Here is a 56,854-nt window from a genome sequence, read left to right on the forward strand (position 1 = left end):
CATAGTCGCTGACCCCGATGCCCTCGCAGAAGTGCCCATCGTGCGAGCTGCAGCAGCCGACGGAATCGACCTCGAGTGCGAGGAGACGCTGAGTATCGTCTGGAACGCACACGTCATGGCGACCGGCAAGCAACTCCCGGACGACGCATTCACCATCCGCTACCCGGAGCTGGACCCCACCTGGGACTTCGACTTCGACGACCACAGCGAAATGACTCGCCACCTGCCACGCTTGGCAGCTCTCTACCTGGAGTAAGCGGCGAATCGCGATCACGAGGCACCCAGCGGAGGCGAGACTTCCCGGCGATCACTGTCTGTCACGCCCTGAGGGCGAGAATCGGTCTCCGCTGACGAATACGCGGCACCTCAACATGCGAGCCCACCAGTCTCAGCCCCCGACAGCCGGGGCAGTCGAGCTCACAGTGGCGGAGGTTCGGCGACTCCTGGCAGCTTGTCGTGCCCGGCCCTCGCACCTGGCCGGACACCGAGGACGACACCACGCGCTGAGCTGGTCGAACTGGCGCCGCCGACGCCAAGCAGTCGCCCGCCGCTGTCACTACCTACGGCGTTGTCGCACGATCGAGGGGCGGTCTCCGTGAGACCGCCCCCGCACGATCGAAGTCCCGCTACACTCCAGCCGCCCAGCGAAACCCGCAGGTCAGACAGCAAAGTCCTGCTGGAGTACTAGTACTCCATTCTGGTTTCGTCATCCACCCGGCGGATTCGTCGGGGGTTCGTCGGTAGCGGCTGCGTCGGGCTGTTGCCTGGTGCCGGTGCCAGGAGGCCCAGTGCCTCACCTGATGCCGAGTTATAGTCACAAGGTCGCGAAAAACGATGTTCCGCGGGCCCACCCGCCGGACATCGCTCGTACATCGATGCAGATGGTTCTGATCGGTGAGCGTCTCCTTGCCGAGATCGGACGTCCCGTCCGCTTTTGGCGCTGACCATCGCCGGCGCGTGTCGGCGCGACGGAGGAGCGCAGCATGCAGAAGACCATCGTCATTGTCGGAGCGGGACTGGGCGGGTTGACGCTCGCCCGGGTGCTTCAGGCTCACGGTGTCGCCGCGACGATTCACGAGGGTGAGGCTTCGGCGACGACCCGTGCGCAGGGCGGCCTGCTCGACATTCACGTAGAGACCGGCCAGGTCGCGCTTCGCGCAGCCGGTCTGTACGACGAGTTCCTCACTCTGGTCCGTCCGGGCGAGGACGCCAAGCGTGTGGTCGACCGCCACGGCACGATTCTGTTCGACATGCCTGCGGACCCCGGTTCGGCCCGTCCAGAGGTGGATCGTGGCGAACTCAGACGCCTGCTCATCGACTCGCTGGCGCCCGGGACGATCAGGTGGGGTCACAAGCTCGCCTCGGTCCGGCACCGTGTGGAGGGTGGCTACGACCTCACCTTCGCGGAAGGTTCCGCCACGCGCGCGGACATCGTCATCGGCGCGGACGGTGCCTGGTCGAAGGTGCGTCCGTTGCTCACCCCCGCCAAGCCTCTCTACAGCGGAACCTGCTTCATCGAGATCGCTCTCGCCCCGGGCGGCCAGGGCTGTCGGGCGAGCGTGGCCGCGATCGGCGGCGGCACGCTGATGGCGGTCGCGCCGGGCAAAGGCATCATCGTCCATCGCTACGCCGACGGGCATGTGCGCGGATACGTGGCGCTGAACAAGCCCGAGGGGTGGATGAGGTCGATCGACTTCGGCGACCCGTCCGCGGGCCTGCGTCAACTTGCCGACGAGTTCGATGGCTGGTCGCCGCTGCTTACCGCCTTCGTGACGCAGAGCGACGCGGAACCGTGGCTCCGACCCATCTATGCCCTGCCCGTGGGCCTCACATGGGACAGGGTGCCCGGCGTGACGCTCGTCGGCGACGCCGCGCATCTGATGTCGCCCTTCGCCGGCGAGGGTGCGAACCTTGCCATGTACGACGGCGCTGACCTGGCGGGCAAGCTGGTTGAGCAACCTGACGTCGAGGTCGCGCTCACCGCCTACGAAGAGCGGCTGTTCCCGCGTAGTAGCGACGTCGCCGACCGCTCGGCGAAGAACCTGGAGATCTTCTTCGGCCGGGAAGCACCGCAGAGCGTAGCCACTCTGTTCGATCACTCCTGAAACACGTGCCCAGTTCTTGAACTGCCGGGGTTGAGGGAGGACGTCGCCGTCGAGGGCGCGGCCGACCATCGACACGTGCATGTCGAGCTGTGCTCAAGCAGGAACTTCGTGGCCTGCGAGTGCACGCCGACGATCGTGCCCGCCCCCGATGCCGGACAGCATCAGCCCCCTCGTCCTGTCCCTGATCCCCGGGCTCATCACGTTCGCCGCCGGGTGAAAGGCGAAGCACCCGCCGCGCCCCAGCTCGCGGAGGTGAGCGGGAGGCACTGACAGCGGGCAGCTGCGCCCCCCTCGTCGACTCGGGAGCGACGAGGGGGCGCAGATCGGAGTAGCGTTCCGATTGCCGAGGTCAGAACGAGGAGACCAGTATGCCCCTCAGCAGTGACGAGCACATCGGCACACGCGTCCGTATCGCCCGGAATGCAGCCGGACTGACCCAGGTTGAACTAGCGGATTCCCTCGACCGGTCAGAGGATTGGGTCGCTGGCGTCGAGAACGGCCGTAGGGCACTTGACCGATTTTCTGTCACCCGGCCGCCCAGGGCATGGGGGACAGGATCGCCGAGGTGGCCGCGTGACGGCCCGGGTGCCCGCCGTGGGCGTCCATCGGAACCCGGCGCGGTCGGGCAGGCCGTCACGGGCACTCTGGTGGCTTCCGGGCTGTGCGACAGGCTCCTCGTCGTCGGCCGGACCACCGGGCAGGCCGCGGCCCTGGCGGACGACCTCGACGACATGCGGGCCGCGCTCGGCTCCCCGGTGCGGCCGGCCCCGGCCGTGGTGGAGGAACTGCGTGCGTGCGCCGCCGTGGTGGTCGCCGTGCGGGCCGCGTTCAGGAACACGAGGACCAAGCGACGTCCGCATGGGCGGGGCGCGCCGTGCTCATCTCCGGCGAGACCGGCACCGCCACGGCCCACACCGCCCTGCAACCGAACGCACCGACCGCCGAACTCGCCGACCCGGTCAAGCCGGACGGCCCCTTCCGCTCGCTGCCCACCGCGATGAACAAGCCCCTGCTGTCCATCGGCGGCGGAGTGCCCGTCCACCGCGACGGTCAGCTCATCGGCGCCCTCGGGCTCGGCGGCGGAGCTTCCGAGCAGAACCACGGCTTCGCCCGGACCGCGCTCCAGGCCCTCTGACCGGCCTCCGCTCGCACCGGCCGGCGTCGATCAGCACTGACCGGCAAGAAAAGTACCGACAGCACCACCGAAAGGCCCCTCATGACTGCCATCCCGAACGTGACACTCAACAACGGTGTGGTCATGCCGCAGCTCGGCTTCGGCGTCTTCCAGGTCCCCGACGAGGAGACCACCGCCGCCGTCGCCAGCGCCCTCGAGGCCGGTTACCGCAGTATCGACACCGCTGCGGTCTACGGCAACGAGGGAGGCGTCGGCAGAGCCCTCAACGCCTCCGGCCTTCCCCGCGAGGAACTCTTCGTCACGACCAAGCTGTGGAACGACGACCAGGGCAAGGGCAAGGCCCCGGCCGCCTTCGACGCCTCCCTGGACAAGCTCGGCCTCGACTACGTCGACCTCTACCTGATCCACTGGCCCACCCCGGCCCGTGACCTGTACGTGGAGACCTACAACGTGCTGGAGGGGATCCTGGCGAGCGGACGCGCCCGCGCCATCGGCGTCTCCAACTTCCGGGTTCCCGACCTGCGGCGGCTCCAGGAGAACACCGGCGTCACCCCGGCCGTCAACCAGATCGAGCTCCACCCCGCGCTCCAGCAGGACGAGCTGCGCGCCTTCCACGCCGAGCACGGCATCGCCACCGAGGCGTGGAGCCCGCTGGCCCAGGGTGCCGTCCTCAGGGACGAGCCGATCGTGAAGATCGCGGGGTCGCACGGCGTGTCCCCGGCGCAGGTGGTGCTGCGCTGGCACCTGCAGAGCGGCAACATCGTGATCCCCAAGTCCGTCACCCCCGAGCGCATCCGGCAGAACCTCGACGTCTTCGGCTTCGAGCTGAGCGACACCGACATGTCCGCCATCGCGGGCTCGGACCGCGGTCTGCGCACCGGCCCGGACCCCGACACCCTCAACTGACCACCGCCCCGACTGCCCGTCCTGCCCCTCGCATCACAGGGGCGGGTACTCGGGGCACCTGCCGCACACCGGCCTTGGCTCACATCGGTATCGATTTACCTACAGCCTCACACCCTCGACAAGGAGGAACCATCGTGCAGATCGACCTTTCCGGCCGCACCGCCCTGGTCACCGGCTCCACCCAGGGCATCGGACACGCCATTGCAGTCGGCCTCGCCCGCGCCGGGGCCCGGGTCGCCGTCAACGGCCGGGGCACGGAGCGCGTCACGGCCGCGGTGGACCGGGTGCGTGCCGACTCCGGCAACGACGACGTCATCGCCGCCGTGGGCGACCTGGCGACCGAGGCGGGTGCCGCGGCCGTACTGGAGGCCGTTCCGACAGTCGACATCCTGGTCAACAATCTGGGCATTTTCGGCACTGCCGCCCCGCTGGAGATCGACGACGCGGAGTGGCGCCGCTACTTCGAGGTGAACGTTCTCTCCGCCGTCCGGCTGATCCGCGCCTATCTGCCCGGCATGACGGAACGGGGCTGGGGCCGCGTCCTCAACCTCGCCAGCGACTCGGCCGTGGTCGTCCCCGCCGAGATGATCCACTACGGCATGACCAAGACCGCGCTGCTCGCCGTCAGCCGCGGCTTCGCCAAGGAGGCGGCCGGCACGGGCGTGACCGTCAACTCCGTCATTGCCGGCCCGACGCACACCGGTGGCGTCGAGGACTTCGTCCGTGAGCTGGTCGGCAACAAGCTGCCCTGGGACGAGGCGCAGCGCGAGTTCATGATCGAACATCGCCCGCAGTCCCTGATCCAGCGCCTCATCGAGCCCGAGGAGATCGCCCACATGGTCGTCTATCTCTCCTCGTCCTACGCGTCCGCGACCACCGGCGGCGCCCTGCGCGTCGACGGTGGTTACGTCGACTCGATCCTGCCCTGAGCAGCCCGGCAGCCGCCGGCTTCTGGTCCCACTCGTGGACGGTCGCCTCAACAAGATGGTCGACGACTACACCGCTGACGCGAACAAGCGCTCCATCGAGGACAGCCTCAAGCGGCTGAACACCGACCGGCTCGACGTCGTCTGGGTGCACGACACCGCCCAGGACTTCCACGGTGACCGATGGCTCGCCCGGGCCGAGACGGCCCGCACCGGTGCCTTCCGGGTCCTGGACGAGCTGCGCGATCAGGGTGTGATCAAGGCCTGGGGCTTGGGCGTCAGCCGTGTTGAGCCCGTCGAGCTCGCCCTCGCCTTGGACGAGCCGCGCCCCGACGGCTTCCTGCCGGCCGGCCGCTACACCCTGCTGGACCATCGCCAGGCCCTCCAGCGGCTGCTGCCCGCGGCGCAGGAACAGGGCGTCGACATGGTCGTCGGCGGCCCTTACAGCTCCGGAGTCCTGGCCGGCGGCACCCACTTCGAGTACCAGGAGGCCCCGGCGCACATCCTGGAAACCGTCCGGCGCATCCGGGAACTGACCGACCGGCACGGGGTGTCCATCAAGGCCGCCGTGCTCCAGTTCGCGCTCGCCCACCCGGCCGCAGCCGCCGCGATTCCCGCGCCACCCGCCCCTCTCGCACAGCCGAAGACCTCGGCGCCCTGCGCGAGGAGATCCCCGCCGCCTTCTGGCACGACCTGCGCGCTGCCGGCCTGCTCACCCCGGCGCCCCCGCTCCCCGCTGGCGTCTGACCGCCCCCGTACCCCCTCCCCGCATCCCCCACGTGAAGAAGCCGCCATGGCCTCCACTTCCGTGAGCCGCGTCGTCCAGGCCTCCCCCGAGCAGGTCTGGGAACTGATCGGCGGCTTCCACTCCCTGCCCGACTGGCTGCCGTACATCCCGAAGACCGGCCGGTGAAGAGGGTCTTGGCCTCCTCGTCACTCACGCCTTCGGGGAACGAAGCGTCCACTCCACTGGATCTCGGCGGCCTCCGGCCTGCCGGGCACGGAGAAGACACGGAGATCTACCGTGACGGGCTGGAGGCCGTGGCCACGGCCCTCGCGACGCCATGGCCGAGGTCACCAGGACCGGGTCCTGATGGCGGATGGCCTGTGACCGGACACCGCAGCAGGCCCCGCAGCGAGAGGCCCGGCTGGTCGCCTGGCCAGCCGGGCCCCTCGCTGTTCTGCCTGTGCCACTGACCTCGGCTCGTCGTCGCCACCTGGAGGACCAGCACTGCAACGCCGCCTGCTGCTGCGGCGCTGTCGGGTGCCCAGGCGGCGAGCGCCCGGGCAGCGGCCCGGAGGCTCAGAGCAGGGAGAGTTCCGTGGTGAGCTTTTCCAGGGGCTGCCAGGTCAAGCCGACAAGCGCCGCGTGCTTCCATGCGATCCGCCCTCCGGGGGCGATGAGGAACACCGAGCGCCTCAGGCCGACGCCGGGGGCGGCGACGCCGAAGAGCTTGGCCACGGTGCGGTCCGGATCGCTGAGCAGGGGCATGCGGAGGTTGTTCGTGCGGGCGAACTCCTCGTGACTGTCGACGTCCTGCGGGCTGATGGCCCAGACCTCGGCACCCAGTTCGGTGAACTGCTCCAGCCCGCTCGAGTAGGAGCACAACTGCTTGGTGCAGACACCTGAGTTGTCCTGCGGGTAGAAGGCGAGGACCAGGGGGCGCGCGCGTTCGATGTCGAGCCTGTAGGTCCCCCGGGCGAAGCCACCACCGCGCAGCACGCCTCCGGAGAGGACGAACTCCGGCGCCGTACTCCCTGTTTCTATCGAGCCTGCCATTGTGTCTCCTTGTATGCCGTCTGTGCTGGGTGAGCCGGTGCGAACGCCGTGCCGTTCATCGGGTGGCCGTCGCAGCCTGCCGGATCAGACCGGTCACGGTGTCCGGGCGGGTCAGCATGACGGCGTGGGGCGCGTTGACCTCGGTGGTGTGCGCGTGAGCCCGCTTGGCCATGAAGCGCTGGGTGGCCGGGGGCAGAGCGTGGTCCTGGCGCGTGACCAGGTACCAGGAGGGAATGTCTCGCCAGGCGGCGTTCGTCGCGGTCTCCTCGAGGGCCGCGGCGCTGATCGGCCGTTGCACGGCGGCGAGGCTGTTGGCCTTGCGTGCGGACAGGGACGCGGCGAACACGTCACGGTACTTGTCGGGCTTGATGGAGAGGTCCACGCCGCTCACGCCGTTGCCCATGTCGAAGGGAACGGGGTTCAGCGCGTCCGGTGTGGCGTGCGAGCCGGGATTCTTGGCGACCAGCGCGCCGAGTGACTCGCCCTTGTCCGGCGTGAAGGCCGCGACGTAGACGAGTGCCTTCACATGGGGCTCCTCCGTGGCAGCCTCCCCGATGACCGCGCCGCCGTAGGAGTGCCCGACCAGGACGACCGGACCCCCGATGCTTTCGATCCGGCTCTTCACATAGGCCGCGTCCGAGGCGAGCCCGCGCAGGGGGTTGGCGATCGCCTGTACGGGATATCCCTGGGCCTGCAACCGGTCGATCACCGGGCTCCAACTGGAGGAGTCGGCCCAGGCGCCGTGTACGAGCAGGACGGTCGGCTTCGGCGCCGAGTGCGAGGCGGCAGCTGCGGCCGTGACGGTCTTCCCGTCATCCGAAGGGCTGCTGGCGAGAGCGGGGACTGCGACGGCGGCCAGGGCTGCCGCACCGGCGACCGCGAGTACGGCGCGACGGGTACGGCGTACGGGCTGGGTGTGACGTCGGGACATGGTGTGCCTTCTCTGCTGGTGGCATGAGGAGACCCGGAGGGCTCCATGGGTAGATGGAACGTTCTATCTACTTTGCTGACCGTACTGCTTGCTTTGGTCTTCGTCAATCGACGACTGGATCACTGGAAGCTGCGTGGCGAGAGGAGTTGGCCGGCCGTGAGTCATCTGTACCCGAGAGGCAGAGGGTGTGGCCGCCTCGCCGTCCTGCTGAAGAACGGTCGTTCCGGTAGAGTGGTGTCATGACCCCGCCCCAAGCCCCCGCGACAGCGTCTCCGGCCCGAGCCCGGCTCCTGGAGACGGCCTCCGCCATCTTCTACGCCGACGGCATCCGTCACGTCGGCGTGGACCGCATCATCGCTGAGGCCCAGGTCACCCGGGTCACCTTCTACCGCCATTTCCCCAGCAAGGAAGATCTCGTGCTCGCCCATGTCGAGCAACGCGACCAGCAGATCAGGTCGGTGGTGACGGAGGCGTTTCGGACGAGTACCGACCCCGAGGCCCTGCTGCTGATGATGATGGCGGGCATCGGGGCGGAGATCTGCGGGCCGGGCTTCCGTGGCTGCCCGTTCATCAACGCCGCCGCCGAGTACCCGGACCCCGGGCATCCGGTCCGGCGGGCGGTCCAGGCCCACCGGACCTGGTTCCGGCAGACGGTCCTGAACCTCGTGACCGCTGCGGGCTGCACCGACAGCGAGCACACCACCGCGGTGCTCGTGCTTCTGCGGGATGGTGCGATGGCTGGGGGAGACCTGGACGATCCGCAATCGGTGCGTGAGCACTTGATGCGGACTGTCTCTACCGTTCTCGAGGACGGGCGGAAAGCCCGGTAGAGAGGGCCGTGCCGCCCGGCCGGTCCCTACATCACCCTCCCGTCCACCCCAACCGACAGGTCGGAAAATGCAGCAGCCACAGAACGAACTCGGCGCTTTCCTGCGCGCGAACCGTGCCCGCACCGAACCGTCCGACGTGGGTCTGCTCGCAGGTGGTGGCAGCCGGCGAGTCAAGGGCCTGCGGCGGGAAGAGGTGGCTGTGCTCGCCGGCGTGAGCGTCGACTACTACGCCCGCCTGGAACAAGGGCGCGAGCGCCACCCGTCACCGCAGGTGGTCGACGCGGTGGGCCGGGCGATGCACCTGACACCGGACGCGCGGACCCATCTCTTCCGGCTGGCGGGCCTTCACCCCGCACTCACCTCGGCCGCGGACCGCGATCTGGTTCACCCCTCCCTGCTGCACCTGCTGGACGCCTTTCCCGCAGCAGCCGCCTACGTGCTGAGCCCCGCCTTCGACGTACTCGCGAAGAACGCCATCGCCACCGCGCTCCTCGCACCCTTCGAGGGCACCTCGAACATGGTCCGGGTGCTGTTCCAGCACCCCCGTGCACGAGAGGTCTTCGTCGAGTGGCCCGTCGTGGCGCGCGCCACGGTGCACGCGCTGCGGCTGCACGCGGGACGGTTCCCCGACGACCCCGGCATCAGCTGCCTCGTGGCGGAGATGTCGCAGGAATCGCCGGACTTCCGGGGGCTGTGGCAGGAGAACGAGGTCGAGAGCATGACCCGCGCGTACAAGGTCTTCGTGCTGCCCGGCGTCGGTCGCATCGAGCTGACGTACCAGACCTTCGACGTCCACGACGCTCCAGGACAGCAGCTTCTGGTCGGCGTTCCCGAGCCCGGCAGTGCGAGCGCCGCGGCGGTCACGTCCCTCGTGGCGCCGGCCGAGCGCGGCGCGACGACCATCGTGTGATGCCCTGCCGAGGCTGCGACGCGGGGGTGAGGGAGCTACACGCCACCTCCGATCCACGCGGAACCGCCCCGTTCGCGGCTCCCGGATAGGTTCGTTCCATGATCACCACTTCCGCTCGGCTGCTTCGGTTGGTGTCCTTGTTGTCGAGGAGGCCCACCTGGTCCAACGCGGAACTCGCGCGGCAACTGGACGTCACCGAGCGCACGGTGCGCCGGGACGTCGACAAGCTGCGTGAGCTCGGTTACGGCGTGGAGTCCGTACCGGGGCCGGGTGGCGGCTATCGTTTCGGTGCGGGCAACCGCATGCCGCCGCTGAACCTGGACGACGACGAGGTCTTCGCCGTGGCCGTGGCGCTCAGGGAAGCCGCACACGGGTCGGCACTGGGTGCCGACCCGGCAGCCCTGTCGGCACTGCTGAAGCTGCGGCAGATCCTCCCCACCCGGATGGCGAGGCGGCTGGCGGGCCTCGACGCCACCGTCGAACACACCCCGCGCTGCGAGACCCCCCGGGCGTCCGCCGACGTGCTGTTGCTCCTGGCCTCCGTCTGCCGGGCCTCCGAGCGCACCACACTCACCTACCGCGACATGCACGGCACCACCACGGTCCGGTGCGTCGATCCGCACCGCCTCGTGTACACCGGCGCACACTGGTACTTCGTGGCCCGCGACGTCGGACGATCGGCCTGGCGGACGTTCCGTGCGGACCGGGTCGTGGAGGTCGAGTCCACCGGGGAAGTGGTCGAGGTGCTGGACGCCCCGGACGCCGCTCAGCTGGTCTCCGACACCATCACCCGCACCGGATATCCCTTTTTCGCCCGGGTCCGGCTTCCGCTGTCCTACGACGACGCCCGGCGCCTGGTGGCACCCATCGTCGCCACCCATGAACCGGACGGGCCGGACGCGACGGTCATCAGCATCGGCGGGTCCGACCCCGACCAGCTCGCCGGTTACCTCCTCAGCCTGCGCACGCCGCTGGAGGTGCTGTCACCCGACACCGTTCGCGAGGCGCTCCTCGCCCGGCTCGACGTCCTGTACCGCGGCAATCGCGCGGGTCGGCAGGAAGCCGACGAGCAGAAGTGACGGTCGGAGCGGCGGTGACGAGGAGAGCCGTGGTGACGATCAGGCGGGTCCCAAGCAGCGACCGGTGAAAGACCAGGACCGTACGTGTCCGGATCTGCTCCTAGCCTGGATGCGAGGCAACAGCGCCGAGCGGGTTACCGCTCGGGACCGGCCTTTCCCGCAGTCCCACTTCTTACCTGTTCATGGGAGCGCATCATGTCAGCCACCCCCCGCCTGCTGGTCTACGGAGCCACCGGTTACACCGGGAAGCTTGTCGCGGAGCACGCCAAGGAGTCGGAACTCGACGTCGTCGTGGCCGGCCGCAACCAGGAGCGCGTCAAGGCACTCGGTGAGGAACTCGGCGTCGACAGCCGCGCTTTCACGGTCGACGACCCCGCACTCGTGCGCGACGCGCTCGACGGCATCACCGTGGTCCTGAACGTGGCCGGCCCCTTCCACCGCACCGCGGGCCCGCTGATGGACGCCTGCATCGACAAAGGTGTGCACTACCTCGACACCACCGCCGAGTACGACGTGTTCGCCGCCGCGCGCTCCCGGCACGCCGAGGCCGCGACCGCCGGCGTGATGGTCATGTCCGGCGCCGGCTGGGACGTCGTGCCCAGCGACTGCGTGGCCGCCCACGTCGCGGCACGCGTCACCGAGCCCGTCAGTCTGCGCCTGGCGCTCAAGCTCCTCAGCGCGACCCCCGAGGAGTCGGAGGGCCTGAACCTCTTCTCCCGCGGGTCGATCGTCAGCGCCACCGAGGGCATTGGTGACCTGGGCGTGCTGGTCCGCAAGGACGGGGACATCGTCGCGCTGCCGGAGCCCAAGGCAGCCTCGTTCGACTTCGGTGACGACGGTCCGGAGGAATGCGTATCCGTGTCCATGGGCGACCTGATCACCAGTCACTACGCCACAGGCGTCCCCTCGATCGAGGTGTACGTGCAGGTCGGCCGGCCGCTCCCCATCGACCTGGACCTCTCGACGCTGCCCGACGGCCCTACCGCCCAGGAGCGGCAGGTGGGACGCAGCAAGGTGGTAGCCGAGGTCACCGGCCGGGACGGCAGCGTGACCCGGGCCCTGATCGACACACCGACCGGCTACCGGTTCACCCAGCTCTCCTCCGTGGAGATCGCCCGCCGCGTACTGAACGGCTCCTTCACTCCCGGCTTCCAGTCGCCTTCCTCCGCCTACGGCCCCGAACTGGCCCTCGCCGTCGGTGACTCGCAGATCAAGGACCTGTAGGGGGACGCGCGGGCGGGCCGGCCCACCCGCGGATTCCGAGTGGAACATGGGTGTATGGCACCCAGGAAGACAGGTCCTTCCTGGCTGGTCGCCGCGCGAACAGACTGAGGGTGTTCGCCCGCCGGGGCGAGCGAACCCCCCTGTCGAAAGGCCACTGCCATGCCTGCTTCCACCTCCTCGATCTCCAGCGCCCGACAGATCGAGAACCTCATCGCCCGCTACTCGCACCTCGTCGACGAGGGCAACTTCGCGGAGTTCGGCGCACTCTTCGAGAACGCGGAGTTCGTGTCGGGCGAGGTGAGCCTCCGCGGCGGGAAGGCCATCGAGGACCTGATCAGCTCGATGCTGGTCGTGCACGACGACGGGACCCTGCGCACCCGGCACATCACGACGAACATCCTCATCGAGGTGAACGAGGACGACGACAGCGCCGAAGCACGGTCGTACTACAACATCCTCCAGGCAGTGCCCGGCCTCCTGCCCCTGCAGATGGTGGCGGGCGGGCGCTACCGCGACCGCTTCGAACGGCGTCAGGGGACGTGGTCCTTCGCCCGACGGGAGGTCACCATCGACTTCACCGGCGACACCCGCTACCACCTCAAGACCCCGCAGGACGCCTGAAACGCACCGAAGGACCGGCTCGCGTCGGGCACGCCGACGTCTGGTGCGCCGAGCCGGGAAGGAGCGCGGATGCGCATGCACGTGCCCTCCATGGTGCCCACGGACTCGGCACGAACCCGTGGGTACACCGGGGAGCCACGGGAGAACTCCCTGGGGGAGTTCCTGCGGGCCCGCAGGTCCCGGCTGGCTCCCGCGGACGTCGGCCTGGGCACCGGTGGTCGCAGCCGCCGGGTGGATGGACTGCGCCGGCAGGAGGTGGCGGTCCTGGCACACGTCAGCGCCGACTACTACAGCCGACTGGAGCAAGGCCGCGAGCGACACCCTTCGCCCCGGATCGCCGAATCCCTCGCCCGGACCCTTCGTCTGACCCCCGACGCGCGAAGCCACCTGTTCCGTCTCGCCGGACTCAACCCGAACCTGCGTCCCGACACCGCCCGCGGACAGGTGCACCCGGAACTACTGCACCTCCTGGACGCCTCTCACCAGGCAGCGGCCTACGTACTGAGCCCCAGCTTCGACCTCCTGGCAGCCAACGTGCACGCCCGACTACTGCTGTCCCCCTTCGCCGGCGCCGACGAGGCCGGCACCGATCAGAACCTGCTCCGGATCCTCTTCACACACCCCGAGGCGCGGACCTACTTCACCGAATGGCCTGTGGCCGCCGCCGGCTCCCTGCACACGCTGCGCCTCAATGCCGTCCGGCTGCCCCAGGACACCGACATCGCGGACCTCGTCACCGGCCTGTCCGCCGAGTCGGCCGACTTCGCAAGACGCTGGGAGAACGGCGCAGCGATCGGCCTGGACCACGCGTACAGAAGGGTGGCGCACCCGGCAGCCGGACACATCGAGCTCTCGTACCGCGTCCATGGCATGGCGGCCGTCCCGGGGCAGCACCTGCTGGTCGGAGCTCCCGCCCCGGGAAGTCGCAGTGCCGAGGCCTTCACCTACCTCGCGGCCATGGGCGGACAGCAGCCATGACAACCACGGCCCTTACCCGTCTTCCGCCGTACAGGTGGCAGAGAAAGAGTTCATCATGAACACACGTGCACACATCGGAGTCACCGGACTCGCGGTGATGGGCCGACATCTGGCCCGCAACTTCGCCCGCCACGGCTACACGGTCGCCGTCCACAACCGGACCGCGTCGCGTACCAAGGCCCTCATGGAAGAGTTCGGTCACGAGGGCACTTTCGTGCCGGCCGAAACCGCCCGGGATTTCGTCGATGCCCTGCAGCGTCCCCGCCGCCTCATGATCATGGTGCAGGCGGGGGCGGCCACGGACGCGGTCATCGACGAATTCGCCCCGCTGCTGGAGTCCGGGGACATGATCATCGACGGTGGGAACGCCCACTTCGCCGACACCAGGCGTCGTGGGACGGCTCTGCAGGCACGCGGTATCCACTTCGTCGGAGCAGGTGTCTCAGGCGGTGAGGAGGGCGCGCTGAACGGGCCGTCCATCATGGTGGGCGGTTCGAAGGAGGCCTACGCCGTCCTGGGCCCCATGTTCGAGACCATCAGCGCCCATATCCACGGGGAGGCCTGCAGCACGCACATCGGGTCCGACGGCGCCGGTCATTTCGTGAAGATGGTCCACAACGGCATCGAGTACGCCGACATGCAGCTCATCGCCGAAGCCTACGACCTGCTCCGCCAAGTGGCCCAGTACAGTCCGGCCGAGATCGCCGAGATCTTCCGCACCTGGAACGAGGGGCGACTGAACTCCTATCTGATCGAGATCACCGCCGAGGTGCTCTCCCACACGGATGCCGACACCGGCAGGCCCTTCGTCGACGTGGTCGCCGATGCCGCCGGACAGAAGGGCACCGGCCGCTGGACCGTACAGACCGCTCTCGACCTCGCCTCCCCCGTCACCACCATCGCTCAGGCGACCTTCGCACGCGCAGCCTCCGGGCAGTCCGCCCTGCGTACCGCCTACCGTCCGCTGCCCGGCGGCATGCACATACCGAAGAGTCGCTCCGAGGCAGAACGCTTCACGTCACAGGTCGAGCAGGCGCTGTACGCCTCCAAGGTCATCGCGTACGACCAGGGCTTCACGATGATCCGGGAGGCCGCGCTCGCCTACGGCTGGGACATCGACTTCGGAGCGGTGGCCGGCATCTGGCGAGGCGGCTGCATCATCCGCGCCGCCTTCCTCGACCGCATCCGCACGGCGCACAAGACCGCCCCCGACCTCGTCAGCCTGCTGGCCGAGCCCGGATTCGCCGAGGAGATCACCGCCGCCCAGGTCCCCTGGCGCGAGGTCGTCGCCTCCGCTGCCCGACGTGGTGTCCCCGTTCCCGCGTTCGCCGCGGCACTGTCGTACTACGACACACTGCGGGCCGACCGGCTGCCCGCCGCGCTGCTGCAGGGCCAGCGGGACTATTTCGGCGCTCACACCTACCGGCGTATCGACCGGCAGGGCGCCTTCCACACGCACTGGGCGCATCCCGACCGCCCTGAAACAGACGTCTGATCCGGACCGTCACGTCCACGGTCACCGGCGGTCTGCCTGGGTGCGGCACACCCACCCTCGCACAACCTCCCTCTTGGGGGCCCTGTCGGCGAGTGTGGAGTCCACACCACCGCGGACCATCGTCCGCATCCGCAGTTCTGCGACTCCGAGAACCCAGAAGGAAGCACCATGTCACTCACCTCGTACCGCACCCTCGGCCGCTCCGGGCTCCGCGTGAGCCCTCTCGCCTTCGGCGCCATGAACTTCGACGACGGCAGCTGGGGCTCCGGCCCCGAAACCTCGTTCGGGCTGCTGGACCACTACCTCGACGCCGGCGGCAACTTCGTGGACACCGCCAACATGTACAACGGCGGCGCCTCCGAAGAGACCCTGGGCCGCTACTTCGCCGAGCGTCCCGGCCGCCGTGACCGCGTCGTCCTGGCGACGAAGTTCGGCGGCAGCATGGCGGCCGACGATCCCAACTCCGGCGGCGCCGGCCGCAAGGCGATCCGCGCCCAACTGGACTCGTCTCTGCGCCGGTTGAACACCGACTACATCGACCTGTACTGGATGCACCAGTGGGACCGGCACACTCCCGTCGAGGAGACCCTTTCCACCCTCACCGATCTGGTTCGCGCGGGCAAGATCCACGCCATCGGCCTGTCCAACGCGCCCGCCTGGTGGGTCGCCGAGGCCGCCACCACCGCCCGGCTGCGGGAATGGGAGCCCGTCGCCGCACTCCAGGTCGAGTACTCCCTGCTCGCCCGCAGCGTCGAGGGCGAGACCTTCGGAGCCGCCCGCCGCTTCGGACTCGGTATCACGCCGTGGAGTCCGCTGGCCAGTGGTGTCCTGTCCGGCAAGTACTCGCGCGCCGCCACCGAGGTGGCCGGTTCCGGGCGCACCGCGTATGCCGCCTCCTACCTGAGCGAACCGACCTTCGTTCTTCTCGACGCCCTGCGGGAGATCGCCGACGGCCTCGGTACGACGGTGGCAGCGGTGGCGCTCGCCTGGGTGCGGCAGCGCTCCGAGGTGACGTCCACCTTGGTCGGCGCCCGGACACAGGAGCAGCTGGCCGCCAATCTCGCCTCGCTCGACGTCACGCTCACCGACCCGCAGATCACCGAACTGAACAGCCTCACGGCACCCACCCTCGACTACCCGCACAGCATGATCGAGTCCATGGTCGGCTTCCAGCAGGGCGACACCACGGTCAACGGCCTGTCCGCCAAGGCGTTCGTCCGCTGACCGCCGCCTACAGCACTGCGTGACGAGAACGGAACACACCATGGCCGAGACACTCGAGATCACCACCTTGCGCCCGGCGCCGGGCCTCGCCGCCGACGACTTCGTCAAGGCGAACGCGGACATCGACGCCTACCTGAAGCGACAGCCGGGCTTCCTGTGGCGACGCATCGTCGAGACCGACGACGGACGCGTCATCGACATCGTCGCCTACGACAGCCTGCCGCACGCCCGCTCCGGCGCGGCCGGTATCACCGGCGAAATGGCGGACTCTCCCGTCCACGCAACGATCGATCACGACAGTGTGGACTGGCAGCTCACCACCGCGCTGCACCACGTCACATGACGGAGAGACCAGCATGCCGTTCGCCGACGAACTCATCAGCCGCCACACCGTGCACAACCTCACGCACGCCATCAGGGCCGCCGCTCCGGACGCCGGCCTCACGGCACTCCACGCGGCAGCACGGCAGGTCGGCGCGCTGCCCCTCAGACAGCGCGCCGACCTGCTGCGCGACGCACTGCTGACGGACCTGCCGGGCGATTACGCCACACTCGCCCGGACCGTACGGACAGCCCGCGACAACGCACCTCAGTTCACCGGATGGCTGATCTGGCCGGTCACCAGCGCGGTCGCCACCCGCGCAGTCCAGGAGGACGAGTCCTCCTCCTTCGACGACGCCATGGCGCTCCTCGCCGACCTCACGGGGCGGCTCTCCTCCGAGTTCGCGATCAGGACACTGCTGCGACACGACCTAGACCGGGCGCTCAACACCATCGTGGGCGGCTGGACCGGATCGGCGGACCCCGACGTGCGCCGGCTCGCCTCCGAAGGCACCCGTCCCTACCTGCCCTGGGCGGTACGGGTGCCGCAGATCCTGACCCGTCCCGGAGTGACCGTCCCCGTCCTGGACGCCCTCTACCGGGACGAGAGCGAATACGTACGCCGCTCGGTCGCCAACCACCTCAACGACCTCAGCCGCGACCACCCCGAGATCGTCGTCGACACGGCGCGCCGCTGGCTGGACAGCCCGGACGCCACCACGGAACGCCTGGTACGGCACGGGCTGCGCACGCTCGTCAAGCGCGGCCACCTCGGTGCACTGGAACTGCTCGGCTTCGCTCCCGCGGTCCTGGACGTGGTCGGGCCCCGACTGGACCGGGACATCGTCCCTCTTGGCGGGAGCGTCCAGCTCACAGCCTCGATCCGCAACGTAGGTGCTGCTGCGGCGCGGCTGACGATCGACTACATCGTGCATCACCGCAAGGCCAACGGAACCCGGACCGGCAAGACCTTCAAACTCGCCACCCGAACCCTCGCACCGGGCGAACAGACGGAGGTGATGCGGGAGCACTCGTTCCGGCCGATCACGACACGCCGCTACTACCCCGGGCGGCACGCGATCTCCCTTCAGATCAACGGAGTCGAGTCCGACCGGTCCGAATTCGAGCTGGCCCCCACGGACACACCGTGACGTGCGTCATGGGAGGGAAGCGGGGGTGGTCTCCGGGCCCCCGCAGGCGATCACCGTCCATGTTCCCTCGCATCGGTCACGTGTGTCACCCGTCTGCCGACAGACCGCATCACCACACCGACAAACCAGGACCGGATTCGTCCGCATCTGCCTCTAGCGTCGTCAATGACACCGACCATCTCCCTGGAGGGACACCTAATGAACGAGACGCCGACACACGACGAGAAGGCCGGCCTCATCGAGGCCGAGGACAAGGCACTGCAGGTCCGAGCCCAGTACGAGCAGATCGAGCAGCGCGTACTGGGCCGGACCTGGACACTGCCGGAACTCGCGCTCGGCTTCACGAACGACGCAGCCTACATCGGGCGCCTGGTGCTGGCCGCCGAGCGTACCTGGGGCATCGACGGTGACGTGGACGCCGAACTGCGGCACAAGCTGGCTGAGTGTTTGTGGTGGGTCTTCGTGCTCGCTGATCGACTCGACGTCGACATGCCGGAAGCCTACGAGGCCACCCTGGATCGCATCGGTGACGGCCTGCGACGGACCCTGCAGGGCATGCCCGTGAGCTGACACGCGGCTGTCGGTCTCGCGGAATGACCACGCCCGTGCGTAGTGACAGCGGCAGGTACTGTCGCCGTGCTTCGAGGCAATGAAGTCGGCGGCCCACCGCGGGTTCCCGATCCGGTCAGGAGCCGGTGTCCGGGGTCGGCTCCACGAGGAAATCCTGCACCGCGTGGACAACGCTCGCCTTGCTCGGCCTTCCCGCGGCGGCGAACGCCCGCGACAGCCTCGCGTCGCATCCGTGCAGGTGCGGGACCTCGTTGCCTTGTCCGCATGCAGCGCTAGGTGTTGTGCGTCGGAACAGCGACCGAAGCGGGGCGTGTCGTGTTCGATGGCCTCCGACCGTCGCCGGCGAGCCGGGACCTGGTGTCTATGACGACCCGTCGCCGGCGTTCTGACCGCTGGACTCAGTTCCTTTTTCGGGCGATGCGCACGCCGATGCGCTTGCCCCAGAGTCGTTCATCTCGCTTTCACTGACATCCTCTGCGCCCTCATTTGTTACTGCAGACCTGCGGATACAAGATCGAGACGACTTCTCGGCATTCTTCAAGACGAGGGGCGATGCCCGTGCGATCACCGGCGTGGCACAGGTAGCCCCCGAGCGTTCCACTGCCAGTCTTCCGGGCGGGCAGCGGAGTCGAGCCGAATGACTCACTGAGTAGACGCGGCGTTGGTCAGGATGCCGACCCCCTGGAACTCTGACAGCACGGGGAACTCCTCGTCGGAAGCGCTCCTGATGGAGCCCCTCATGCCTGCGCCCGGAGCCCTCACCTCCCACCTTGTCGCAGCGGGCACACGGACGTGCGCGCGCCGAAGGCGACGTTCCTTTCGGTGCGAGGCTCGGGCCGTCGCGTGCCCGTGCTCCCGTCGTAGCGTTGGCCAACTGTCCGGCAGATGAGGGTGAGGGGCCGGACGAGGGGTGGTTCACTGCCATCGCGTCTTGCCGACCCGTCCCCTGCCCTCCCTGCAGAGCCGCTTGGCGGCAGACGGATCCGCCCGGTGCCGGCCGGCGAGGGCTGCCAAGAACTGCTGCGGCGCGGTCTTGCGCACAGTGACGGCCGACAGCCGGGGGCCGTCGTTCTGGTTGATGGTTTCGGGACGGTCCGGCAGTGCCGTCCTTCGAAGCCAGTGGCTCACCCCAGTGGGCGGGGCAGCGGGTGGCGTTCGCCGCCGCCCCGCCCCCTGGGGTGACTCTCTGCCGAAGACGGTGGGCCGACCTGAGTGCAGCACACCCGCTGTCAGGTCAGCCGGCGGGCTGGCTTCGAGAGCGTCGGGCGCTGAGACCGAAGAGGGCAACGAGCACGGCGGCGGTACCTAGGCCGGCTGCTGTCCAGAAGGCGCCCGCCAGGCCCGGGAGGAAGGCGCCGGGCTCGCCGCCGCTCGTGTGGACCGCGACGATGACGGCGATGCCGAGGGAGCCGCCCACCTGCTGAACCATCTGCAGGAACCCGGACATCGATCCGCTGTGCCGGGCGGGCACTCCCTCCATGATCAGCATTGTCCCCGGAGTGAACACGAGGGCGACGCCGAGGCTGTGGAGCACTAGGGGGGCCACGACCCCGCCGAGATAGGTGCTGGAGGCGTCCAGGCCGGCGAACCAGACGAAGCTGACGGTGACCAGCGCCGTGCCGAGGACGAGCAACCGACCGGCTCCGACCCGCCGTACGAATGCGGGCACGAACTGCGTGACGATCAGGACGGTTCCTGTCAGGGGCAGGAAGGCCAGGCCGGCGACCAAGGCGCTCATGCCCAATTCCCGTTGGTGGAACTGCACCAGCGTGAACAGCAGAGAGAAGTGGACCCCCACGGTGAGCCCCATCGCGCCCAGTGCCGTCGCGCGCTTGCGATGACGGACCAGGGAGAGGTCGAGCAGCGGGAGTCCGACGCGCCGCTCGACGGCGACGAACGTGGTGAGCAGGACGAGAGCGAGGATGAAGGTGACCGCGGTTCCCGCGGTGGCCCAGCCCGTCTCCGCGGCGTGCACGAAGCCGTAGACGAGGGCCAGCGACCCGAGGGTCGCGGTGATCGCTCCCGCCACGTCCACCCGGCCTCCGGTCGGCCGGTCCTCCTTGACGAGCCATTGGACGACGAGAACGACGACGGCGCCGATGGGCAGGTTGATCAACAGGCCCCACCGCCAGGAGAAGAAGGCGGTCAGCGCGCCACCGAGGATCAGACCGAAGGACGAGCCCACTGCTGAGGCGGCGGTGAACAGGGCCATGTTCCGGCTGCGGGCGTGCTCGTCGCGGGCGATGGCGGTGATCAGGGACAGGATGCTCGGTGCCGCGATGGCCGCTCCGACTCCCTGCGCCACCCGGGCGACGACCATGATCGTCGCGTCGGGGGCGAGGCCGGCGGCCAGTGACGCGAGGGCGAACAACACCGTTCCGATGGTGAAGACCCTGACCCGGCCCAGAACGTCGCCGAGTCTGCCGCCGAGCAGCATGAGTCCGCCGAAGGCCAGCGCGTAGGCGTTGGGCACCCAGGAGAGGCCGGCGGGGGAGAAGCCAAGGTCCTGTTGCAGCTGGGGGAGTGCGACGGTCACCACCTGCGCGTCGAGTTGCAGCATGAGCTGTGTGGCCAGGATGGCGACCGTGGCCAGGGCGACGAAGCGCGGCACGGTCACGGTGGGCACCCTGCGGTGTTCCGTCGGGGCCGGAGATGTATCGGCATCGCTGCCGGTGTGGACGGACATGCCACCTCATAGGGGGATGGGTTGATGAAAAGGCGGAGGAGGCCGCACGTACGAGTAGCTGGCACCCGCGCCAGGGGCGAGGGGTCGCGTCTCGCTCGGCACGGCCGTGCAGCCGAAGCGGAACCGTTATTGTAACTAAGGTTGATACATTTTATCAATGGCCGACGGCGGACCGGACGTCGACCGTGGGGGGTCCCGCGTGCACCCCCGGTCGCAGGGCGGATGCGTCGCGGCGTGCGGTGGCGGAGATCGGTGTGGTCGCGGTTCCCGGAGGCGCGTCTGGCCCGGCGGTGTCGCGCGCGCTGACGGAACACATCGAGTGGGAGCGCAGCCCCCGGCCCTATCGAGGCCGAGGGCTTCCGCGAATCCCAGGGGCGAGACCCCGAGGAGGCTGAGCGCGCCGGGAACGCCTGGCGGCCCACGACCCCCTCGGCAGTACGGGGGAGCCGGCAGAGATGCCTCGGCGGCTCCTCCGCCTCGCCACTGGCGAGAGTTCCTTCGTCACCGGTCGGGAACTCCACGTGGACGGTTGTATGGCCCTTGGGTGCCCAGCGCGTCGGCGGTCGTGCGACCGCCGCCTTGGTGCCTGGCGAGCCAGGGGTGATCGCGAGGCACGCGAACTCGCCCTATCGGTACGCCACGAGGGGGTGCCGGACGCCGGGCCGACGGCCACAGCTGTCGCGGCCGGGTGTCGCGACCGCGTGAACGGTCAGCGGGCCCCGGCTGATACGGAGTGGAACGCGAGCGTGTCGCGCAGGACGTCCGCCACGGTGGTGGCCGACAGCGACCGGCAGAGAGCCTCGGTCGCCTCCTGGTACACCTGGCCCAGCGCGTGCTGGATACCGAAACCTACATAGCACTCCGCATTGGGATCCGAGGCGTGCATGCCGAAGACCGGCTCCTCGGGGAGTGCCTGGTAGACGTCCAGGAGAGTGATCCTCTCCGCCGGGCGGGCGAGGTTCCAGCCGCCGTTGCGTCCGTGGGTGACCTCTACCAGTCCGCCATCTTTGAGCTGCCCGAGGCAGCGCCGGATGACGACGGGGTTGGTGTTGACGCTGGTCGCGATGCGCTGGGACGTCGCCACCTCTTTGTCGGTGCCCCGCCGGTCGTACGCCAGCCAGGTCAGGATGTGGACGGCCAGGCTCATACGACTGTTCGCGCTCACGCTGCTCGCCTCCCTCGGATGCCAGTACCGACCGGCGCTCGTGCACGCTGCGGATGATACTAAAACTCTAACAGTTACAGAAAAACCGGGCGGCGCTGAGGGAAACGAAACGTCCTGCGGGCCGGCTGCTTCCTAGACCTGGGCGAGGCCGCCATCGACGAAGAGTTCGGCACCCGTGGTGAACGAGCTCTGGTCGGAGGCGAGGAAGACGGCGGCGGAGGCCACCTCGTCCACATGCCCCACACGCCCCATGGGGATGGAGCTGGCGAAGTTTTCCTTGAGTTCGCGCTGCGCATCGGCGTCGTCGCCCGCGAAGCGCAGGAGACCGGGGGTCTCGACGGGGCCGGGGCTGATCGAGTTGACCCGAATCCTGCGTCCCGCCAGCTCGGCTGCCCAAGACCGGGCGAAGTTGCGTGCCGCCGCCTTGGTGGCGCTGTAGACGCTCATCGCTGGAATTCCCTGGGAGGCGTTGGTCGAGGAGGTGAGGATGACAGAGGCGCCCTCGGTGAGGAGCGGGAGCGCCTTCTGCACAGTGAAGAACATGCCCTTGACGTTGATGCCGAACGTTCGCTCGAACTCCTCCTCCGTCACCTCTGCGAACCCTGTGACACCGCCCACTCCTGCGTTCGCGAACAGCACATCGAGCTGTCCGCTGCGCTCCCTGATGGTCGTGAACAGGGCGTCGAGATCATCGAGCCTGGACACGTCGCTCCGCACGCCCACGGCGTCCGCGCCGATCGCTGCCACGGCGGCATCGAGCTCGGACTCGCGGCGCCCCGTGACGTAGACGGTGGCGCCTTCCCGTGCGAAACGCTGGGCCGCGCCCAGGCCGATACCAGTGGTGCCGCCCGTGACCAGGGCGATCTTTCCGTCAAGCTGTCCCATTGCCCACTCCTTGAAGAATTGCTCTGAGGCTGGCTCTGCAGGCTGCGGGGAGCCCGCCGCCTCCAGTGCAGGACGCCGAAGGCGCACCAGCCGCCCAGAGAAAATATAACAGCTTTGATTACACTTTTCTGTGGGTGTTCGGCGCGACCCGCCTCAGCGGTGTGCCGACGCCACCCGCCTCGCCGCCCTGCCGCGCCGTGGTGCCGTGTCGCGGCCTTGTGGCCGCCCGGGGACAGGCCGCAAGGCGAAGCGGGACGCGCCCAACGACGGCGGGGTCGGGCCCACCCGGCTCCCTACTCCTGTTCGCCTTGGAGGAACGGGTAGTCGGTGTACCCCTCGGCGCCGGATGTGTAGAAGAGTGCAGGGCGCGGCGCGTTCTCCGGGTGCTCGCCCTGCCAGCGCTCCACCAGGTCGGGGTTGGCGATGGCCGCTCGGCCCACGGCCACGACATCGGCGTGAGCGGCCTCGACCAGCTCCACCGCTTCCTCGCGCGTGGTGATCGAGACGGACCCGCTGTTGGCCATCAGCTTGCCACCGAAGCGCCGGCGCAACTGCTGGGCCAGGTCTCCTCCCGGCTCCTTGTGCAGGAGGGAGAGGTAGGCCAGACCCAGCGGGCGCAGTTGATCGAGCAGGTGGCCATAGGTGGCCAGGACGTCGTCCCCGTCGGTCTCCAGGACGTCCTTGATGTTGCGTTCGGGTGAGATCCGCAACCCGACCCGCCCGGCGCCGATGGCGTTCGCCACCGCCGTCACCACCTCGACGACGAAGCGGGCCCGGTTCGTCGGGGTACCGCCGTACTCGTCGGTGCGGTGGTTCGACGCTGCGGAGAGGAACTCGTGCAGCAGGTATCCGTTGGCGGCGTGGACCTCCACGCCGTCCAAACCGGCCTCGATCGCCCGGCGGGAGGCCGTCACGAAGTCCTCAAGTGCCGCTCGGGCCTCCTGGACGGTCAGGGCCTGCGGCACCGGGTAAGGTTGCTTGCCCTCCTCCGTGTGTCCCTCGCCGTTGATCGCGATCGCGCTGGGAGCCAGGATGCGCCGCCCTCCGTTGACATCGGGGTGGGTGACGCGACCGGCGTGCACGACCTGCATCACGATGCGGCCGCCTTGAGCATGCACCGCCTCGGCCACCCGCCGCCAGCCGGCCACCTGCTCGTCAGTGACGATGCCCGGCTGCCCCACGAAGGCCTGCGACTCGCGGCTGGGGTAGACGCCCTCGGTGACGATCAGGCCGAGGCTCGCTCGCTGCCGGTAGTGCTCGACCATCAGGTCACCGGGGATGCCGGAGGAGCCCGACCGCATCCGAGTCAGTGGGGCCATCGCGACACGGTTGGCCAGCCTGATGTCTCCGAGTGAAGCGGGTGTGAAGAGAGACGGTTTCGCGGATGTCGATGCCGACGTCATTGATGTGACTCCGTTTCGGATGGGTGCACGCACGGGTGGGGCCGGCTGCTGAGGTGTGGTGCGGGAGCACTCGTTCCGTTCCGTCGCCACTCGCCGCTGCTGCCGGGGGGCGCTCCGTCCCCCTCGGGTCGGCGGCGTCGAGTCCCCGTGAGCCCACTTTTCCTCTGCTGCGCAGGACGGCCGTTCCGAGCAACGCGACACTGTGTAAGCTGTATCAAGGTTCGTTACATTAACGCGCCGGTCGGCACCCCCTGTCAACTCTCAGGAGCACCCCTCATGTCCCCGCGCCCGCACCCCCTTTCGGAAGCCCCGTTGAGCGTGGGTTACGACGCCGCCACCCGTGATGACCCGGAGTTCGCTCAGCATTTCGAGCACCGCTTCACCACCATCGACGGCCTTCAGATGCACTACGTCGTCGGAGGCGACGGCCCCCGCACCATCGTGCTGCTCCACGGCTTCTCGGAGAGCTGGTACGAGTATCGGGCGATCATGCCCGACCTGCTGCCCGGCCACACGGTCATCGCCGTGGACCTGCCGGGGCTGGGGGACACCACCGGCGAGCTGCCCTCGCACGACAAGGCCACGCTCGCCCGCTACGTGCACCGCCTGCTCCTCCATCTCGGCCACCAGGAGGGGGTGCAACTGGTCGCGCACGACTTCGGCAGCGCCGTCGCTTATGCCCTTGCGGCTCAGTGGCCCGAGCAGTTCGCCGGTTTGATGATCATGGACTTCGGCCTCGTCGGCGGCTCACTCACCTTCGACCAGCTCAAGCCGCTGTCGTTCCACTTCTCCTTCTTCCAGCAGGAACCGCTCTTCGAGCAGCTCGTGGCCGGACGTGAGCGCCTGTTCCTCTCGTACTTCTATCAACTGCTCGGCGCACCGGCCCCGGAGAAGAGCCTCGCAGAGTACGCGCGGGTCTACGGCCGGCCGGGCGTGCTGCACAACGGGTCGCGCTACTACCAGGCATGGCCGCAGGACGAGGCCGACAACGGCCGCCTCATGCTCAAGCCCCTGGACATGCCCGTCCACATCATCGCCCAGGCGCAGCTCTTCGATGCGTTCCACACTGCGCTCAAGGACGCCGCTCCGCACGCGACAGGCAGCCCTGTCGAGGGAGTGGGGCACTGGCTCCTGCACGAGGCACCCGGTCGGGTGCTCGAGGAGATCAGGACCTTCTTCGACTACCAGGACTGATCGTTTCCGCCCCCACCCCGCACCACCACCATGAGGAGGAGAACGTGCTGGACCACATGGAGATTCAGGTCGCCGATCCGGAGAAGAGCGCGGCGTTCTACGACGCCGTGCTCGCACCTCTGGACGCGCCGGTCGTCGTATCGAGCACGGACAGCGTATCGGCTACGGGACCGGGCGCCCCGAGTTCTGGATCGGTCCGGTTGTCGGACCGGCATCGCCCCCACGCGAGACACACCTCGGCCTCGCGGCGCCCGGCCGTCGAGTACATCGACACGCAGCACACCAACGGCGTGTTCCCGGCCTGACTTCTCCCGTCCACCAACGACCGATTCATTCACCACGGAAGTAAAGGGAAAAGTAATGACGCAGAACGCCCAGCAGATCGACGGTCGCGACGAGACAGAGATCCGGTCGGTGATCCTTGGATATGTCGAGGCACTGGACAGCCGTGACTTCGGTCAGCTTGCGGACGCGTTCACCGACACCGCGGAACTCGAGAACACCTTCGAGAGCTACATCCCGGGCGGTGAGGCGTTCACGGGCGTGATGGCCCGGGGCGCGAACGAGATCGCAGGTGCCATCGGCGACCTCATGAGTCGGCTCGATGCCACCCAGCACTTCCTGGGCGCGATCTGGATCGAGCCCAGCGACGACGGAGTACGCACGCGAACACAGATCATCGCCCACCACCACCGCGGCACCGACTTCTACCACACCGGCGGCACGTACACGGACTCATTCGTCCGCACCGACAACGGGTGGCGCATCGACCGCCGTGTGCTGCACACCTCGTGGACCACGGGCGAGCCGAGCGTGGTCACCGGCGCCTGAACTCCTGCCGGATTGAGTCGCCGCTCCAGTGGCGAGAGGGCCGACTCCGGGCTCAGCGGTAGCTCGCTGGCCCGCTCTCCGCCAGGGACAGCGATGCCGATATGTGCTGTCTGTGCGTGAAGCAGTCGAGCCCGGCGTAGCCGGCAAAGCCGCTCGCTCCGCCCCGACATGGAAGTCGAACACTGCGCAGCGTGACGGCGAGGCCGGTCGAGGACCGTGGTCCGCCAGGTCTCGGAGGAGGAGTCAGGAACGCGGCTGGGGGTTCCTTCCGCACTCCCAGGAGCCAGTTGTCGTACCAAGTGGGCGGTGTGGCGAACGCCTAACCGCTCCTCGTACGAGCCGGAGCGAGCGGGGTCCAGCCGGACGGAAACGGGCTGCTTCGTCCGTTGTTCAGGCATCGTCGTAGCTGAGAGACGTCACTCTCATGGGTTCGAGTCCCACCCGCCCCACCACGGCCTCTTGGCGCAGGAACGTTTTCACCTGCGCCTCCGCCCGAAACGTAGCCGGGCTCTGCTTCCTCCGCGTGCGCCAGAGATCGTTAGCCGGCCCGATGCCGGCCCGAGAGGCAGTTGATCAGGACGGAAAGCGGCCGCGGCCGGCGGTCGAGGTCGCCGGCCGGGGCCGCAGTCGGTGCAGACGCCAGGGCTTGGGCGGGGTCACGAACCCCCGCACCGGCCTCTCTTCCTTCGGGTCACGCGAGGTGGGCTGCTGCGAGCGCTTCCACGCCGCCACCGGCTCCGCGTAGCGCGGGTCGATCCACTCGGACACGGTGCCTCCCTTCACGGGCAGGCTATGCCACGCCGGGCTTCGGCTTGGGCGGGATGACGATGGTGCAGTCCGGGGCGTGCTGGCACTTCACCGCCACCGACACGAGCGTCTCGTCGGGTCGGCGGTGGTGAGCCCGAAGATGTGGATGCAGTGGATGCAGGCGTAGTGCGGGATGCCGGTTCTCCTGGTCGTGGGGAGGCCCCCGCCCTCGGGGTGGTGTGAGGGCAGGGGCCGACTGCGGCGGCGTCAGTGGCTGTCGGGGGCCCTGCCGTGGCACGGCGAGCGGTTCGCGCCGCCGATCGACCACAGCCCCTCGTCGCTGGCCCGGCCCGGAGACCGAGACCCGCTCGCCCTCGTCCGGCCGATGAGCCGGTGACCCGCCCATGTGGCTCATCCGCCGGGGCCTGTCACGGCGCCGTCGGGCATACTCGGCGCTAACGTTCCGTCAGCGATGCACACAGCGCCATGAGGAGATCCGAGGACCGCATATGGCAGAGCAGCCACGTGAGCAATGGGCCACCCGCACCGGCTTCCTGCTGGCCGCCATCGGTTCGGCCGTCGGGCTCGGCAATATCTGGCGATTCCCCGCCATCGCCTACGAAAACGGTGGTGGCGCCTTCCTGCTGCCGTACCTCATCGCGCTCCTCACGGCGGGCATCCCGCTGCTGATCATGGAGTACTCCATCGGGCGGAAGTACCGGCGCTCGCCCCCCGCCGCGCTGCGCAGGATGGCCCGGCCGGCAGAGGCCATCGGATGGTGGCAGGTCGTGATCTCCTTCGTGATCGCCACCTACTACGCCGTCATCATCGCCTGGGCCGTGCGCTACGTGGGATTCTCCGTCGGCCGGCAATGGGGTGACGACCCGGAGGCGTTCCTCTTCGGTGACTTCCTGCGAGCACCGGAGTCACCGGGGTTCCTGGACGGCTATGTGTCCGGGGTGTTCTGGCCGCTCATCGCCGTGTGGGTGGTCGTGCTGGGCATCCTGGCGTTCGGTGTCAGGAGGGGCATCGAACGCGCCAACAAGATCTTCATTCCGTTGCTCTTCGTCCTGTTCGTCGCACTGGTGATCCGGGCGCTCACGCTGGACGGGGCGGCCACCGGACTCGACGCCCTCTTCACGCCGAACTGGTCGGAACTCGGCAACGGCAGCGTCTGGGTCGCCGCCTACGGGCAGATCTTCTTCTCCCTGTCCATCGGCTTCGGCATCATGGTCACGTACGCGTCGTACCTGGGCCGCCGGGCCGACCTGACGGGCTCCGCGATGGTGGCGGGCTTCGCCAACAGCTCGTTCGAGATCCTCGCGGGCATCGGGGTCTTCGCGACCCTGGGCTTTCTGGCGACCGCCTCGGGGGTCGGCGTCGAGGAAGTCGCCGGCGCGGGCATCGGCCTGGCATTCGTCGCCTTCCCCGCGGTGATCTCGGAAATGCCGCTCGGCGGTCTCTTCGGCGTGCTGTTCTTCAGCTCCCTGGTGATCGCGGGACTGTCCTCCCTGATCTCCATCGTGCAGGTGGTCGTCTCCGCCGTGCAGGACCGGACCGGAATGCGTCGTACGCCGGCGGTCCTGGGTGTCGGCGGTCTGGTCGCGCTGGTCTCCGTCCTGCTGTTCCCGACCGAGTCCGGCATCTACCTGCTCGACGCGTCCGACCACTTCATCAACCAGTACGGCATCGCACTGGCGGCCCTGATCGCGCTGATCGTGATCGTCTGGGTGCTGCGGCAGCTCCCCGGCCTCCAGCAGAACGCCGACGCCACCTCCGCCGTGCGGCTCGGCCGCTGGTGGCGTATCTGCCTCGGTGTCATCACGCCGCTGGTGCTGGGCTGGATGATGGTCGACAGCCTGCGGACCGAGTTCGATGAGAACTACGAGGGCTATTCGACCGAGTTCCTGCTCTCCGCAGGCTGGAGCGTCGCCATCGGGGCGCTGCTGGTCGGGGTGCTCCTCACCCTGATGCCGTGGCCGGCCGGCGGCGAGGACCTCGACCTGGACACGGAGTCGCCCGCAGACCGGAAGGACCGCTGATGTCCACCAGCGCCATCATCATGATGATCGTTGCCATGCTCATCGTCTGGGGCGGACTGATCACCGCCATCCTCCGGCTGAGGAAGCACCCGGAGCCCCCGGAGCCCTCGGATCAGATGCCGCCCGGCTCTCACCGGACCGAGTGAGGCGTCACTCAAATGGGTTCGCGTGATACCCGCCCCGTTCCCCGTCACCTCCGGGGGAACGGGGCGGCCGGTGGCGTCGCCGGTTCACCCGCCCCTCTCCTCGTCCACCGCGGCCGGGTCCGCGGTGTCCTCGTCGTCGCGCTCGCCCTCCGCCTGGGAGGGAGTGGTGTGCGGCGGGTCCGGGGTCTCCCGCTCGTCGTCGCGCTCGCCCTCCGCCTGGGACGGGGTCTGCTCGCTCATCGTGGGGCCTCCTCGTGCTGTCCGGTGACGTCCGGCCGGGTACCCCTCTCCGGCCGACGGCACCCGCTCAGCGCCCGATCTCCCCGGTCGGCGGCCCGCTCAGCGCCCGAGTCTGCCCAGGGCCGTCCGCAGGGCCGAGCGCACCTCCGCCGGCGGAGGCGGGCCGTCGTTCCCCGCACTGGCGGTGACCGCCGCGGCCACCGCGCGCAGCTTGGTGTTGGAGAGCTGGGAGGCCTCCCGCAGGATCTGCCACGCCTCGTCCGACGTACAGGCGTGGAGCGCCATGAGTACTCCCCGGGCCTGGTCGATGACCGGGCGGGAGGCGATCGCCCGGCGCAGTTGCTCCACCTCCTCCTGCAGGACGTGCAGCCGCTCGGCGCGCTCCGCCGCCACCACCGAGGGCGCCGGGTGGGGCTCGGGTTCCGGCTGCCGCCCGGGCGCCGGCTCCGGCCGGTGGGTGGTGGTGCGCACGGGATCGGCCGGATCCAGACCGGCCAGTTCCAGGATGCGCAGCGGCTGGCCGTGCCAGTTCGTGGCCCGCACCGGCACCGCCCGCCGGCGGCCGTGGTCGCCCAGCGCGTCCAGGAACTGCAGCCCCGCCGTGTCCATGAAGACCACACCGTCCATGTCCACTTCGACCCGCTCGATGTCCGCCGGCAGGGCGGCCATGGCCTCGGCCAGGATGTCCGCGCACCCGTGGACCAGCTCCCCCCGCGGGAAGAGCAACGCCCGGCCGGTCTCCACCTGGCCGTGAATGACCAGGGTGGCCTGCTGCCCCGCCAGACGTGGTGGTGCCGCTGGGCTCATGTCACCGCCTTGTCCGTCCTCGTCGTTCCCTGACAGACGTTCGCAACGTCACGCAGCCCCCGTCGACCGCCGGGCCCGGCCCGGGACGGGTCCCGGTCCGTAGTGGTCCGACGGTGCTGTCGGTGCACCTGCCCGCCGCGGGGCGGGCTACACCCACGTCCGGGGAGTGACCGGCCCATGGATGGGTAAAGGCGCTGAGCGCCGATCCAGGAGCGGCTTCTGCCGCACGCTCACAGCGGGGACCGCCACGTGACCGTCGTCTCGATGCGGTCGGCCCCGATGCCGCCGGTCCCGCCGGTCCCGCCGGTGGCGTGGTGGTTCCCGTCGGCCCTGCGGTCGTCCTCGCAGGACCCGTGGTGGCCCCCGTCGGTCCCGCCGTCGCCCTCGCCTGCCCTGTCGTCGCCCTCGCCGGTCCCGCGGGCGGCCGAGACGGTCAGCCGTACCTCGCCCCGGCCGCCCGGCCCGGCCCGGTGGCGGTCGCGGCGACGGCGACGCCGACCCGGGCGATCCCCGTTCGGCGACCGTCGTCAGCGCGGCGCCGGTGTGTCCTCGGTGAGCAGGTGCTGGAGGGTGCTCCGCAGACCGAGGTCGGTGCCGGTCCCGAGGACCATCTCCAGGAGGCGGGTCGGCCGGGCGCGGGCTCGGCGCTCATGCCGTACGGCCTCCCCGGTCCGTCCGCCGGCGGCTCAGTCGGACGACGCCCGGCTCAGCGACAGCGGCTCGACCTGGCCCTCCAGCATGATGCCGAGGCCCTGGACCGCGCACACGTCGGGCCGCTCCGCGATGTGCACCGGCATGCCGGTGGCCTGGCGCAGCATCTGGTCGAAGCCCGGCAGCAGCGCGCTCCCGCCGACCATCATGATCCCGCGGTCGGCGAGGTCGGCGACCAGGTCCGGCGGGCAGTCCCGCAGCACCTTGCCGATCCCGTCCAGTACGGCCGTCAGCGGCGTCTGGATGGCGTTGCGCACGGTGGCGGTGTCGACCCGCACACTGCGCGCCAGCCCGGTCGCCACGTCCCGCCCGTGGATCTCGGTGGTCGCCGGTCCCTGCGAGGTGAGGCCGTTGCCGGACAGGGCGAGCTGGAGCGGCCGTACGGACTGGCTGGGCAGTACCAGTTCGTGCTGGTGGCGCAGGAGCTGCACGATGGCGTGGTCCACCGCCTCGCCGCCGACCGGGATGCGTTCGGCGGTCACGATCGAGCCGAGGGAGAGCACCGCGACCTGTGTCGCGTGCGCGCCGCACACCATGATCATGGTCGCCTCGGGCTGCTCCACCGGCAGTCCGCAGCCGACCGCCGCGGCGATCAGCGTGTCGACGAGCTCGACCCGGCGCGCGCCGAGCCCGACCAGCGTCTCGATCGCCGCCCGCTGGGCCAGCGGATCGGCGTCGTGCGGGGTGCAGGCGGCGGCGCGCAGCCGGGGCTTGCGGCGCAGCGCGCGGCGGATCTTGTCGCCGAGCAGGTGGCGCAGCATGCGCTGGGCCATCTCGATGTCGACGACCGTGCCGCCCGACACGGGCCGCACGACGCGGATGTAGCCGGGGGTGCGGCCGGTCATCTTCTCCGCGAACTCACCGACCGCGATGAGCGCGCCGGAGCGGGTGTTGACCGCGGCGGCGGACGGCTGGTCCACGACGAGCCCGGCACCCTTCACGTACACGCGGGTCCGCGCCGCGCCCAGGTCGACGGCGAAGTGGCAGCGGCGCAGCTGCTCCAGACTGGCGGTACTGGCGGTCATGGCAGATCCTCCCGAGAGCGCGGACCGTGCGGGGCCGCCCGGTGGCCGGCCTCCTGTGCATCGTGCGCGGGGGCCGGGACGGGCGCCTTCCGGAAGGGGCCGGGCGGGGGGCCGCTGAATGGGGGGTGCGGGGGGGTCGCTCAATGGGGCGTGTGCGGTCAGCGGCTCTCGGCGGCGGAGAGCAGCGGCCGGAGGTCCGTGACGAGGTACGCGTCGCCGTCCGCCGCTCGCAGGTCCCGCCGGACCCGTTCGGCGTGCCAGTAACCGATGAACGGCAGGCCGATCGCGCGGGCGGCGGACTGTTCGGCGACACAGGAACCGACCAGCACGCACGCGCCGGGGTCCGCGTCGAGCCGGTCCAGAGCCCGGTGCAGGACGTCCGGGTCGGGCATGAGCCGGGTGAGGTCGGCGTCGCGGCCGTGGACACCGCCCGGCAGGGCGTCCAGCAGGCCCCGCCGCGCCAGGTGGGCGGTGACGGGGCCGGGAGCGCGGTCGGTCACCACGGCGGTGGGCACCTTCCGGCCGTGCAGCGCCCGGATCAGCCGGTCGGCGAGAGGAGTGGGCCGCGCGGTGCGCGCCGCCCGCGCCTCGTGCCGGTCGAGCCGGAGCCGCACGTCACCGGCGAGCCGGTGTCCGGCGAGCGCCCGGATGAAGTCGAGGGTGCCGGCCCGCCCCTCCGGCAGGGCCCGGGGCAGCGGCGACCCGGCCAGCGCCTCCTCGGGGTCGCGGTCCTCGACCAGGAGCCGGGCGATGTCCCGGAGCGCCTCGCGCTCCGCGGCGGGCCGGAACAGCCGGGCCGTCACGTCGTCGAAGGCGAGGAGGACGCAGCGGGCGCCGGCGATCAGTTCCTCGGGCGAGGCCGCCGCGCGGCGGGACGGAAGGGGCCCGGGTGCCGCCGGCCCGCCCGGTGCCGTCGTCCGGGATCCGGCGCCGGCCCGCTCGACCAGGTGGTACCAGCCCGTGGCGTCGCCCAGCGGCCGGAACAGGTCGGGGGCGAAGGCGGGGCCGTCCTGCCCCTCCTCGTCCACCTCGTCGTAGTAGAGGGAGTCCGAGAGGGCGACGATCGCCTGCGCGCCGGAGGCGTCCAGTGCCGCGCCGACCGATGCGGCGTCGGCACGGAAGACCTGCTCCGCACCGCCGTCCAGGCGGAACTCCACCTGCCAGAACTCCGCCCGCAACCGCCGGCCGTCCCCGCGCACCGGCTCTCCGGACAGTCCCTCGACGGTCGCCCGGAGCAGGCCGGTGGCCTCGACCCGCGGTGCCAGCAGTACGACGAAGCCCTCCTGGTCGTCGATGAGCTGGTACGCGTCGCCGTGCAGACCGCTGGCCGCCAGGAGATCGGTGACCAGGCGGTGCAGCGCCGAGCGGGTGCCGGTGCCCGGGGGGCCGTCGGCGAACGCGTAGCGGGCGCAGTTGCGGAAGTCGGTGTCGACGTCGCAGTCGGTGCCGCCGTCCCCGTCCCCGTCCCCGTCGCCGTCGTCGGACTCGTGGTCGTGGCCGTGGCCGAGGCCGGGTGGGTCCTCGGCGTTCTCCTTCGGGCTTCCCGCGGGGTCGCGCGGCCGGTCACGGCCGGGGTCCTGTTCCGGGTCGTGGTCCGGGGTGTCGCCCGGTGTCCGGTCCGGCGCGCTTCCTCCCCACATCCCGTCACCGTGGGACGCGCCGACGAGCGCCTGCGCCGGCCCCCCGCCCGCCGGCGGGGCGTCCTCGTCCGGCTCCCGCAGCAGCGGTGCCCACGGGTCGTCGTCGGTCGGGAAGGGGCCCTCCGGCAGTTCGTCCGGCGCGTTCACCGAACCGTCGGGGCCGTCGGTGTTCCGTGCGTCCTCGTGCTCGGACCAGCGGGTCTCGGGCGCCGGCTCGGCGTGCACCTCGCGCAGTTCCCGGCCCAGTGCCGCCAGTGCGGGGCTCCGCCCGCCGGACAGCTCGTACTCCTCGTACACCTCCAGTGCCTCCTCGCCCCGGCCCTGGCGGCGCAGCGCGATCAGGTACAGGCGCCGGAAGTCCTCCCGGTGCGGATGGGAGTGCAGCAGAGCCGCCAGGTCGGTGGCCGCCCGGTCGTACTCGCCGAGCGCGAGGTCGAGTTCGGCGCGCTTGGTGTGCAGGGCGAGGCGGAGCCGGACGAGACGGGTGCGGGCGGTCCGGGCGGCGGGCCCGGGCACGTCCGCGAGGGGCTCGGCGCCGCGCCAGAGCGCCAGCGCCGCCGTGACGCCGGTGCGGGCCTCGGCGAGCGCGCCCGCCAGCCGCGCCGCGTCGGCGCGTCGCACCAACTCGTCGCAGTGCACCACGTCCACGTGGTCGGCGCTGGTGTGCAGGGCGTACCCGTGGGCGGACGTCGCCAGTGCGCCGGGCCCCAGGACGTCCGCCAGCCGCGTCGCCAGCCGGGTCAGTTCGGCCCGCGGGTCGCGCGGCTCGTCGCCCGGGTCCCACAGCCCCCACCGCAGCTCCTCGTGCGTCACGGTGCGGCCGTGCTTGAGGAGCAGCATGGCGAGCAGCGCGCGGACCTCCGGCTGCAGGCCGGGGGAGCCGCCCGGCAGGTCCACCCGCAGCGGGCCCAGGGCGAGGTACCGCCGCCGCTCGTAGGCCTCGGCCGCCCGGGCGGGCAGCTGCGGGTCCGCGAGCAGCTCCAGGCCCCGGGCCCGCGTCGCCGACGAGGCGGACATCAGCTGGTCGCAGGCGTGCGCGTAGTGGATGCGCAGGGACCCGGGGAGCCGGTCCAGGCGACGGGAGTCGATCGGGACGGTCAGGTGCGAGGTCCCCGACACCATTTGCAGCAGGATGTCGCACAGGGCCCGCAGGTCCTCGGCGCGTCCTGCCGGGCCCGAGGTGCGCCCCGGCGCGAAGAGACTGAGCCGGGCCGTGCCGTCCGGCAGGAGGACCACCCGGGACGCCTCCAGACCGCCGTGTGTGACGCCCGCCTCGTGCAGGGCGGTGAGCCCCCGCGCCAGCTGCGCCCCCACCGACACCGTCAGCGGCGTCGGCAGCCGCCGGCCGTTCGACCGTGCGAGCGTGTTCAGGGCGATGCCGTCGAGGTGTTCCATGACCACGTACGGGACGTCGTCCTCGATGCCGCAGTCGAGGACGGCCACCACGTTCGGATGGGTGATCCCCGTCAGACGGCGCGCGTCCCGGAGGAACGCCCTGCGGGCCGTGGCGTCGGTCCTCGCGCCGTGCAGCCTGATCGTCACGGTCCGGTTCGTCCCGGTGTCCTCGGCCAGCCACATGCTCCCGGTCGGCGCGAGCCGCCGCACCGGCCGGTAGCGCGCGCCCAGTGCGGACGGGAAGGGCGACGGTGCCGGGGGCCGCTCCCGGGCGGCCAGGTGCCGGGCGCTCTCCTGGCTGATCGACGCGACCGTCTCGTTCCCGTCGGCGCGTTCGGTGCCGTCCCGCGCGGGGATCAGCGCGCGGAACTCGCCGGGCGCCCGCCCCGCCCGCTCGTCGATGAGACCGCCGGTCCGCAGCAGCAGTTCGCGGGTGCGGTTCCGGGCCGTACGGGGCAGCCCGCGCAGGAGGAGGTCGCGTACGCCGGGACGGAACGCGTACGAGCCGGGCGGCCCGGCGACCGTGGTGAGCAGGCCGCTGAGGATCACCTCGGCCAGGTGCCGGGGCTCGGGTTGCGGTTCGACGGCGGCCTGCACCAGCCGCATCACCGGCAGGTCCGGACGTCCGAGCGCCAGGTGGCCGGCCAGCCGGAAGGCCTGCGGGGACGCGCTCGCGCGAAAGCGCAGGACCAGCTCCTCGGCGGACAGGCGCGCCACATCGGTGCGGTCGTCGGCGTCGGCCGGCAGCGGGCGGTGCAGCGCGGCGGCCGAGCCGGGGTACTCCGCGCCGCCCGGGCTCGCGACCAGTGCGGCCCAGTTCGCCAGCCACTCGGGCCCCGGCTCCAGCACGGGGATGTGCACGGCCGCTTCGGGTGCCCGGGGAGCGGTGTCGTCGTACGGCGTGAAGGTGAGCGAGGCGCTGGGTGCGGCCCGGTGCGGGGCCGACAGCCGGCCGGGGACCGGCGGCAGCGCGGTGTCCCGCCACAACTGCTCGGGCAGCGGCTGGAGGACGGCCAGGGGTGTCCGGCGCGCCCAGCGGCGCAGCGTGTCGAACCACCGGGTGCCCGCCGGGCCCTCGCGCCACTGCGGTCCCATGCAGTCGCTGATCAGCAGCGTGACCGTACGGCCGTCCGCGGGCGTGTGGGCGCCGTCGCCGCGGACGGTGCCGTCGGGGCCCGCGTGGCACCGGGCGACCGTGCGGAAGACGCCCGACTGGGCGAAGGCGGCGTGCAGTTCGCGCACCAGGGGCTGCCACACGGGCATCGTGGGGCCCGTGTCGCAGACCAGGTTCAGCCGCAGCCAGCGTTCCCGTACGGGCCGCAGCACCGGCAGCCACCACTCGGGGCCGGCGCCGAGCCGGGCGATGCGGTCGGCGGTCGCGGACTCGTCCACCTCGTGGCCGACCGGCGCGTCGGCACGGCGCTTCAGCGGGCGCAGGGAGCGCTGCAGGGCCAGGGGGTGGTGCAGCATCGGCGGGGCGGGCGCCAGCAGGGCGCGGTGCGGTTCGGCCGCCGACGTCCCCGGGGCGGGGGCCGGGGAGGGCAGGCGCAGCGGGGTGCGGGGGGCTTGGGGCGCGGGGAGCGGGTCCGTCGGCCGGTCGCGTCGGGCCGGCCGGTCCTGCGGGTGCCGGCGGTCCCGGTCCGGCGTCACCCGGGGCGCGGGCGGGGCCGGACCGGGAGGTCCCGCCTCGTCCTCCGGGCCCGGCGCCCTCTCCCCGGCGGGCTCCATCTGCCCGGCCAGCCAGAGGAGTTCGGCCAGCTCCAGCGGGGTCGGGCGCCCGCCCGGGGCCGCCCGGCCGAGGAGGTCGGCCAGGCGGGGCACGGGGTCCGGTGAGCCGGGACGGTCGGCGGGCATCAGAACGCGTCGGGCTGCGGGGACCGGCCCAGGTAGGGCATGAGCTGCTCCGCCAGCTCGTCGAGCGAGTCCGCGCCCAGACCGGAGGAGCGGGCCAGGTAGATCGCGTTGAGGAGCTGGTCCGTGGCCAGTTCGCCGCTGCCCACCCGGGACAGGAACCGGTCGATCAGCCGCTGCGCGTATGCGTCGGGCCGGCCCAGGTGGGCGCGGACGATCTCGGTGAGGTGGTCGTCGTCCGGCTGCCGCAGGCGCAGCGAGACGCAGCGGCGCAGGAAGGCGGGCGGGAACTCGCGCTCGCCGTTGCTGGTGAGGACGACGAAGGGGAAGGCCTTGCAGCGGACGCGGCCCCGCTCGACCGGCACCCGCTGGTCGGTGCCGTCGATCAGCACCTCGGCCCGCCCGCCGAGGGTGTCCCGGGAGGCGCGTACGAGTTCGGGGATCTCGTACTGGCCCTCCTCCAGGACGTGCAGCAGGTCGTTCGGCAGGTCGAGGTCGCTCTTGTCGATCTCGTCGATGAGCAGGGCGCGCGGGCGGGCGTAGGGGAGGAGGGCGGTGCCGAGCGGACCGAGGCGCAGGTGGTTCTCGACGCCCGCACCGACCGCCGGGCCGTCGGGTCCGCTCGCCGCCTGGCGTGCCGCGTAGAGGCGGGAGAGCGGATCGTAGGCGTAGAGGCCGTCGTGGAGGGTGCTGCGGCTGGTGATGTTCCACCTGAGGACCGGGCCGAGCCGCAGTTCGCGGGCGACCGCGTAGGCGAGGGACGACTTCCCGGTGCCGGGCGGTCCGGTGACCAGCAGGGGGCGCCGCAGGTAGAGGGCCGCGTTGACCAGCTGCACCGTGTCCTCGGTGGCCTGGTAGGTCGCGGCGCGGTGGACGCGGTCGGGCGAGGCGGCCGGGGTGTCGCCGTCCGCGTCCGGCGGGTCGAGGACCGGACCTCCGTCGAAGGCCCGCCAGGGCGGGGGAGGGGGCAGCTTCGCGATGCCGTCGTGGGGGACCGGCGCGCCGGTGTAGACGGGCCACAGGGACATGAGGGTTCACTCCGAGCGATCGGTGCGGCGGGCGGTGCGGCGGTGGGGGGCCGGCGTCGGACGGTTCAGCCGACGGGCGAGTGCAGCAGGGCTGCGGGGTCGGCGAAGCAGCGGGGGTCGTCCCACAGGAGCTGGACGTCCCTCGCCCAGTGCCCGTCCGGGTCGTCGGCCGCGTCCGCCGTCTCGCGCAGCTCCCTGACCAGTCGGGGGAGTTCGGACGGCGGCACGCCCGCCACGGACACGGCCAGCTCGTCGAGGAAGGCCGTGCCGGAGCAGGGGGCCTCGTGTCCGGCGCCGGGGCAGCCGTCGCGCGGCCACAGCAGTACGGGGACGGGCACGTGCAGACCGACCTCGAAGTGTTCCCGCGCCGCCGCGGGCGGGGTGGCGAATCCGGCCAGCTCGACGTCGTCCCGCAGTCGTTTGCGCAGGCCGGCCGGGCGCTCGCGGGTGCCGCAGTCGACGCGGTGCAGGGTGGCGCCCGGACTGACCCCGAGCTTGCGCCACTTCTTGCGCAGCTGGTGGCGGAGGCGTCCGCTGCGGTGGCGGGTGCGGTCGGTCACCACCAGCGGGTAGGCGCAGCCGAGGGGTGTGGGGTCGTCCTCGCTGCACGCCCAGTGCGCCACCGGCTCGTTCAGCCACGCGCGCGGCAGGACGAAGGTGAGCAGTTCCTCGGCGCCGGGATCGAGCTGGGTGAACGCCTCGTCGATGCGCTCCTGCACGAAGGACCGCACCGCGCTCCGGGCCAGCCGGCGCGTGCCCACCGGGCGGCGCTGCCCGTCCCGGTAGGCGGACACCTCGACGGTGACCTGGTCGGCGCCGGCCCCGCTGTGGTCGATCTCCACGACGATGGGCGACCACGTCGCGGGGCGCGGCGGCGGTGTGTGCAGCAGTGCCTCCAGCCGGTCGGCGAACCGGGCCACGGCGCCCGGCTCCGGCACCTCCCACTGCACGTAGGCGGCGGCATCCCGCAGGGAGGCGAACCCGCCTTCCGGGGGCGGCGGCGCGAAGGCGTCCATGGCGGAGACGTACAGCCGGTCGGGGTCGCACCTCAGGCCGGTCTCCTCGGCCCGGCGCACCAGCGCGTACAGCCGCCGGCGCGCGTCCGCCCGGTGGCCGGGCGTCGGCACCAGTTCGCCGAGTTCCGGCCAGTAGCGCGCCATGACCTCGACGGGCAGCATCCGGCCGACGCGTACGTCCTTGGCGCCCGCGACCGCCGAGACCATGCCGGCGACCGTGCCGTCGGCCAGGGTCGCCGCCGCGCCGCTGAAGCCGGCCGCCAGCGGCTGCCCGTGACCCGTGAGCGCCTCCAGTTGGACCCACTCGTCGGAGATGAGCGGGCCGGGCAGGGCGCGGTAGGAGGCGAGCATGCCTTCGTCGTACCCCTTGGGGAAGCCGTAGGCGACCAGCTCGGGGAGGGGCGCGGTCCGCTCCGCGCCGGGGCGGGCGAAGACGGCGGGGCTGAGCGGCACGTCGCGGTCCAGCTCCAGTACGGCCAGGTCGCCGGGGTCGGCGGCGCCGCCCCGCCAGCCGCCGTGCACGGCGACCGTGGCGGACAGTTCGCCCAGTTCCCGGCGGCCCGGGAAGGACACCGTGACCGCCGCGCTCTCGCTCCACCGGACGACGTGGGCACAGGTGAGCAACCGGCGGGCCGAGACCAGGAATCCGGCGCCGACCTCCTTGCCGCACGCGATGCGGGCGTGCCACGCGGTACCGCTCATGACGGGACGGCGGCGTCCGGACCCAGCGGGCGCGCGGGCGGTGGCTCGGGCGACCAGGTCAGCCTCACCACCAGATGGCCCTCCGCTGCCCCCTTCGCGATGACCGCGCCGGCCTCCGCGCTCAGCTTGACCCCGAACTCCAGTTCCACCGAGTCGGGTCGGAGTGAGCCGTCCCGGAAGACCCGCAGCGCGGACGCGGCGGCGGCGCGCACGCCGTCCAGGGAGTCCTCGAACGTGCGGACCGCCCGGGCCGGTTCGTCGCCGCGCGAGACCAGCCGCGCCCCGTCCTCGTCCTCGACGCCCTCGACGACCACCCGCGCGCCGTCCTCGGTTCTGAACTCGACCAACCCGTCCATGGCGCCGCCCGCTCCCCGTGTGCCGTACGTACCTCTGCGGTGCACCATTGTGACGGACGGTACTTGGCCGCGTCCCGTGTTCCGGGTGCGCCCGTCTCGTCGTCGGCGGGACACCGCCGGGGCGCCCGTCCGCCACGCGCGGTCGACACCCCCGAACCCCCGAACCCCCGAACCCGCCTGAGGCGGCCGTGCGCCGGCACGCGGACGGCGCCGCCTCCCCGGGACCGGGTGGCGGCGCCGTCGCGTCTCCCGGACCGTCGGAGCGGCCGGCCGGCCGACGACGTGGACGAGGCCGGCGAGGATGTCCGCGAGAAGGTCCGTGATCGTGCAGCTCCGTGCGCTGTGCGAGGTGAGCGCATGAGGACGGGGCGGTGCGGTGACTACGGTCCGCGGCACGTCGCCTGCACACCGTGAGCACCGTTGGTCCCGGCAGTCACATGCGTTCTTCCGAGCGCCGCTCACCCGTTCCAGGGGACATCTGATCGTCTGTTCGGACCACTCCCAGCTCCGCCAGGTCCTGCGGCCGGAGCCGCAGGTGGTTCGCCGTCGCCTCCACCTCCTCGGGCGGCCGCTTCAGGATCGCCGCCGCCGACTCCGGCGCGATGACGGAGAAGTAGCTGTCCGGTGTCGCCCAGGTGCTGCCCGGCGCGGCCAGCGCCAGCGCCCCGCCCGAGCCGCCCTCGCCGATCACCAGCGTGGTGACCGGCGTGCGCACCGACGCCACCGCGACGAACAGGTCGGCGATGGCCGCACCCACGCCCTGCCGCTCCGCCTCCGCGTCGTTCGCCGCGCCCGGAGTGTCCACCAGGGTCAGCACCGGGACGCCCAGCCGGTCCGCGAGGCGAATCAGCCGGGCGGCGGTGCGGTACCCGGCGGGCCGGGTCGCCGTCCCCGTCTGGGCGGCGTACGCGACCGTCCGCCCCGCGTGCTCACCGAAGCCGCAGAGCATCCCGCCGGGGTCGGCGCCGCCGCAGCGGTCGCCGACGAGGGCGACCCGGTGGGTGAAGTAGGCGTCCAGGTACGCCCCGGCGCGAGGGCGCCCGGGGGCGCGGGCCCGCCGGACCGCGTCCCACCCGGACTCCGGCAGGTCCCGCGCGCCGAGCGGCTCCGGCACGGGCGCCGGGCCGTCGGACGGCGCCGTCAGCAGCCGCAGCCACCGGCCCAGCGTGCCGCGCAGTTCCCCGGCCGGTACGACGGCGTCCGCGCTGCCCGCCGCCACCTGCGCCTCGGCCGTGTACGCCGCCGGGTCGGCGTCCGGCGGCCGGACCCGGGAGCCGGCGAAGCCGACCTGGGCGCCGGGCAGCGCGAGGACCACGTCGGCGCCCGCGCCCAGGGTCGCCCAGCCGCCCCCGGCGGCCGGGTCCCGCAACACCGCGATCTGCGGCAGCCCGGCCCGGCGGGTGAGCGCCGACTGGCGGGCGATCCGCTGGAGCTGGGTCAGCGCGAGCATCCCCTCCTGCATCCGGCTGCCACCGGTGGCGACCAGCGGCACCACCGGCAGCCGGTGCTCGCGCGCGTAGGCGTACGCCGCCTCCAGCCGGTCACCGGTCCGCCGGCCCAGAGAGCCGCCGAGGAAGCCGAACTCGAAGGCCAGGAGCACGGCCTGGGCGCCCTCGACGTGCCCGGTCCCGCAGACGACGGACTCCTCCTCGCCGGTGCGTTCGGCGGCGCGGGCGCGGGCGGCGTCGTAGCCGTGCCAGCCGAGCGGGCCGTCGGGCTCCCACGGCCCCGCCGGGTGGGGCAGTTCGGTGAAGTCGTCGGTGAGCAGGGCGAGGAAGGCGCGCGCGGACAGGCGGTCAGTCATGGCTCAGCGCCCGCTTCATGATCTTCCCCATGTCGTTGCGGGGGAGGGTGTCCAGGTGCCGCAGGACGCGGGGCCGCTTGTGCGGGGCGAGCCGGGCGGCGACGTGGTCGGCCAGCGCGTCGAGGCCGGGCGGCGCGTCGGGGTCGGCGGGCACGATCCACGCCACGATCCGCTCACCGAGGTCGGGGTCGGGCTCGCCGGTGACGGCGGCCTCCCGCACCCCCGGATGTTCGAGCAGCACGTTCTCGATCTCACCGGCCCCGATCTTGTAGCCACCGCTCTTGATCAGGTCGGTGGCCTTGCGGCCGACGATGCGGACGTAGCCGTCCGGGTCGCGCACCGCCATGTCGCCGGTGCGGAAGAAGCCGTCCCCGGTGAAGGCGGCGGCGGTGGCGTCGGGGCGGTTGAGGTACCCGGTGAACAGGTTCGCCCCGCGCACCTGGATCTCGCCGACGCTCTCCCCGTCCGGCTGCGCGATCGGCGTGCCGTCGTCCTCCACCAGCCGCAGCTCCACCCCCGGCAGCGGTACGCCCACCGTCCCGGCGCGGGGCTCGCCGTCCGCCCGGACGCTGGTGTTCATCAGCGTCTCCGTCATGCCGTAGCGCTCGATCACCCGCCGGCCGGTCGCGGCGGCGATCCGCTCGTGGTCGTGCACGGGCAGCGCCGCCGACCCCGACACCAGCAGCCGGGCCCCGGCCAGCGCCCGCGCCAGCTCCGGGTCGCCGGGCAGGGCCTCGGCGATCCGGTGGTACATCGTGGGCACGCCGAACAGCATGGTCGCGCCGTCGTTCAGCTCCCGGGCCGCGCCGCCGGGGGAAAACCTGCCCAGGTGCCGCACGGACCCGCCGCGCCGCAGCGGGCCGAGGACGCCCAGCACCAGGCCGTGCACGTGGAAGAGCGGCAGCCCGTGCACCAGCACGTCGTCGCCGGTCCACCCCCACGCGTCGGCGAGCGCGTCCAGGGTCGCCGTGAGCGCGCGCCGGGGGATGACGGCGCCCTTGGGCGGCCCGGTGGTGCCGGACGTGTAGACGACGAGCGCGGGGTCGTCCTCGCCGGCCCGCTCCCCGGGGACGGGTCCGGTGGCGTGCACGTCGACGTCCAGGCGCTCCAGGCCGGCCGGCGCGGGCGGGAGGGCACTGCCCGGGGCCGCCAGGACGAGCGACGGCTCACTGTCCGACAGGATGTGCGCCAGTTCCCCGTCGCCGGACTTCGGGTTGAGCGGTACGGCGGGGACGCCGGCCAGCAGGGCGGCCACCACGGCGACGGCGGTCTCCAGCGCCGGTTCCGCCCAGACGGCGACCCGCCCGGCGGCCCGGATCCGGCCGGCCGTGCCGCCCGCCGCGGCGGCCAGCTCCGCGTACGTCAGGGTGCGCTCGCCGAAGCGCAGGGCCGGCCGGTCGGGCGCGGCGGCGGTCGCGGCCGGGAGGAGGGCCGGGAAGAGAGAGGACACGCGTCGTACTCCTTGGTCGTTGCTCGCGATTACCGGTTCCTGACGGGGCCTACCCGGAGCCGGGCACGACCAGTACCAGCCGCGCCGGCGCGGGCGCGAACGCCACCACGGCCCCTCCGTACTCCATCAGCTGCCGGAAGAAGCGCTCTCGACCGGCGTCGGGGCCGCCGCCGTGATGCGCCGTCCCGTCCGTACCGTACGGTCGCCACGGTCCGGCCGCGGGGCCGGGCCCCGGGGCGCGGAGCGGTGGCCGGACCCGGCGCCGGAGGGGGTTGTTAGCCTGCGGAGCCGTCCCGTACCCGTACACCGAGGAGCCCGTCGTGCCCCGCATAGCACTCGTCACCTGCCGTCCCGGACCACAGGTCAGCGCCGACCGCGATCTGCCGGTGCTGGTGCGGGCGCTGGAGGCGGCCGGGGCGAGGGCCTCCGCCGAGGTCTGGGACGACGACGGCGTCGACTGGGGCTCCTTCGACCTCGCCGTGATCCGCTCCACCTGGGACTACAGCTGGCGGGCGGACGAGTTCACGGCGTGGGCCGAGAAGTGCGGCGGGCTGACGCGGCTGGCCAACCCGGCGGCGGTCGTGCGCTGGAACACCGACAAGCGCTATCTCGGCGACCTCGCGGCGGCCGGTGTGCCCACCGTGCCCACCCGCTACGCGGCCCCCGGCGAGCCGGCCGTCCTGCCCGACGGCCACGAGTACGTCGTCAAACCCGCGTCGGGCGCCGGAGCCCGCTTCGCCGCCCGCTACACGCCCGACGAGCACGCCACCGCGGTACGGCAGGTGGAGCGGATGCACGCCGAGGGGCTCACGGCGATGGTGCAGCCGTACGTGCGCGGCATCGACACCGCCGGGGAGCGGGCGCTGCAGTTCTTCGGCGGGCGCCCGCTGCACGCCAGCCGCAAGGGCGCCGTCCTCACGCCCGGGACACCGTACGACGAGCGGAAGGTGGCGCATCCGGGGCTGGAGCCCTGGACGGCGACCGCGGCCGAACTCGCCGTCGCCGAGAGCGCCCTGGCCGCCGTTCCGGGCGCCCCCGAGCTGCTGTACGCCCGCGTCGACCTGGTGGACGGGGAGGACGGGCGGCCGCGGGTGATGGAGCTGGAGCTGGTGGAGCCGAACCTGTTCCTGTGGCTGCACGAGCGGTCGCTGCCGCGGGTGGTGGAGGCGGTGCTCGAAGCGGCCCGTTAGCGGTCGCCGGCCGCCGTCCGCTGGAGCAGCCCCCAGGTGAACTCCGCGACGACCTCGTACCGCCGGCCCCGCGCGTCCGGGGCGGTGAAGGCGAGCCCCCACCGGGTGGGCGCCGAGCCCTGGAGGGGACGGGCGGGCGCGAAGGCGCGGGCGGCCTCGTCGACCGTGCAGGACCAGGGGGTGAGGTCGTCCAGGGTGCGCAGCCGGGGCCCCTCGGCGCCGGGGGCCCGCACCAGCCACTCGTTCCAGACGGTGCCCCGGTCGGCGACGAGCACCTCGAAGCGCAGGTCCGGCCAGAGGGGGAGCGGCCACTGCCGGGCCTCGCACTCCAGGTCGCCGATGCGGCGGGGCACCGACGACTCCGGTGCGCCGAGGACGGAGCGGTACCGGGAGGCGGCCGAGCCGGAGCGAGGGGAGCGGAGCATCGCCTGCCAGCGCCTGTTCGCCTCCCGCATGTCCGCGAGCGAGGCGCCCAGCTCGCGGCGGGCGTCCTCGACCGGCCCCGGGTTGTGGTCGGCCATGCGACGCAGCAGGACCAGCTGGAAGTCGAGCGGGGTGAACGGGCGCACGGGCCGCTTTCCGGTGGGCATGGGGACCATCGTGGCCCACGGACCGGGCACGTATCGCGGGAGCGCACGCCCATTGCCCCGGCAAACGCAGTATGAGTAGCCTGTGTTCGCCATTCCGATCGCCTGTTGAAATCTCGAACGACATTAGGGAGGGGGCCGGACATGGGACGCCTCGTACCAGCCGTGACCCGGGCTCTCGACATACTGGAGCTCTTCCTCGACGGGGACGGCACGCTGTCCGCCCCCGACATCGTGCGCCGGCTCCAGCTGCCGCGCACCACCGTGCACGAGCTGGTCACCACGCTCTCCGCCCGCAAGTACATCGTCCCCGTGGCCGGGCAGCCCGGACGGTACCGGCTCGGTGTGCGGCCGTACCAGCTCGGCGCACGCTACGCCGAGCACCTCGACCTGGCCGCCGAGGGCCAGCAGGTCGCCCGGACCGTCGCCGAGACCTGCGACGAGACGGTGCACGTGGCGATCCTGGAGGACACCGACGTCATCTACATCGCCAAGGTCGACTCCACGCACGCCGTGCGCATGGTGTCGGCGGCCGGGCGCAGGCTGCCCGCGCACTGCACGTCCGTCGGCAAGATGCTGCTGGCCTCCCTCCCCGAGCCGGAGCTGGCCACCCGCTTCCCCGACGGCGCCGGCCTGACCGCGATGACGCCGAACAGCATCACCGACCCGGCCGCGCTGCGCGAGGCCCTGACCGGTATCCGGGAGCGCGGCATCGCCGTGGAGAGCCGCGAGTCCAACCCGGACGTGTCCTGCGTGGCCGCCCCGGTCCGCGACCGCAGCGGCCGGGTCGTCGCCGCGCTGTCGATCTCCGTGCCCATGATCCGCTGGAGCGAGGAGCGCCTCGGCGAACTGGAGCAGCTCGCCGTCAAGGGCGCCGCCGACCTGTCCGAGCGCCTCGGCCACCGGAGCGCGGCATGACGACGGCCGGCACGGCGTGCGAGGTGGCCGTCCGGGCGGAGGCGTCCCTCGGCGAGGGGCCCACCTGGGACCCGGCGACGGGCCGCCTCCTGTGGATCGACATCCTCGGCTCCCGCGTCCACACCTACGACCCGGCCACCGGCCGGCGCACGCTGCGCCGCACCGACCAGCACGTGGGCGCGGTCAAGCCCCGGGCGGGCGGCGGCCTCGTCCTCAACCTGCGCGACGGGATCGGCCTGCTCGACCCCGACGACACCTTCCGCTGGCTGCACCGGGAGGCCGTGCCCGGCTGCCGCGCCAACGACGCCGCAGTCGCCCCCGACGGCACGCTGTGGGCCGGCACCATGCGGTACGACGAGGCGCCCGGCGGCGGCACGCTGTCCCGGGTCGCCGGGGACGGCACGGTGACGCCGGTGCTGGACGACGTGGCGGTGAGCAACGGCACCGGCTGGAGCCCCGACGGCCGGCTGATGTACTACGTCGACTCCCCGACCCGCCGTGTCGACGTCTTCGACGTCGCGTCCCCCGACGGCCGGGTCTCGGGCCGCCGGCCGTTCGTCACGATCGAGGAGGGCGCCGGTTTCCCGGACGGCCTGTGCGTCGACGCCGAGGGCTGTGTGTGGGTGGCGCTGTGGGACGGCGGGGCGGTACGCCGCTACACGCCGTCCGGCGACCTGGACCGGGTGATCCCGCTCCCGGTCCCCCGGGTCACGGCCTGTGCCTTCGGCGGCCCCGGCCTGACCGACCTGTACGTCACCACGGCGCGGGTGGGACTGACGGCCCCTCATCCGCTGGCGGGCGCACTGCTGGTGGTGCCGGGCGCGGGGCGGGGGACGGCCCAGCCGGCGTTCGCGGGCTGAGCCGGGAGCGGCCGGCGGCGGGCGTGCCGGGCCGGTGGCCCGTCGGCACGGGCGCCCCGCGGGGGAGCCCGCCGGGGCCGGCCCCGGCCGGTCCGTCCGTCCGCCGGCCGGCGCCGGTTCACATCGCCGTGCGGTCCGGTGCCCGGAGCACCGTGTGTTCGGCGGCCGGCACCGGTTCACAGCCCCGTGCGGTCCGGTGCCCGAAGCACCGCGCTTTCGGCGGCCGGCACCCGCTCACACCCCCGTGCGGTCCAGCCCCCGCAGCACCGTGCGTTCGCCGGGGGTCAGGGGTGGCTCCGTCAGGGGTGGGAGCGGGGAGCCGGTGAGGGCGGCCAGGACCGCGCCGGGGTGGAACATGCGGGTCGGGGGCGTGCGCATGCTGGTGACGTCCCAGATGGCCGAGGCCGCCGCGTAGGAGCCCGTGGCCGCCTTCGTCATGCGCCGGGTGTACGCCGTCACGACGCGGTCGGCGACGCCCGGCCGCCCGCCGCGCACCCCGGGGTAGAGGACGTCCTGGCCCACGGCCAGGGACCAGGCCGCGTCCACCGGTCGCGCCGCCCCCCGCAGCACCCGCCGGGCGAGTCCGGGGGCGCCGGGGCCGCCGGCCCGCTCCAGTTCCCGGCCGAGGGCCCGCGCTCCGAACGCTGCCACCGTCATGCCCTGGCCGTACGCCGGATTGAAGGTGGCCAGCGCGTCCCCGAGGACGACGAAGCCCTCCGGCCAGCGCGGTGCCTTCTCCAGGTACCGCCGCACGTTGCTGGTCGACCGGCTCAGGTGCACGTCGGTGAGCGGCTGGGCGCCGGAGATCAGCCGCCCCACGATCGGGTCCGGCAGATCGAGCGTGTACCGCAGGAAACCCTCCGGGTCCGCCGGCGGCTCACCCCCGCGTGAGCCGCCGCAGCTCACCAGCCAGCGGCCCCCCTCGACCGGCATCACCATCGCGCTCCGGGCCGGCCGGGACACATAGGGGTTGGCCTGCACGACCGTCAGCGGGAACCGTTCCGCCCCCTCCGGCACCCGGTAGACGCGCGACGCGTTGACCAGGCCCGAGTCCACGGTCCGCTCCCGGACGCCGGACAGCCCGAGCCCGTCCAGCCAGGCGACGACCCGCGTACCGCGTCCGCTCGCGTCGACGACCAGGCCGGCGTCGAGGTCCGTGTCCCCGCCGGGCGCGGCGATCCGCACCCCTCGCACCCGCCCCGCGGTCCCGGTCAGCCCGGTCACCGCCGCCCTGCGGACCTCGACGGGACAGTGCGCGAGCACCGTGGACCGTACCGTCCAGTCCAGCAGCGCCCGGGTGCAGGTGAGCATGACGGGCCCCTCGCGCCGCCACCTGCGCAGCCAGCCCTCGGGCGTGCGGGCCAGCATGCCCGAGCTGAGGGACACCTCGTGCGCTCCGGCGGCGAGCAGCCGCTCGCGCAGGCCGGTGCCCGGTACCAGCTCCTCCATGGCGGTCAGCCCACCGGCCATCAGCAGGTGCGCGTGCCGGCCCTGCGGCAGCCCGCGGCGGTGCTCGGGCCCCTCCGGCAGCTCGTCGCGGTCCAGCACGACCACCTCGTCCACGCCCGCGGTGGACAGCACGGCCGCGGCCAGCATTCCGGCCAGACCGGCACCGACGACGACAGCTCTATGCGACATGGGGCTCCTCGGGTTCGGTCACGGGTCCGTTCGCGCGGGGCGGCGCCGCGCCGCCGGGGGCGCCGCCCCCGGCGGACCGGTGCTCCAGCGCCCGCGCCAGCTCCACCAGCCCGCTCGGGCCGGACACCTCGGTGGCGTGCAGCCGGTACGAGCCGGTGGCCTCGGGCGGTTCCTCGCGGGCGGCGGCCCGGCGCGCGGCGTCGGCGAGCATGGCCGCCTCCGCCGTCAGCCGGGCCTCGTGGGAGGTGCGGCCCGCGCGCAGGGCGGTGTCCCGCACCCGCTCACGGACCCGGTGGTCGAAGTACGGCGCCAGCGCGAGCAGGGCGTCGTGGATGGACACCTCGCGCCACTGGAGCCGGGCCTGCGGGAGCTGCCACCAGGCGGCCGGCGGTTTGGGGGCGGTGGACACCGGCTCGACCAGGGACCACAGCGGCTCCAGCCGCCGGTAGTCGTCCAGCCCCCGCCAGTGGGCGACCACCGGCGGCAGCAGCCTCGGCAGCACGAACCCGGCCGAGCACAGCAGCGCGGCCAGCGAGGCCATCGGCGGGGCCACCGTGGTGGACAGGAAGTCGAGGTCGTGCCCCGTCCAGCGCGCCACGACCGCCGTGTACTTCGTCAGCTGGAACCCCACCACGTCCAGCAGCGCGCCCAGCAGGATCAGCCGCAGCCCGGTCCGCAGCAGTCCGCCCACCTCGCGGCCCCACTTGAGGCAGACGGCGCACATCACCAGCATCGCCGCGCTGTGGCCGAGCAGGTAGAGCAGGATCATCTCCCGCATGAAGGGGGTGCCGGCGTAGTACGTGTCGAGGTCGGTCAGCCGCTCGGTGCGCGCGTCGGCGAGCGCGAACAGCACGACGATGGCGGCCACCAGCAGCCCGTAGGCGGCCATGCTGCGCAGCACCATCCGCCGCACCAGGGTCCGGGGACCGCCCCGCCAGTTGATCAGCAGCACGAGCACGGCGCAGCTGTAGGCGGAGAGCATGCCGTAGGTCAGCGGGGCACCGAAGTTGGGGATGCCGGTGAGGTCGTTGACGGTGGCGAGGGTGGCCGGGGCCGCGCAGACGAAGACCAGGGCGCCGAGGACGACCGCCGCGCAGGTCGACAGCGTCAACGGGTTCCGCATGGCCGTGCGCGGGCGGCGGAAGAGCAGGACGGAGGTCATCCCGAACACCAGCGCCGCCAGGTACACGACGAGGCTCATCGCGGCACGCTCCTCTCGCCGTCGGTCCGGTTCACGCGGTCCCCGCCGTGGTCGTACCGCTCGGCACGGCGGGGGCCGGCGGCACCGGCGCGCTGCCGGCCAGCTCGTCGGCGATCCGGTCGAGGGCGGCCGGGCCCGGCACGGGTCCGGGCAGCCGGCCCGCGCCGCCGGCCGGCCGGTCCCGCTCCGCCCGGTCCGCCTCGTGCCGTACCGCGTCGCCGATCACCGCCGCCCAGGCGGCGGCCTCGGCCCGCTCCGGGGCGTCCGTCGCCGCCAGGACACCGGCGTGGGTCCGGTCGTACAGGTCCCGGTCGAAGTACGCGTCCAGGTGGCCGAGCGCGTTGTGGATGCTGGTCCGGCGCCACATCAGCCGGGTGGCGGGGGAGGCGAACCGGGGCCGGGGCAGCCGCAGCGCCCGGCGGGTGAGCAGGTCGTCCAGGGCCCGCTCCAGGGGCGCGAGCCGGGCGTACGCCCGCCTGGCACGCTGCCACTCGGCGGCCCGGGGCGCCAGCAGCGGGACCAGCACCCCGACGACCGTCAGCAGGGCGCCGAACCCGGCGGCGGCCGGGGAGACGGTGGTGCCGAGCACCGACCAGTCGCGCCCGGACCAACGGGCGCCCACCGCGACGAGCTTGGCCACGCTGTAGCCGGCGGCGCACAGCGAGCCGACGCCGAGCAGGGTCAGGCCGGCCCGCAGTCCGCCCCGCACCCGGCGCGTCCAGCGCAGCGCCGACACCGCGGTCACGGTCACCGCGGTGAGGTGCGCGACCAGGTACAGGACGATCATCTGGGCGATGAACGGCGTCCTCGCGTAGTAGGTGTCGAGGTCGGTGCGGCGCTCCACGGGCGCGTCGCCGAGGACGAAGGTCCCCATGACGCCGAGGACCACGACGGCGTAGGCGAGTGTCCAGCGGCGGGCGGTGCGCCGCACGTGGGGCCCGCCGCGCCAGTGGACGACGAGGATCTGGGAGGCGGCGCAGTACCCGGTGATCGCCGTGTAGGTGAGCGGAGCGGCGAGGTTCGGCACCCCGCTCAGCCGGTTGACGGCGCCGACCGTCGGCGGCGCCCCGAGCAGGAAGCAGAGCCCGGCCAGCCCCAGCACCGCGCACATGGCGCGCAGGTACGGGTCGCGGCGGTGCCGCAGCAGGTCGGGGGCCTTCACCAGCAGTCCGAGCCACAGCGCCCCGCAGCTGCCGTAGTTGATGAGGGCGTTCATCTCGTCGTCCCGCGGTAGTTGAGCGCGGCCCCGATGCGCCCGGCGAGGTCCTGCGGGTCGTCGGGGTCGCCGCCCTCCGCGGCGAAGACCGAGTCGGTGGAGGCCTCCAGCCAGGTGCGCAGCCGGCCGCCCATCAGCATGCCGAAGCGGTCCGCCTCCTGCTCCTCGGCGAGCGAGAAGTCGGTGCGCGCGGCGACCGGGCGGGACTGCCCGCCGGTGCCCCCGTCCGGGTCCGCGCGACGGCGGCTCATGTGCCACACCTCGTGGCACATGATGACGATCTGGTGCCAGACGGCGGCGCGTTCGTCCACCACCACGTCGTCGTGGTCCTCGCGCTCCAGCCACAGTCCGCTCGCGGTGTGCGGCGGGAACGCCGCCCGGTGGACGATCACCTCGCGTCCCCGCCACGCGCTGACGGAGGCGACGAGGGCCTCGAACAGGACCTCGGGGTCCGCCGGTACCGGCACCCGGATGGGGTCGATGAGGGCGTCAGCGAGACGACGCATCTCCTTCCTGGTACGCACCGCTGTCTCCCTGTTCCCCTGGGTGTGGCTCGGTCACCAGTGCAATATGCCAAGGCGGGTGCCGTCCGGGCCAGTTCCGCGTGCCGCGCGGCCCCTCGGCGCCCGCCGCGGTGTTCCCGGGCGCCGGGGCGCGGGCGGACCCGCCGGGTCACGCCGGGGTGGCGCGGGGCGCGCGGGACGGTCCCGGCGCCGAGGCCCGGCCCACGGCCGCGTGCGCGTACCCCATGGTGTCCCCCGCTCCCCCTCGCCGCTCCACTCGAGGCCCGTTCGAGCCTACGCGGGTGGATGTGTCCGCGTCATGCGATGCGTGGAGCGGGGAGGCGCGCGAAAAGTCCCGGCCCGAGTTCTTGCCCGAACCATTGACGCGCCCGCGCTTCACACCTACGGTCCCGTTCGAAGTTACGAGCGATATTCGATATCTCGAACAAGTGTGAGCGGATATCCCTGAGCAGATAGGGCAGGGCATGGGACGACCTGGCCTCGACCGCAGGCAACTGCTCGCCGCGATGGGCGGGCTGACGGTCGCCGGGAGCTTCGGCTTCGCGGCGCTCGGTACCGGAGCCGACGCACTCGCCTCCGGAGCGGACACCCGGGTGCGCTACTGGAACCTCTTCAGCGGCGGCGACGGCTACAACATGATCACGATGCTGGAGTCCTTCCGTCAGGACAACCCCGGCATCGACGTGAAGGACTCCACCCTCCAGTGGGGCAGCCCCTTCTACACCAAGCTCGCCATGGCCGCGGCGGGCAACCGGGCGCCGGACCTCGGCGTCATGCACCTGGGCCGGGTCACCGGCTTCTCGCCCGGCCGCCTCCTGGACCCCTGGGACGTCGGCCTCCTCGCCAAGTACGGCGTGCGCGAACAGGACTTCAACCCCGCGCTGTGGAAGCGCGCCGTCATCGACGGCAAGCTCTACGCCCTCCCCCTCGACATCCACGTCCAGCTCTGCTTCTACCGCCGGGACGTGCTGAAGAAGGCGGGCCTGCTCGACGCGGACGGCCGGATGGTCCCGGTGACGTCGGCCGACGAGTGGTTCGACGTGCTCAAGGAGGCCAAGGGCGCCTCCCGGAAGGGAGTCCAGACCATCGGGCTGTGGGTCAACGACCAGAACTTCCAGTGGTGGTTCTTCGTGGCCTTCTACACCCAGCTCGGGGGCACCTGGTTCAGCGCCGACAACACCCGGGTCACCTTCGACACCGACAAGGCCACCCAGGTCCTGGAGTTCCTGCGCCGCCACATCACCGAGGGGTACGCCGACCCCGGCTTCGCGGGCGGCGCGGGCGCCGAGCAGTTCGTCAACGGCGGCCCCTTCGTCTGGGAGGGCAACTGGTCCGTGCCGGTCTTCGACGGCGCGGGCATCGACTACGGGGCGACGCCGCTGCCGCCCGTCTTCGGCAGGCAGGCCACCCACGCCGAGTCGCACGCCTTCGTCCTGCCCCACCAGGCGGACCGGGGCGGCGCCGCCAACGAGGGCGCCCACCGCCTCGCCGCCTACGTCGTCCAGCACGCGCGGCAGTGGGCGGCCGGCGGCCACATCCCCGCCCACACGCCCACCCTGTCCACGGCCGCGTACAAGGAGCTGAAACCCCAGAGCGAGTACGTCTCGGCCATGGACCACCAGGCCACCGAGCCCAAGGTGTGGTTCGCCGGGTCCACCGGCATCCTCGCCCAGCGCGTCGGCCCGATCGTGGTCTCCGCCACGCTGGGTTCCGCCAAGCCCGACGCCGCGGCCCGCCGGATGAAGAGCACGCTCGCCCAGCTCCTCGCCGCGAAGAACCCGATGGACGGGAAGACCGCCGCCGAGGGAGGTGCCGTCGCATGACGACGACCAGCGCCGAGACCGTCGTCCGCCCGGCCCGCGCGAAGACCGCCGCCGCGAGCGCGACCGTCCGCCGCAAGCAGGGCTTCCAGCACGGGGGCTGGTTCGTCGCCCCCTTCCTCGTGCTGTTCGTCCTCTTCGTGGTCTGGCCGCTGCTGCGCGGCCTCTGGCTCAGCTTCACCGACGCCAACATCTCCGGCGACACCTCGCGCTTCGTCGGCCTGGACAACTACCGCGAAGCCCTGAACGATCCGCTGATGTGGGACGCCCTCGGCCACAGCGCCTGGTTCACGCTGCTGGTGGTGCCCTGCATCACCGTCCTCGCCCTCCTGCTCGCGATGCTGGCCCACCACATCGAGCGCGGCAAGTGGCTGTGGCGGCTCTGCTTCTTCCTGCCGTTCCTGCTGCCGTCCACCGTCGCCGCCAACCTCTGGCAGTGGCTCTTCAACCCCGGCACGGGCATGGTCAACCACGTCCTCGGCCTCGACACGGCGTGGCTGACCGACAAGTCGTACGCCATGCTCGCCGTCGTCATCTGCACCTTGTGGTGGACGGTCGGCTTCAGCTTCCTGCTCTACCTCGCCGCGCTCCAGGGCATCCCCGCCCACCTCTACGAGGCCGCCAAGCTCGACGGAGCGGGCGCCCGGCACCGCGTCGTCCACATCACGCTGCCGATGCTGCGCAACATCACCGGGCTGGTCGTCGCCCTCCAAATCCTAGCCTCGCTCCAGGTCTTCGACCAGGCCGTCGTGATGCAGGACTTCGGGCCGGGCCCGGAGGAGTCGACCCGCACCTTCGTGCAGTACACCCTCGAACAGGGCTTCACCAGCTACCGCGTGGGCTACGCCTCCGCGATCTCCATCATCTTCTTCGTGCTCATCGCGGCCGTCGCCCTCGCGCGGATGTGGCTGCTGCGCAACCGTGAGGAGGGCGGCCGATGACCACCGCCGTACAGGTACGCAAGGACCCGCGCCGCCCCTGGACGCCGAGCCAGATCGTCCTCACCCTCCTCGCCACGGCCGTCTCCGCGGTGTTCCTCTCCCCGCTCGTGTGGGCGCTGTTCACCTCGCTGAAGTCGGAGACCGAGGCCGTCGAGGTACCGACGCACTGGCTGCCCGAGGACTGGACGGGCCAGGCGTGGACGGCCCTGTTCGAGACCGGCAACATCACCAACTGGTTCGTGAACTCCCTCGTCGTCTCCGTCTGCGTGACGGCGATCGTGCTCCTGGTGAGCGCGCTGGCCGGATACGGCTTCGCCCGCACCGAGTTCCGGGGCAAGGGCGTGCTCATGGGCGTGGTGATGGCGGGCCTCATGGTCTCCCCGGCCGTCCTGGGCGTCCCCCTGTTCACCACGGTCCAGCAGATGGGGATGGTCGACACCTACTGGGGCATGATCCTGCCGCAGTGCGCGCCGGCCGCCATGGTCTTCATCCTCTACAAGTTCTTCCAGGGCGTCCCGCGCGAACTGGAGGAGGCCGCCTTCATCGACGGCGCCGGGCGCTGGCGCGTCTTCTTCACGATCATCGTGCCGCTCTCGCGCCCCTCGCTCGCGGCGGTCGGCATCTTCACCTTCATCAGCTCCTGGAACAACTTCCTGTGGCCCTACATGGTCACCAACAACCCCGACCTGATGACCATGCCGAACGGCATCGCGACCGTCATGAACTCCTACGGCATCCAGTGGGCCCAGCTGATGGCCGGCGGCCTCATGGCGGGCCTGCCGCTGATCGTCGTCTTCGTCTTCTTCCAGCGCCAGATCGTGGCGGGCGTCGCCCACACGGGCCTCGCCGGCCAGTAGAGCCCCCGAAGAGTCCCTCGAAAGGAAAAGATGCGTACCGCCCGCTTCACCCTCGACCCCGCCTTCACCGTCGGCGAAGTCAACCCCCGCCTCTTCGGCTCGTTCGTGGAACACCTCGGCCGCTGCGTGTACACCGGCATCCACGAACCCGGGCACCCCACCGCCGACGAGGCGGGCCTGCGCCAGGACGTGCTGGACCTCGTCCGCGAACTCGGCGTCACCGCCATCCGCTACCCCGGCGGCAACTTCGTCTCCGGTTACAAGTGGGAGGACTCGGTCGGCCCGGTGGACGACCGCCCCCGCCGCCTCGACCTGGCCTGGCGCTCCACGGAGACCAACCGCTTCGGCCTGTCCGAGTACATCGCGTTCCTGAAGAAGATCGGCCCCCAGGCGGAGCCGATGATGGCGGTCAACCTCGGCACCCGGGGCGTCGCCGAGGCCCTCGAACTCCAGGAGTACGCCAACCACCCCGCCGGCACGGCCCTGTCCGACCTGCGGGCCGAGCACGGCGACAAGGACCCCTTCGGCATCCGGCTGTGGTGCCTCGGCAACGAGATGGACGGCCCCTGGCAGACCGGCCACAAGACCGCCGAGGAGTACGGGCGCCTCGCCGCCGAGACCGCCCGCGCCATGCGCCAGATCGACCCCGGCGTCGAACTCGTCGCCTGCGGCTCCTCGGGCCAGTCCATGGAGACCTTCGCCGCCTGGGAGGCGACGGTCCTGCAGGAGACGTACGACCTGGTCGACCACATCTCCCTGCACGCCTACTACGAGCCCTTCGACGGCGACGTCGACTCCTTCCTCGCCTCCGCCGTGGACATGGAGTCGTTCATCGAGAACGTCGTCGCCACCTGCGACCACGTCGGCGCCCGCCTCAAGTCCAAGAAGAGGATCAACCTCTCCTTCGACGAGTGGAACGTCTGGTACATGGCCAAGACCCAGGCGGAAGTGAGCGCCCTGGACTGGCCCGAGGCCCCCCGCCTGCTGGAGGACAACTACAGCGTCACCGACGCGGTCGTCTTCGGCTCGCTGCTCATCGCCCTGCTCCGGCACGCCGACCGGGTCACCGTCGCCTGCCTCGCCCAGCTCGTCAACGTCATCGCCCCGATCATGACCGAGCCGGGCGGCCCGGCCTGGCGCCAGACGACGTTCTTCCCCTTCGCCCAGGCCTCGCGGTACGGCCGCGGCGAGGTCCTCGACGTGCGGGTCGACTCACCGACGTACGAGACGAAGAGGTACGGGGAGGCCGACCTGCTGCACGCCACCGCGGTGCGCGCCGAGGACGGCTCGGTCACCGTCTTCGCCGTCAACCGCTCCCGTACCGAGGCCCTGCCGCTGGACGTCGCCCTGAGCGGCCTGGACCTGACCGAGGTCGTCGAGCACAGCGCCCTCGCGGACGCCGACCCCGACGCCCGCAACACGCTGGCCGAGCCCGAGCGGGTCGCCCCGCACCCGGCCGGGGGCACGGCCCTGGCGGACGGCAGGCTGTCCGCCTCCCTGGAGCCGCTGTCCTGGAACGTGATCCGGCTGCGCTGAGGCGGCCGGGGCCGGCGAGGTCCGGAGTCCGCCCGGTCCGGGGCCGGGGTCAGCGTCGGCCGGGGGAGGCGACCGGTTCCACCGGCACTCCTCCGGCCGCGCTGCCCAGCAGCTCCAGCCGTACCGCCCCCGGCCCCGCGGGGGCCTCGCCGCCGGACAGGACCGCGAGGGCGAGGGTGTTGGCGGCGGCGCGGGTGCGCAGGATGCCGTTCGGCAGGACGAAGGTCTGCGGCGCGCCCGTGCGGTCGGCCACGTA

Annotated in this window: 50 protein-coding genes and 3 pseudogenes (1 of these 53 cut by a window edge); 31 read left to right on the top strand and 22 right to left on the bottom strand. The window is 71.9% G+C overall.

Going from position 1 to position 56,854, the window contains the following annotated elements; genetic code table 11:
• Positions 1-40: 40 nt before the first annotated feature.
• From ACVV2G_RS00005 to ACVV2G_RS00040, 8 genes and pseudogenes are all read left to right on the top strand, one after another.
• On the top strand, positions 41-256 hold the full coding sequence (locus tag ACVV2G_RS00005; protein WP_453840430.1) for a hypothetical protein: 216 nt from the start codon (positions 41-43) through the stop codon (positions 254-256).
• A 727-nt stretch (positions 257-983) separates the two neighbouring features.
• Positions 984-2,105, top strand: coding sequence for an FAD-dependent oxidoreductase (locus ACVV2G_RS00010; RefSeq protein ID WP_453840432.1), 1,122 nt, complete (start codon positions 984-986; stop codon positions 2,103-2,105).
• 368 nt (positions 2,106-2,473) lie between these two features.
• Positions 2,474-2,620: pseudogene (locus ACVV2G_RS00015) on the top strand (helix-turn-helix domain-containing protein); the annotation flags it as partial.
• A 353-nt stretch (positions 2,621-2,973) separates the two neighbouring features.
• Positions 2,974-3,240: pseudogene (locus tag ACVV2G_RS00020) on the top strand (heme-binding protein); the annotation flags it as partial.
• Between the two features lie 81 nt (positions 3,241-3,321).
• A complete protein-coding gene (locus ACVV2G_RS00025) occupies positions 3,322-4,146 on the top strand; it encodes an aldo/keto reductase (protein WP_453840434.1) in 825 nt (274 codons plus the stop codon).
• Positions 4,147-4,280: 134 nt separating this feature from the next.
• Positions 4,281-5,075, top strand: a complete 795-nt coding sequence (locus tag ACVV2G_RS00030) for an SDR family NAD(P)-dependent oxidoreductase (RefSeq protein WP_453840435.1) — start codon at positions 4,281-4,283, stop codon at positions 5,073-5,075.
• A gap of 40 nt (positions 5,076-5,115) precedes the next feature.
• Positions 5,116-5,819: pseudogene (locus tag ACVV2G_RS00035) on the top strand (aldo/keto reductase); the annotation flags it as partial.
• Positions 5,820-5,865: 46 nt separating this feature from the next.
• Entirely contained in the window at positions 5,866-5,985 is a 120-nt protein-coding gene (locus tag ACVV2G_RS00040) for an SRPBCC family protein (RefSeq protein ID WP_453840437.1), read from the top strand.
• Positions 5,986-6,375: 390 nt separating this feature from the next.
• Here ACVV2G_RS00040 and ACVV2G_RS00045 read toward each other — a convergent pair whose 3' ends face one another.
• Positions 6,376-6,852, bottom strand: a complete 477-nt coding sequence (locus ACVV2G_RS00045) for a peroxiredoxin (RefSeq protein WP_453840439.1) — start codon at positions 6,850-6,852, stop codon at positions 6,376-6,378.
• A gap of 55 nt (positions 6,853-6,907) precedes the next feature.
• On the bottom strand, positions 6,908-7,783 hold the full coding sequence (locus ACVV2G_RS00050) for an alpha/beta fold hydrolase (RefSeq protein ID WP_453840441.1): 876 nt from the start codon (positions 7,781-7,783) through the stop codon (positions 6,908-6,910).
• A gap of 239 nt (positions 7,784-8,022) precedes the next feature.
• Here ACVV2G_RS00050 and ACVV2G_RS00055 point away from each other — a divergent pair, with 239 nt between their 5' ends.
• The 11 genes from ACVV2G_RS00055 (at position 8,023) to ACVV2G_RS00105 (ending at position 18,186) form a co-directional block, all read left to right on the top strand.
• A complete protein-coding gene (locus tag ACVV2G_RS00055) occupies positions 8,023-8,613 on the top strand; it encodes a TetR/AcrR family transcriptional regulator (RefSeq protein ID WP_453840443.1) in 591 nt (196 codons plus the stop codon).
• Positions 8,614-8,680: 67 nt separating this feature from the next.
• Complete coding sequence (locus ACVV2G_RS00060; protein WP_453840445.1) at positions 8,681-9,523, top strand: helix-turn-helix transcriptional regulator; 843 nt, start codon at positions 8,681-8,683, stop codon at positions 9,521-9,523.
• A 98-nt stretch (positions 9,524-9,621) separates the two neighbouring features.
• Entirely contained in the window at positions 9,622-10,602 is a 981-nt protein-coding gene (locus ACVV2G_RS00065) for a helix-turn-helix transcriptional regulator (protein ID WP_453840446.1), read from the top strand.
• A 195-nt stretch (positions 10,603-10,797) separates the two neighbouring features.
• A complete protein-coding gene (locus ACVV2G_RS00070) occupies positions 10,798-11,826 on the top strand; it encodes a saccharopine dehydrogenase family protein (RefSeq protein WP_453840447.1) in 1,029 nt (342 codons plus the stop codon).
• Positions 11,827-11,985: 159 nt separating this feature from the next.
• The gene (locus ACVV2G_RS00075; protein ID WP_453840448.1) at positions 11,986-12,447 is read left to right on the top strand and encodes a nuclear transport factor 2 family protein; all 462 of its coding nucleotides are present in this window, start codon (positions 11,986-11,988) and stop codon (positions 12,445-12,447) included.
• A 69-nt stretch (positions 12,448-12,516) separates the two neighbouring features.
• Complete coding sequence (locus tag ACVV2G_RS00080) at positions 12,517-13,425, top strand: helix-turn-helix transcriptional regulator (RefSeq protein ID WP_453840449.1); 909 nt, start codon at positions 12,517-12,519, stop codon at positions 13,423-13,425.
• Positions 13,426-13,480: 55 nt separating this feature from the next.
• The gene (gndA, locus tag ACVV2G_RS00085) at positions 13,481-14,920 is read left to right on the top strand and encodes an NADP-dependent phosphogluconate dehydrogenase (RefSeq protein ID WP_453840450.1); all 1,440 of its coding nucleotides are present in this window, start codon (positions 13,481-13,483) and stop codon (positions 14,918-14,920) included.
• Between the two features lie 168 nt (positions 14,921-15,088).
• Positions 15,089-16,144 (top strand): aldo/keto reductase, encoded by a 1,056-nt coding sequence (locus tag ACVV2G_RS00090; protein ID WP_453840451.1) that lies wholly within the window; start codon positions 15,089-15,091, stop codon positions 16,142-16,144.
• A gap of 40 nt (positions 16,145-16,184) precedes the next feature.
• A complete protein-coding gene (locus ACVV2G_RS00095; protein ID WP_453840452.1) occupies positions 16,185-16,487 on the top strand; it encodes a hypothetical protein in 303 nt (100 codons plus the stop codon).
• Between the two features lie 13 nt (positions 16,488-16,500).
• Positions 16,501-17,616, top strand: a complete 1,116-nt coding sequence (locus ACVV2G_RS00100; protein WP_453840453.1) for a DNA alkylation repair protein — start codon at positions 16,501-16,503, stop codon at positions 17,614-17,616.
• Between the two features lie 165 nt (positions 17,617-17,781).
• A complete protein-coding gene (locus tag ACVV2G_RS00105; RefSeq protein WP_453840454.1) occupies positions 17,782-18,186 on the top strand; it encodes a nucleoside triphosphate pyrophosphohydrolase family protein in 405 nt (134 codons plus the stop codon).
• Between the two features lie 1,234 nt (positions 18,187-19,420).
• On the opposite strand, the gene ACVV2G_RS00110 is transcribed toward ACVV2G_RS00105, so the two are convergent.
• From ACVV2G_RS00110 to ACVV2G_RS00125, 4 genes are all read right to left on the bottom strand, one after another.
• Positions 19,421-20,803, bottom strand: a complete 1,383-nt coding sequence (locus ACVV2G_RS00110) for an MFS transporter (RefSeq protein WP_453840455.1) — start codon at positions 20,801-20,803, stop codon at positions 19,421-19,423.
• Between the two features lie 778 nt (positions 20,804-21,581).
• Positions 21,582-22,037, bottom strand: coding sequence for an Rrf2 family transcriptional regulator (locus tag ACVV2G_RS00115; protein WP_453840456.1), 456 nt, complete (start codon positions 22,035-22,037; stop codon positions 21,582-21,584).
• A gap of 132 nt (positions 22,038-22,169) precedes the next feature.
• Positions 22,170-22,922 carry a glucose 1-dehydrogenase gene (locus ACVV2G_RS00120; RefSeq protein WP_453840457.1) on the bottom strand — a complete coding sequence of 251 codons (753 nt, stop codon included), beginning with the start codon at positions 22,920-22,922 and terminating at the stop codon, positions 22,170-22,172.
• A 293-nt stretch (positions 22,923-23,215) separates the two neighbouring features.
• Positions 23,216-24,325: an alkene reductase gene (locus ACVV2G_RS00125; RefSeq protein ID WP_453840458.1), complete on the bottom strand. Its 1,110-nt coding sequence runs from the start codon at positions 24,323-24,325 to the stop codon at positions 23,216-23,218.
• 318 nt (positions 24,326-24,643) lie between these two features.
• Here ACVV2G_RS00125 and ACVV2G_RS00130 point away from each other — a divergent pair, with 318 nt between their 5' ends.
• Genes ACVV2G_RS00130 through ACVV2G_RS00140 form a run of 3 tightly spaced genes read left to right on the top strand, consistent with a single transcriptional unit; the run spans position 24,644 to position 26,350 of the window.
• Positions 24,644-25,519 (top strand): alpha/beta fold hydrolase, encoded by an 876-nt coding sequence (locus tag ACVV2G_RS00130; protein WP_453840968.1) that lies wholly within the window; start codon positions 24,644-24,646, stop codon positions 25,517-25,519.
• Between the two features lie 44 nt (positions 25,520-25,563).
• Entirely contained in the window at positions 25,564-25,824 is a 261-nt protein-coding gene (locus ACVV2G_RS00135) for a VOC family protein (protein ID WP_453840459.1), read from the top strand.
• Between the two features lie 55 nt (positions 25,825-25,879).
• Positions 25,880-26,350: a nuclear transport factor 2 family protein gene (locus tag ACVV2G_RS00140; protein ID WP_453840460.1), complete on the top strand. Its 471-nt coding sequence runs from the start codon at positions 25,880-25,882 to the stop codon at positions 26,348-26,350.
• Between the two features lie 573 nt (positions 26,351-26,923).
• Here the strand turns inward: ACVV2G_RS00140 and ACVV2G_RS00145 are convergent.
• Positions 26,924-27,118, bottom strand: coding sequence for a hypothetical protein (locus ACVV2G_RS00145; protein WP_453840461.1), 195 nt, complete (start codon positions 27,116-27,118; stop codon positions 26,924-26,926).
• A gap of 488 nt (positions 27,119-27,606) precedes the next feature.
• Here ACVV2G_RS00145 and ACVV2G_RS00150 point away from each other — a divergent pair, with 488 nt between their 5' ends.
• Both ACVV2G_RS00150 and ACVV2G_RS00155 read left to right on the top strand, forming a co-directional pair.
• Positions 27,607-29,139, top strand: coding sequence for a sodium-dependent transporter (locus ACVV2G_RS00150; RefSeq protein ID WP_453840462.1), 1,533 nt, complete (start codon positions 27,607-27,609; stop codon positions 29,137-29,139).
• Entirely contained in the window at positions 29,139-29,285 is a 147-nt protein-coding gene (locus tag ACVV2G_RS00155; RefSeq protein ID WP_453840463.1) for a methionine/alanine import family NSS transporter small subunit, read from the top strand. Before ACVV2G_RS00150 ends, ACVV2G_RS00155 begins: the two co-directional genes overlap by 1 nt.
• Before the next feature lie 84 nt (positions 29,286-29,369).
• Here ACVV2G_RS00155 and ACVV2G_RS00160 read toward each other — a convergent pair whose 3' ends face one another.
• From ACVV2G_RS00160 to ACVV2G_RS00200, 9 genes are all read right to left on the bottom strand, one after another.
• Entirely contained in the window at positions 29,370-29,525 is a 156-nt protein-coding gene (locus tag ACVV2G_RS00160; protein ID WP_453840464.1) for a hypothetical protein, read from the bottom strand.
• A 99-nt stretch (positions 29,526-29,624) separates the two neighbouring features.
• Positions 29,625-30,332: an STAS domain-containing protein gene (locus tag ACVV2G_RS00165; protein ID WP_453840465.1), complete on the bottom strand. Its 708-nt coding sequence runs from the start codon at positions 30,330-30,332 to the stop codon at positions 29,625-29,627.
• Between the two features lie 686 nt (positions 30,333-31,018).
• Positions 31,019-32,068, bottom strand: a complete 1,050-nt coding sequence (locus tag ACVV2G_RS00170) for a rod shape-determining protein (RefSeq protein ID WP_453840466.1) — start codon at positions 32,066-32,068, stop codon at positions 31,019-31,021.
• Positions 32,069-32,226: 158 nt separating this feature from the next.
• Complete coding sequence (locus ACVV2G_RS00175) at positions 32,227-36,957, bottom strand: SAV_2336 N-terminal domain-related protein (RefSeq protein WP_453840467.1); 4,731 nt, start codon at positions 36,955-36,957, stop codon at positions 32,227-32,229.
• Positions 36,957-37,982, bottom strand: coding sequence for an AAA family ATPase (locus ACVV2G_RS00180; RefSeq protein WP_453840468.1), 1,026 nt, complete (start codon positions 37,980-37,982; stop codon positions 36,957-36,959). The genes ACVV2G_RS00175 and ACVV2G_RS00180 overlap by 1 nt, the downstream gene beginning before the upstream one ends.
• A 65-nt stretch (positions 37,983-38,047) precedes the next feature.
• Positions 38,048-39,700, bottom strand: a complete 1,653-nt coding sequence (locus ACVV2G_RS00185) for a VMAP-C domain-containing protein (RefSeq protein ID WP_453840469.1) — start codon at positions 39,698-39,700, stop codon at positions 38,048-38,050.
• Positions 39,697-40,056, bottom strand: coding sequence for a CU044_2847 family protein (locus tag ACVV2G_RS00190; protein WP_453840470.1), 360 nt, complete (start codon positions 40,054-40,056; stop codon positions 39,697-39,699). Before ACVV2G_RS00190 ends, ACVV2G_RS00185 begins: the two co-directional genes overlap by 4 nt.
• A gap of 433 nt (positions 40,057-40,489) precedes the next feature.
• Entirely contained in the window at positions 40,490-41,860 is a 1,371-nt protein-coding gene (locus ACVV2G_RS00195; RefSeq protein WP_453840471.1) for a carboxyl transferase domain-containing protein, read from the bottom strand.
• Positions 41,853-43,310 (bottom strand): acyl-CoA synthetase, encoded by a 1,458-nt coding sequence (locus ACVV2G_RS00200; protein ID WP_453840472.1) that lies wholly within the window; start codon positions 43,308-43,310, stop codon positions 41,853-41,855. The genes ACVV2G_RS00195 and ACVV2G_RS00200 overlap by 8 nt, the downstream gene beginning before the upstream one ends.
• A gap of 320 nt (positions 43,311-43,630) precedes the next feature.
• Between ACVV2G_RS00200 and ACVV2G_RS00205 the strand changes: the two genes are divergently transcribed.
• Positions 43,631-44,500: an ATP-grasp domain-containing protein gene (locus tag ACVV2G_RS00205; RefSeq protein WP_453840473.1), complete on the top strand. Its 870-nt coding sequence runs from the start codon at positions 43,631-43,633 to the stop codon at positions 44,498-44,500.
• Here ACVV2G_RS00205 and ACVV2G_RS00210 read toward each other — a convergent pair.
• Positions 44,497-45,099 carry a hypothetical protein gene (locus tag ACVV2G_RS00210; protein ID WP_453840474.1) on the bottom strand — a complete coding sequence of 201 codons (603 nt, stop codon included), beginning with the start codon at positions 45,097-45,099 and terminating at the stop codon, positions 44,497-44,499. The genes ACVV2G_RS00205 and ACVV2G_RS00210 overlap by 4 nt on opposite strands.
• A 132-nt stretch (positions 45,100-45,231) precedes the next feature.
• Here ACVV2G_RS00210 and ACVV2G_RS00215 point away from each other — a divergent pair, with 132 nt between their 5' ends.
• The gene (locus tag ACVV2G_RS00215; protein WP_453840475.1) at positions 45,232-46,005 is read left to right on the top strand and encodes an IclR family transcriptional regulator; all 774 of its coding nucleotides are present in this window, start codon (positions 45,232-45,234) and stop codon (positions 46,003-46,005) included.
• Positions 46,002-46,865 (top strand): SMP-30/gluconolactonase/LRE family protein, encoded by an 864-nt coding sequence (locus tag ACVV2G_RS00220; protein ID WP_453840476.1) that lies wholly within the window; start codon positions 46,002-46,004, stop codon positions 46,863-46,865. Before ACVV2G_RS00215 ends, ACVV2G_RS00220 begins: the two co-directional genes overlap by 4 nt.
• Before the next feature lie 234 nt (positions 46,866-47,099).
• Here ACVV2G_RS00220 and ACVV2G_RS00225 read toward each other — a convergent pair whose 3' ends face one another.
• Genes ACVV2G_RS00225 through ACVV2G_RS00240 form a run of 4 tightly spaced genes read right to left on the bottom strand, consistent with a single transcriptional unit; the run spans position 47,100 to position 51,444 of the window.
• A complete protein-coding gene (locus ACVV2G_RS00225) occupies positions 47,100-48,503 on the bottom strand; it encodes an FAD-dependent monooxygenase (protein ID WP_453840477.1) in 1,404 nt (467 codons plus the stop codon).
• Entirely contained in the window at positions 48,493-49,704 is a 1,212-nt protein-coding gene (locus tag ACVV2G_RS00230; protein ID WP_453840478.1) for an MAB_1171c family putative transporter, read from the bottom strand. The genes ACVV2G_RS00225 and ACVV2G_RS00230 overlap by 11 nt, the downstream gene beginning before the upstream one ends.
• A 31-nt stretch (positions 49,705-49,735) precedes the next feature.
• Positions 49,736-50,920, bottom strand: coding sequence for an MAB_1171c family putative transporter (locus ACVV2G_RS00235; protein WP_453840479.1), 1,185 nt, complete (start codon positions 50,918-50,920; stop codon positions 49,736-49,738).
• Positions 50,917-51,444, bottom strand: a complete 528-nt coding sequence (locus ACVV2G_RS00240) for a toxin (protein WP_453840480.1) — start codon at positions 51,442-51,444, stop codon at positions 50,917-50,919. Before ACVV2G_RS00240 ends, ACVV2G_RS00235 begins: the two co-directional genes overlap by 4 nt.
• Positions 51,445-51,908: 464 nt before the next feature.
• On the opposite strand from ACVV2G_RS00240, the gene ACVV2G_RS00245 reads away from it, so the two are divergent.
• Genes ACVV2G_RS00245 through arfA form a run of 4 tightly spaced genes read left to right on the top strand, consistent with a single transcriptional unit; the run spans position 51,909 to position 56,598 of the window.
• Positions 51,909-53,267, top strand: coding sequence for an extracellular solute-binding protein (locus ACVV2G_RS00245; protein ID WP_453840481.1), 1,359 nt, complete (start codon positions 51,909-51,911; stop codon positions 53,265-53,267).
• The gene (locus tag ACVV2G_RS00250) at positions 53,264-54,205 is read left to right on the top strand and encodes a carbohydrate ABC transporter permease (RefSeq protein WP_453840482.1); all 942 of its coding nucleotides are present in this window, start codon (positions 53,264-53,266) and stop codon (positions 54,203-54,205) included. Before ACVV2G_RS00245 ends, ACVV2G_RS00250 begins: the two co-directional genes overlap by 4 nt.
• Complete coding sequence (locus ACVV2G_RS00255) at positions 54,202-55,062, top strand: carbohydrate ABC transporter permease (RefSeq protein ID WP_453840483.1); 861 nt, start codon at positions 54,202-54,204, stop codon at positions 55,060-55,062. The genes ACVV2G_RS00250 and ACVV2G_RS00255 overlap by 4 nt, the downstream gene beginning before the upstream one ends.
• Before the next feature lie 30 nt (positions 55,063-55,092).
• Entirely contained in the window at positions 55,093-56,598 is a 1,506-nt protein-coding gene (gene arfA / locus ACVV2G_RS00260) for an arabinosylfuranosidase ArfA (protein ID WP_453840484.1), read from the top strand.
• A gap of 49 nt (positions 56,599-56,647) precedes the next feature.
• Here the strand turns inward: arfA and ACVV2G_RS00265 are convergent, their stop codons facing one another.
• Positions 56,648-56,854, bottom strand: partial view of a glycoside hydrolase family 35 protein gene (locus ACVV2G_RS00265; protein ID WP_453840485.1) — the final stretch only. Its footprint extends 2,547 nt past the window's final position; only the last 207 of its 2,754 coding nucleotides appear in the window; its start codon lies beyond the right edge, outside the window; it ends in the stop codon at positions 56,648-56,650.

Source organism: Streptomyces sp. JK94 (genome assembly GCF_053613315.1).

Excerpts from the sequence above, each read along its gene's own strand:
- ACVV2G_RS00010 (WP_453840432.1), top strand. The coding sequence starts at position 984 with ATGCAGAAGACCATCGTCATTGTCGGAGCGGGACTGGGCGGGTTGACG.
- ACVV2G_RS00025 (WP_453840434.1), top strand. The coding sequence starts at position 3,322 with ATGACTGCCATCCCGAACGTGACACTCAACAACGGTGTGGTCATGCCG.
- ACVV2G_RS00040 (WP_453840437.1), top strand. The coding sequence starts at position 5,866 with ATGGCCTCCACTTCCGTGAGCCGCGTCGTCCAGGCCTCCCCCGAGCAG.
- ACVV2G_RS00045 (WP_453840439.1), bottom strand. The coding sequence starts at position 6,852 with ATGGCAGGCTCGATAGAAACAGGGAGTACGGCGCCGGAGTTCGTCCTC.
- ACVV2G_RS00050 (WP_453840441.1), bottom strand. The coding sequence starts at position 7,783 with ATGTCCCGACGTCACACCCAGCCCGTACGCCGTACCCGTCGCGCCGTA.
- ACVV2G_RS00055 (WP_453840443.1), top strand. The coding sequence starts at position 8,023 with ATGACCCCGCCCCAAGCCCCCGCGACAGCGTCTCCGGCCCGAGCCCGG.
- ACVV2G_RS00060 (WP_453840445.1), top strand. The coding sequence starts at position 8,681 with ATGCAGCAGCCACAGAACGAACTCGGCGCTTTCCTGCGCGCGAACCGT.
- ACVV2G_RS00065 (WP_453840446.1), top strand. The coding sequence starts at position 9,622 with ATGATCACCACTTCCGCTCGGCTGCTTCGGTTGGTGTCCTTGTTGTCG.
- ACVV2G_RS00070 (WP_453840447.1), top strand. The coding sequence starts at position 10,798 with ATGTCAGCCACCCCCCGCCTGCTGGTCTACGGAGCCACCGGTTACACC.
- ACVV2G_RS00075 (WP_453840448.1), top strand. The coding sequence starts at position 11,986 with ATGCCTGCTTCCACCTCCTCGATCTCCAGCGCCCGACAGATCGAGAAC.
- ACVV2G_RS00080 (WP_453840449.1), top strand. The coding sequence starts at position 12,517 with ATGCGCATGCACGTGCCCTCCATGGTGCCCACGGACTCGGCACGAACC.
- gndA (WP_453840450.1), top strand. The coding sequence starts at position 13,481 with ATGAACACACGTGCACACATCGGAGTCACCGGACTCGCGGTGATGGGC.
- ACVV2G_RS00090 (WP_453840451.1), top strand. The coding sequence starts at position 15,089 with ATGTCACTCACCTCGTACCGCACCCTCGGCCGCTCCGGGCTCCGCGTG.
- ACVV2G_RS00095 (WP_453840452.1), top strand. The coding sequence starts at position 16,185 with ATGGCCGAGACACTCGAGATCACCACCTTGCGCCCGGCGCCGGGCCTC.
- ACVV2G_RS00100 (WP_453840453.1), top strand. The coding sequence starts at position 16,501 with ATGCCGTTCGCCGACGAACTCATCAGCCGCCACACCGTGCACAACCTC.
- ACVV2G_RS00105 (WP_453840454.1), top strand. The coding sequence starts at position 17,782 with ATGACACCGACCATCTCCCTGGAGGGACACCTAATGAACGAGACGCCG.
- ACVV2G_RS00120 (WP_453840457.1), bottom strand. The coding sequence starts at position 22,922 with ATGGGACAGCTTGACGGAAAGATCGCCCTGGTCACGGGCGGCACCACT.
- ACVV2G_RS00125 (WP_453840458.1), bottom strand. The coding sequence starts at position 24,325 with ATGACGTCGGCATCGACATCCGCGAAACCGTCTCTCTTCACACCCGCT.
- ACVV2G_RS00140 (WP_453840460.1), top strand. The coding sequence starts at position 25,880 with ATGACGCAGAACGCCCAGCAGATCGACGGTCGCGACGAGACAGAGATC.
- ACVV2G_RS00150 (WP_453840462.1), top strand. The coding sequence starts at position 27,607 with ATGGCAGAGCAGCCACGTGAGCAATGGGCCACCCGCACCGGCTTCCTG.
- ACVV2G_RS00155 (WP_453840463.1), top strand. The coding sequence starts at position 29,139 with ATGTCCACCAGCGCCATCATCATGATGATCGTTGCCATGCTCATCGTC.
- ACVV2G_RS00160 (WP_453840464.1), bottom strand. The coding sequence starts at position 29,525 with ATGAGCGAGCAGACCCCGTCCCAGGCGGAGGGCGAGCGCGACGACGAG.
- ACVV2G_RS00165 (WP_453840465.1), bottom strand. The coding sequence starts at position 30,332 with ATGAGCCCAGCGGCACCACCACGTCTGGCGGGGCAGCAGGCCACCCTG.
- ACVV2G_RS00170 (WP_453840466.1), bottom strand. The coding sequence starts at position 32,068 with ATGACCGCCAGTACCGCCAGTCTGGAGCAGCTGCGCCGCTGCCACTTC.
- ACVV2G_RS00175 (WP_453840467.1), bottom strand. The coding sequence starts at position 36,957 with ATGCCCGCCGACCGTCCCGGCTCACCGGACCCCGTGCCCCGCCTGGCC.
- ACVV2G_RS00180 (WP_453840468.1), bottom strand. The coding sequence starts at position 37,982 with ATGTCCCTGTGGCCCGTCTACACCGGCGCGCCGGTCCCCCACGACGGC.
- ACVV2G_RS00185 (WP_453840469.1), bottom strand. The coding sequence starts at position 39,700 with ATGAGCGGTACCGCGTGGCACGCCCGCATCGCGTGCGGCAAGGAGGTC.
- ACVV2G_RS00190 (WP_453840470.1), bottom strand. The coding sequence starts at position 40,056 with ATGGACGGGTTGGTCGAGTTCAGAACCGAGGACGGCGCGCGGGTGGTC.
- ACVV2G_RS00195 (WP_453840471.1), bottom strand. The coding sequence starts at position 41,860 with ATGACTGACCGCCTGTCCGCGCGCGCCTTCCTCGCCCTGCTCACCGAC.
- ACVV2G_RS00210 (WP_453840474.1), bottom strand. The coding sequence starts at position 45,099 with ATGGTCCCCATGCCCACCGGAAAGCGGCCCGTGCGCCCGTTCACCCCG.
- ACVV2G_RS00215 (WP_453840475.1), top strand. The coding sequence starts at position 45,232 with ATGGGACGCCTCGTACCAGCCGTGACCCGGGCTCTCGACATACTGGAG.
- ACVV2G_RS00220 (WP_453840476.1), top strand. The coding sequence starts at position 46,002 with ATGACGACGGCCGGCACGGCGTGCGAGGTGGCCGTCCGGGCGGAGGCG.
- ACVV2G_RS00225 (WP_453840477.1), bottom strand. The coding sequence starts at position 48,503 with ATGTCGCATAGAGCTGTCGTCGTCGGTGCCGGTCTGGCCGGAATGCTG.
- ACVV2G_RS00230 (WP_453840478.1), bottom strand. The coding sequence starts at position 49,704 with ATGAGCCTCGTCGTGTACCTGGCGGCGCTGGTGTTCGGGATGACCTCC.
- ACVV2G_RS00235 (WP_453840479.1), bottom strand. The coding sequence starts at position 50,920 with ATGAACGCCCTCATCAACTACGGCAGCTGCGGGGCGCTGTGGCTCGGA.
- ACVV2G_RS00245 (WP_453840481.1), top strand. The coding sequence starts at position 51,909 with ATGGGACGACCTGGCCTCGACCGCAGGCAACTGCTCGCCGCGATGGGC.
- ACVV2G_RS00250 (WP_453840482.1), top strand. The coding sequence starts at position 53,264 with ATGACGACGACCAGCGCCGAGACCGTCGTCCGCCCGGCCCGCGCGAAG.
- ACVV2G_RS00255 (WP_453840483.1), top strand. The coding sequence starts at position 54,202 with ATGACCACCGCCGTACAGGTACGCAAGGACCCGCGCCGCCCCTGGACG.
- arfA (WP_453840484.1), top strand. The coding sequence starts at position 55,093 with ATGCGTACCGCCCGCTTCACCCTCGACCCCGCCTTCACCGTCGGCGAA.